The 57,222-nt window shown below is 71.8% G+C and carries 45 protein-coding genes, 2 pseudogenes and 7 riboswitches (2 of these 54 cut by a window edge); of the genes and pseudogenes, 31 read left to right on the top strand and 16 right to left on the bottom strand.

Annotation, left to right across the window (positions count from 1 at the left end; all coding sequences use genetic code 11):
* Window positions 1-549, bottom strand: partial view of a universal stress protein gene (locus ACH5A8_RS06965; RefSeq protein WP_398998805.1) — the 5' portion only. Its footprint begins 18 nt before the window's first position; 549 of the gene's 567 nt are visible here — the first part of the coding sequence; its start codon is at window positions 547-549; its stop codon lies beyond the left edge, outside the window.
* 317 nt (window positions 550-866) lie between these two features.
* Here ACH5A8_RS06965 and ACH5A8_RS06960 point away from each other — a divergent pair, with 317 nt between their 5' ends.
* From ACH5A8_RS06960 to ACH5A8_RS06945, 4 genes are all read left to right on the top strand, one after another.
* Window positions 867-1,193: an SAV_915 family protein gene (locus ACH5A8_RS06960; RefSeq protein ID WP_398998803.1), complete on the top strand. Its 327-nt coding sequence runs from the start codon at window positions 867-869 to the stop codon at window positions 1,191-1,193.
* Window positions 1,194-1,207: 14 nt separating this feature from the next.
* A complete protein-coding gene (gene lysA / locus ACH5A8_RS06955; RefSeq protein WP_398998801.1) occupies window positions 1,208-2,536 on the top strand; it encodes a diaminopimelate decarboxylase in 1,329 nt (442 codons plus the stop codon).
* A 213-nt stretch (window positions 2,537-2,749) separates the two neighbouring features.
* Window positions 2,750-2,872, top strand: a riboswitch (cobalamin riboswitch).
* Between the two features lie 58 nt (window positions 2,873-2,930).
* Window positions 2,931-3,329, top strand: a complete 399-nt coding sequence (locus ACH5A8_RS06950) for a (2Fe-2S) ferredoxin domain-containing protein (RefSeq protein ID WP_398998799.1) — start codon at window positions 2,931-2,933, stop codon at window positions 3,327-3,329.
* Window positions 3,330-3,445: 116 nt separating this feature from the next.
* A riboswitch (cobalamin riboswitch) is annotated at window positions 3,446-3,590 on the top strand.
* 161 nt (window positions 3,591-3,751) lie between these two features.
* Window positions 3,752-4,240, top strand: coding sequence for a DUF4430 domain-containing protein (locus ACH5A8_RS06945; protein ID WP_398998797.1), 489 nt, complete (start codon window positions 3,752-3,754; stop codon window positions 4,238-4,240).
* Between the two features lie 13 nt (window positions 4,241-4,253).
* Here the strand turns inward: ACH5A8_RS06945 and ACH5A8_RS06940 are convergent, their stop codons facing one another.
* The gene (locus ACH5A8_RS06940; RefSeq protein WP_398998795.1) at window positions 4,254-5,174 is read right to left on the bottom strand and encodes a cobalamin-binding protein; all 921 of its coding nucleotides are present in this window, start codon (window positions 5,172-5,174) and stop codon (window positions 4,254-4,256) included.
* Between the two features lie 40 nt (window positions 5,175-5,214).
* Window positions 5,215-6,627, bottom strand: coding sequence for a hypothetical protein (locus ACH5A8_RS06935; RefSeq protein WP_398998793.1), 1,413 nt, complete (start codon window positions 6,625-6,627; stop codon window positions 5,215-5,217).
* A gap of 124 nt (window positions 6,628-6,751) precedes the next feature.
* A riboswitch (cobalamin riboswitch) is annotated at window positions 6,752-6,827 on the bottom strand.
* Window positions 6,828-6,954: 127 nt separating this feature from the next.
* Window positions 6,955-7,027, top strand: a riboswitch (cobalamin riboswitch).
* Between the two features lie 195 nt (window positions 7,028-7,222).
* Here ACH5A8_RS06935 and ACH5A8_RS06930 point away from each other — a divergent pair.
* The 8 genes from ACH5A8_RS06930 (at window position 7,223) to ACH5A8_RS06895 (ending at window position 16,391) form a co-directional block, all read left to right on the top strand.
* Entirely contained in the window at window positions 7,223-9,928 is a 2,706-nt protein-coding gene (locus tag ACH5A8_RS06930) for a prenyltransferase/squalene oxidase repeat-containing protein (RefSeq protein ID WP_398998791.1), read from the top strand.
* Entirely contained in the window at window positions 9,925-10,827 is a 903-nt protein-coding gene (locus ACH5A8_RS06925) for a hypothetical protein (protein ID WP_398998789.1), read from the top strand. The genes ACH5A8_RS06930 and ACH5A8_RS06925 overlap by 4 nt, the downstream gene beginning before the upstream one ends.
* Before the next feature lie 20 nt (window positions 10,828-10,847).
* Window positions 10,848-11,984, top strand: coding sequence for an energy-coupling factor transporter transmembrane component T (locus ACH5A8_RS06920; protein ID WP_398999766.1), 1,137 nt, complete (start codon window positions 10,848-10,850; stop codon window positions 11,982-11,984).
* Window positions 11,981-13,627: an ABC transporter ATP-binding protein gene (locus ACH5A8_RS06915; RefSeq protein ID WP_398998787.1), complete on the top strand. Its 1,647-nt coding sequence runs from the start codon at window positions 11,981-11,983 to the stop codon at window positions 13,625-13,627. The genes ACH5A8_RS06920 and ACH5A8_RS06915 overlap by 4 nt, the downstream gene beginning before the upstream one ends.
* Window positions 13,624-14,448, top strand: a complete 825-nt coding sequence (locus ACH5A8_RS06910) for an ECF transporter S component (protein ID WP_398998785.1) — start codon at window positions 13,624-13,626, stop codon at window positions 14,446-14,448. Before ACH5A8_RS06915 ends, ACH5A8_RS06910 begins: the two co-directional genes overlap by 4 nt.
* Window positions 14,449-14,729: 281 nt before the next feature.
* Window positions 14,730-14,873, top strand: a riboswitch (cobalamin riboswitch).
* A gap of 36 nt (window positions 14,874-14,909) precedes the next feature.
* The gene (locus ACH5A8_RS06905) at window positions 14,910-15,131 is read left to right on the top strand and encodes a CbtB-domain containing protein (protein ID WP_398998783.1); all 222 of its coding nucleotides are present in this window, start codon (window positions 14,910-14,912) and stop codon (window positions 15,129-15,131) included.
* Window positions 15,132-15,152: 21 nt separating this feature from the next.
* Window positions 15,153-15,905: a CbtA family protein gene (locus tag ACH5A8_RS06900; RefSeq protein WP_398998781.1), complete on the top strand. Its 753-nt coding sequence runs from the start codon at window positions 15,153-15,155 to the stop codon at window positions 15,903-15,905.
* A gap of 147 nt (window positions 15,906-16,052) precedes the next feature.
* A complete protein-coding gene (locus ACH5A8_RS06895; RefSeq protein ID WP_398998779.1) occupies window positions 16,053-16,391 on the top strand; it encodes a hypothetical protein in 339 nt (112 codons plus the stop codon).
* Here the strand turns inward: ACH5A8_RS06895 and ACH5A8_RS06890 are convergent.
* Window positions 16,370-16,990 (bottom strand): histidine phosphatase family protein, encoded by a 621-nt coding sequence (locus ACH5A8_RS06890; protein WP_398998777.1) that lies wholly within the window; start codon window positions 16,988-16,990, stop codon window positions 16,370-16,372. The genes ACH5A8_RS06895 and ACH5A8_RS06890 overlap by 22 nt on opposite strands.
* A 120-nt stretch (window positions 16,991-17,110) precedes the next feature.
* Between ACH5A8_RS06890 and ACH5A8_RS06885 the strand changes: the two are divergent.
* Window positions 17,111-17,283: pseudogene (locus tag ACH5A8_RS06885) on the top strand (citrate/2-methylcitrate synthase); the annotation flags it as partial.
* Between the two features lie 88 nt (window positions 17,284-17,371).
* Here the strand turns inward: ACH5A8_RS06885 and metE are convergent.
* From metE to aceA, 4 genes are all read right to left on the bottom strand, one after another.
* Entirely contained in the window at window positions 17,372-19,690 is a 2,319-nt protein-coding gene (gene metE, locus ACH5A8_RS06880) for a 5-methyltetrahydropteroyltriglutamate--homocysteine S-methyltransferase (protein ID WP_398998775.1), read from the bottom strand.
* A 166-nt stretch (window positions 19,691-19,856) separates the two neighbouring features.
* Window positions 19,857-20,085, bottom strand: a riboswitch (cobalamin riboswitch).
* A 193-nt stretch (window positions 20,086-20,278) separates the two neighbouring features.
* Window positions 20,279-21,148, bottom strand: a complete 870-nt coding sequence (locus tag ACH5A8_RS06875) for a 3-hydroxybutyryl-CoA dehydrogenase (RefSeq protein WP_398998773.1) — start codon at window positions 21,146-21,148, stop codon at window positions 20,279-20,281.
* Window positions 21,145-22,737 (bottom strand): malate synthase A, encoded by a 1,593-nt coding sequence (aceB, locus tag ACH5A8_RS06870; protein WP_398998771.1) that lies wholly within the window; start codon window positions 22,735-22,737, stop codon window positions 21,145-21,147. Before aceB ends, ACH5A8_RS06875 begins: the two co-directional genes overlap by 4 nt.
* A gap of 114 nt (window positions 22,738-22,851) precedes the next feature.
* Entirely contained in the window at window positions 22,852-24,135 is a 1,284-nt protein-coding gene (aceA, locus tag ACH5A8_RS06865; RefSeq protein ID WP_398998769.1) for an isocitrate lyase, read from the bottom strand.
* 382 nt (window positions 24,136-24,517) lie between these two features.
* Between aceA and ACH5A8_RS06860 the strand changes: the two genes are divergently transcribed.
* Complete coding sequence (locus tag ACH5A8_RS06860) at window positions 24,518-25,951, top strand: short-chain fatty acyl-CoA regulator family protein (RefSeq protein ID WP_398998767.1); 1,434 nt, start codon at window positions 24,518-24,520, stop codon at window positions 25,949-25,951.
* 91 nt (window positions 25,952-26,042) lie between these two features.
* Here ACH5A8_RS06860 and ACH5A8_RS06855 read toward each other — a convergent pair.
* Window positions 26,043-26,372 (bottom strand): annotated as a pseudogene (locus tag ACH5A8_RS06855) (acyl-CoA thioesterase); the annotation flags it as partial.
* A gap of 121 nt (window positions 26,373-26,493) precedes the next feature.
* Window positions 26,494-26,721, bottom strand: a riboswitch (cobalamin riboswitch).
* A gap of 565 nt (window positions 26,722-27,286) precedes the next feature.
* Here ACH5A8_RS06855 and ACH5A8_RS06850 point away from each other — a divergent pair.
* The 5 genes from ACH5A8_RS06850 to ACH5A8_RS06830 all read left to right on the top strand — a co-directional run bounded on the left by ACH5A8_RS06850 (window position 27,287) and on the right by ACH5A8_RS06830 (window position 31,979).
* Window positions 27,287-28,384: an IS110 family transposase gene (locus ACH5A8_RS06850; RefSeq protein WP_398998765.1), complete on the top strand. Its 1,098-nt coding sequence runs from the start codon at window positions 27,287-27,289 to the stop codon at window positions 28,382-28,384.
* A 32-nt stretch (window positions 28,385-28,416) separates the two neighbouring features.
* Window positions 28,417-29,721, top strand: coding sequence for an alpha/beta fold hydrolase (locus tag ACH5A8_RS06845; protein ID WP_398998763.1), 1,305 nt, complete (start codon window positions 28,417-28,419; stop codon window positions 29,719-29,721).
* A 284-nt stretch (window positions 29,722-30,005) separates the two neighbouring features.
* On the top strand, window positions 30,006-30,638 hold the full coding sequence (locus ACH5A8_RS06840) for an MBL fold metallo-hydrolase (RefSeq protein ID WP_398998761.1): 633 nt from the start codon (window positions 30,006-30,008) through the stop codon (window positions 30,636-30,638).
* Window positions 30,639-30,696: 58 nt separating this feature from the next.
* Window positions 30,697-31,476, top strand: coding sequence for an exodeoxyribonuclease III (locus tag ACH5A8_RS06835; RefSeq protein ID WP_398998759.1), 780 nt, complete (start codon window positions 30,697-30,699; stop codon window positions 31,474-31,476).
* A gap of 59 nt (window positions 31,477-31,535) precedes the next feature.
* A complete protein-coding gene (locus ACH5A8_RS06830) occupies window positions 31,536-31,979 on the top strand; it encodes a DUF6278 family protein (RefSeq protein ID WP_398998757.1) in 444 nt (147 codons plus the stop codon).
* 180 nt (window positions 31,980-32,159) lie between these two features.
* Here ACH5A8_RS06830 and ACH5A8_RS06825 read toward each other — a convergent pair whose 3' ends face one another.
* Window positions 32,160-32,936 carry a hypothetical protein gene (locus ACH5A8_RS06825; protein ID WP_398998756.1) on the bottom strand — a complete coding sequence of 259 codons (777 nt, stop codon included), beginning with the start codon at window positions 32,934-32,936 and terminating at the stop codon, window positions 32,160-32,162.
* A gap of 163 nt (window positions 32,937-33,099) precedes the next feature.
* On the opposite strand from ACH5A8_RS06825, the gene ggt reads away from it, so the two are divergent.
* On the top strand, window positions 33,100-34,911 hold the full coding sequence (gene ggt / locus ACH5A8_RS06820; protein WP_398998754.1) for a gamma-glutamyltransferase: 1,812 nt from the start codon (window positions 33,100-33,102) through the stop codon (window positions 34,909-34,911).
* 166 nt (window positions 34,912-35,077) lie between these two features.
* Here the strand turns inward: ggt and ACH5A8_RS06815 are convergent, their stop codons facing one another.
* The gene (locus ACH5A8_RS06815; RefSeq protein WP_398998752.1) at window positions 35,078-37,645 is read right to left on the bottom strand and encodes an ATP-dependent Clp protease ATP-binding subunit; all 2,568 of its coding nucleotides are present in this window, start codon (window positions 37,643-37,645) and stop codon (window positions 35,078-35,080) included.
* Between the two features lie 232 nt (window positions 37,646-37,877).
* Window positions 37,878-38,645, bottom strand: coding sequence for a type I methionyl aminopeptidase (gene map / locus ACH5A8_RS06810; RefSeq protein ID WP_398998750.1), 768 nt, complete (start codon window positions 38,643-38,645; stop codon window positions 37,878-37,880).
* Between the two features lie 52 nt (window positions 38,646-38,697).
* On the opposite strand from map, the gene ACH5A8_RS06805 reads away from it, so the two are divergent.
* Complete coding sequence (locus tag ACH5A8_RS06805) at window positions 38,698-38,958, top strand: helix-turn-helix domain-containing protein (protein WP_398998748.1); 261 nt, start codon at window positions 38,698-38,700, stop codon at window positions 38,956-38,958.
* 72 nt (window positions 38,959-39,030) lie between these two features.
* On the opposite strand, the gene ACH5A8_RS06800 is transcribed toward ACH5A8_RS06805, so the two are convergent.
* On the bottom strand, window positions 39,031-39,813 hold the full coding sequence (locus tag ACH5A8_RS06800; protein ID WP_398998745.1) for an HAD family hydrolase: 783 nt from the start codon (window positions 39,811-39,813) through the stop codon (window positions 39,031-39,033).
* 1,006 nt (window positions 39,814-40,819) lie between these two features.
* Between ACH5A8_RS06800 and ACH5A8_RS06795 the strand changes: the two genes are divergently transcribed.
* The 7 genes from ACH5A8_RS06795 (at window position 40,820) to ACH5A8_RS06765 (ending at window position 49,084) form a co-directional block, all read left to right on the top strand.
* The gene (locus ACH5A8_RS06795) at window positions 40,820-41,023 is read left to right on the top strand and encodes a hypothetical protein (protein WP_398998743.1); all 204 of its coding nucleotides are present in this window, start codon (window positions 40,820-40,822) and stop codon (window positions 41,021-41,023) included.
* Between the two features lie 10 nt (window positions 41,024-41,033).
* Window positions 41,034-42,317 (top strand): aspartate aminotransferase family protein, encoded by a 1,284-nt coding sequence (locus ACH5A8_RS06790; RefSeq protein ID WP_398998741.1) that lies wholly within the window; start codon window positions 41,034-41,036, stop codon window positions 42,315-42,317.
* A 46-nt stretch (window positions 42,318-42,363) separates the two neighbouring features.
* Window positions 42,364-43,974 carry a PucR family transcriptional regulator gene (locus tag ACH5A8_RS06785; protein WP_398998739.1) on the top strand — a complete coding sequence of 537 codons (1,611 nt, stop codon included), beginning with the start codon at window positions 42,364-42,366 and terminating at the stop codon, window positions 43,972-43,974.
* A 158-nt stretch (window positions 43,975-44,132) separates the two neighbouring features.
* Entirely contained in the window at window positions 44,133-44,975 is an 843-nt protein-coding gene (locus ACH5A8_RS06780) for a nitrilase-related carbon-nitrogen hydrolase (RefSeq protein WP_398998737.1), read from the top strand.
* Window positions 44,976-45,092: 117 nt separating this feature from the next.
* Entirely contained in the window at window positions 45,093-46,496 is a 1,404-nt protein-coding gene (gene hydA / locus ACH5A8_RS06775) for a dihydropyrimidinase (RefSeq protein WP_398998734.1), read from the top strand.
* Window positions 46,497-46,507: 11 nt separating this feature from the next.
* Window positions 46,508-47,527 carry a TIGR03842 family LLM class F420-dependent oxidoreductase gene (locus ACH5A8_RS06770; RefSeq protein ID WP_398998731.1) on the top strand — a complete coding sequence of 340 codons (1,020 nt, stop codon included), beginning with the start codon at window positions 46,508-46,510 and terminating at the stop codon, window positions 47,525-47,527.
* Between the two features lie 30 nt (window positions 47,528-47,557).
* On the top strand, window positions 47,558-49,084 hold the full coding sequence (locus ACH5A8_RS06765; RefSeq protein WP_398998729.1) for an NCS1 family nucleobase:cation symporter-1: 1,527 nt from the start codon (window positions 47,558-47,560) through the stop codon (window positions 49,082-49,084).
* Between the two features lie 45 nt (window positions 49,085-49,129).
* Here ACH5A8_RS06765 and ACH5A8_RS06760 read toward each other — a convergent pair whose 3' ends face one another.
* Both ACH5A8_RS06760 and ACH5A8_RS06755 read right to left on the bottom strand, forming a co-directional pair.
* Complete coding sequence (locus tag ACH5A8_RS06760; RefSeq protein ID WP_398998727.1) at window positions 49,130-49,828, bottom strand: hypothetical protein; 699 nt, start codon at window positions 49,826-49,828, stop codon at window positions 49,130-49,132.
* A 300-nt stretch (window positions 49,829-50,128) separates the two neighbouring features.
* Complete coding sequence (locus ACH5A8_RS06755; protein ID WP_398998725.1) at window positions 50,129-51,193, bottom strand: biotin/lipoate A/B protein ligase family protein; 1,065 nt, start codon at window positions 51,191-51,193, stop codon at window positions 50,129-50,131.
* Between the two features lie 334 nt (window positions 51,194-51,527).
* On the opposite strand from ACH5A8_RS06755, the gene ACH5A8_RS06750 reads away from it, so the two are divergent.
* Window positions 51,528-51,932, top strand: a complete 405-nt coding sequence (locus ACH5A8_RS06750; protein ID WP_398998723.1) for a hypothetical protein — start codon at window positions 51,528-51,530, stop codon at window positions 51,930-51,932.
* Between the two features lie 30 nt (window positions 51,933-51,962).
* On the opposite strand, the gene ACH5A8_RS06745 is transcribed toward ACH5A8_RS06750, so the two are convergent.
* Window positions 51,963-54,554 carry an ATP-binding protein gene (locus tag ACH5A8_RS06745; protein WP_398998721.1) on the bottom strand — a complete coding sequence of 864 codons (2,592 nt, stop codon included), beginning with the start codon at window positions 54,552-54,554 and terminating at the stop codon, window positions 51,963-51,965.
* Between the two features lie 326 nt (window positions 54,555-54,880).
* Here ACH5A8_RS06745 and ACH5A8_RS06740 point away from each other — a divergent pair, with 326 nt between their 5' ends.
* Together ACH5A8_RS06740 and ACH5A8_RS06735 are read left to right on the top strand one after the other, a co-directional pair.
* Window positions 54,881-55,594, top strand: a complete 714-nt coding sequence (locus ACH5A8_RS06740) for a hypothetical protein (RefSeq protein WP_398998718.1) — start codon at window positions 54,881-54,883, stop codon at window positions 55,592-55,594.
* A 613-nt stretch (window positions 55,595-56,207) separates the two neighbouring features.
* On the top strand, window positions 56,208-57,222 hold the 5' portion of the coding sequence (locus ACH5A8_RS06735; RefSeq protein ID WP_398999763.1) for a gamma-glutamyltransferase family protein. 812 nt of this gene lie beyond the right edge of the window; 1,015 of the gene's 1,827 nt are visible here — the first part of the coding sequence; its start codon is at window positions 56,208-56,210; the stop codon falls past the right edge of the window.

Genomic DNA, 57,222 nt, shown 5'->3' with positions numbered 1-57,222 from the left:
GGCCTCGATCTCCCGCTGCAGGCGCCCCGTGTCCAGCGGCAGCCGCAAGGCATTCCTCCGGTGCACGGCTGCCAGCGCTGCCTGCAGCGGTGACGGCGGCACCGCGAGAACGGGGCACGCGGCGCGGGCGAGACAGTAGCGGCTGACCGAGGGCCACAGCGCACGGTGCAGTCGGCCACGACCGCCTGCGCCGACCACGAGGACGTCGCCCTCCCGGCCGGCTGTCCGCACCAGAGCCGGCCCGGGTGCGCCTCGTACGACGAGCGCCTGCCCGGGCACCCCGGTGTCCGTGCTGCCGAACACGTCGCACAGCGCCTTGAGCAACCGCTCCCGCGCCAGTCGGTCCCACTCCTCGGCCATGACGGCCGCGGCCGGGAGCCTGCGGGCGGCAGGATCCCCGCCGGGCGGCTCCCAGGCCAGCACCGGCCAGAGCTCCGCCCCTCGGCGCCGGGCCTCCTCGGCCGCCCGGCACAAGGCGGTGAGACTGCCCGGCGAGCCGCTCACTCCCACCACGAAACGAGCGGCTGAGGACGGACGGGACTCGGACATCGCTTTCACCGTTCTGCACGCGCCGGCAGCGGCCTCCGCGCCGGCGATTCTTATCGGAACCGCTTCCATCTCACCTCCGCCCGAGGCTTTCGAACAGTCCGCACGCCCGTTCTTGGCACCCTTCTGACGTCCCTTTCCACGCCCGCTCGCCAGGGCGTCAGCGTCCCGTCAAGGTCGTCCCCATCACCATCAACATCCCGTCAGGGCACGTCCGGAATCTGGGAACACCGGGCATACCGTCGAGCGCGAGCCCCGGTCCGCCTCCCCGCGTCCGGGGCACCCAGATCCCACGCTTCTTGCCTATCGGGAGGCACCCCATGGCAGAACTCCGCTACGGCGAAGACCCCGAGCCCTCCGATCCGTCCCCGGCCGGACCCCTGTACGTCCCGGTCCGGCCGGGCCCCTGCGGCTGTGTGGCCCGGCTCTTCCGCACCCCACTCGGCGACCGCACGGCCGTCGGCTTCACCTCCGCACTCCGGCTGACCGCCACGCTCGGACCCGACCAGGCGTGGATCCCTCTCGCCGAGCCTGCACTGCGTGCGCTGGCAGCCCCGCTCGGTGTCACCACCGTCACGGTGGACCCGCAGCTCACCGCCCCGGCCACCAGGCCGATGCCCGCACCGACACCGGCGTTCGCAGCCTGAAAGGGGAGGACACGATGACCACGGTTCACGAACCCATCACTGCTGCCGCTGAGTTGGCGGTATGGCCCGCTTCCACCACCGAGCCCCGCACGGGCGACCTCGCCGTGGGCGGCGTACCGCTCGCCGAGGTCGCCGACCGCTTCGGCACCCCCGTCTACGTCCTGGACGAGGCCGAGGTCCGCGACCGCTGCCGCACCTACCGGGACGCCTTCCCGGACGCCGAAATCGCGTACGCGGCCAAGGCGTTCCTGTGCCGGGCCATGGCCCACTGGATGGACGAGGAGGGCCTCGGGCTCGACGTCTGCTCCGCCGGTGAACTCGAACTGGCCGTCACCACCGGATTTCCAGCCGAGCGGATCCTGCTGCACGGCAACGCCAAGTCCCCACGCGACCTGGACACCGCGCTGCGCCTGGGCGTCGGCCGCATCGTCATCGACAGCCCCTCGGAGATCGCGAGGCTGGCGGCGGCAGTCGGCCCGGACGGGCACCAGAAGGTGATGGTGCGTGTGGTGCCCGGGATCAGCGCCGGCGGACACGAGAAGATCCGCACCGGAACGGACGACCAGAAGTTCGGCCTGTCGATCGCGGACGGCTACGCCCAGCACGCCATCACCCGCATCCTCGACCAGCCCCAGCTCGAACTCACCGGCCTGCACTGCCACCTGGGCTCCCAGATCACGAGTGTCAAGCCGTACCTCGTAGCCGTGCGCCGCCTGGTCGGCCTGATGGCCCGCCTGCACGAGCAGCACGGACTGGTCCTGCCCGAACTCGACCTCGGCGGTGGCCACGGCATCGCCTACCGCCCCGGTGAGCCGGCCCTGGACCTGACGGCGCTGGCCCGCAAGGTCCGTACGGAACTCGTTGACGCCTGCACGACGGCCGGGCTGCCCGTTCCCCGGCTGATCATCGAGCCGGGCCGGGCCATCGCGGGCCCCGCCGGGATCGCCGTGTACCGCGTCCTGTCCGTGAAGCACACCGGTGAGCACGTGTTCGTGGCCGTGGACGGCGGCATGAGCGACAACCCGCGCCCGGCCCTGTATGGCGTCCGGTACACGCCGCGCCTGGTCGGCCGGCACAGCACGGCGGACCGCGCCCGGGTCACCGTGGTCGGCCGGCACTGCGAGGCGGGGGACACCCTGGCCGCCGACGCGGAACTCTCCGCCGACGTACGTCCCGGAGACCTGCTCGCCGTCCCCGTGGCCGGCGCCTACCACCTGTCCATGGCTTCCGGCTACAACCTGGTCGGCCGCCCGCCCGTGGTCGCCGTACGCGACGGATCCGCCCGCCTTCTTGTACGCCGCGAATCCCTGGAGGACATCCGCAGCCGTGACGTGGGCCTGTAGCCCCAGATGTCTCCCGGGCGGGTCGGTCTTTTCTCCCCATGCCGACCGTCCCGCCCGGGCCGTGCAGGAAAGCGCACGCCTGCCTCCCGACAGACACTGACTGGACCGCACGATCGGCCCTGGCGAGGCCCCGATGTCTGCTCCTGTGCCCCTGACGGCACTGTCATCCAGATGTCCTGAGATGATGACCGGGACAACAGGCGACGGCGGTCCGAGGAAGCCGGTGTGAATCCGGCGCGGTCCCGCCACTGTGACCGGTGAGCGAATTCCGGCAGGCCACTCCCCAGTGCGGGGTGGGAAGGCGGGGCGAGCGGCGACCCGGGAGCCAGGAGACTCACGCGGTCGCCTCCTCGAGCAAGGCCGGGGCGGATCTCCCCGGGAGGGGAGTGGTGTGATGCCCGAGAGGCCGGCGAAAGAGGCGTCAGGCGAGACTGTGGAGGGGAAGGGTCCGGTGCCCTGCCGAGTAGTCGTATGCCGCGATTGCTGCTGTGGCAGCCCCAAGGTGACCGGAATCGATCACGCCGCACAGACCGCGCGGCTGCGGGCGGAGGTGCCGGTGCGCATCTCCGAGTGCCTCGACGTGTGCGACCAGGCCAACGTCATCGTCGTACAGCCGTCCGCCGCCGGCCGTGCCGCCGGTGCCCGGCCGGTCTGGCTGGGGCTCGTCAACGACACGGACGCGACGGAGGACATCATCGCCTGGGTACGCGCCGGCGGCCCGGGAATCACTCCGTTGCCGGACATCCTCGACCTGTATGCCTTCACCCCTCCGCGCCGCACTGGTACTTCCTGAGGCTTGCGCGCCGGTGGGCTCCCACCCCGTAGCGCCGGAGAACCAATGTCGTGAAGTCCGAATGAGGGGCGTCAAATCCCCATAGGATGAGCACAGTTCGACCGCACACAGGACCGTGATCGGTGTGCGCGCGAGCTGTCAGCACGACAACCGCATAGGCGCGTGACTGGGGGAAGCCGGTGGGAGTCCGGCGCTGACCTGCAACCGTGTGCGGCCGTGAGGCCGCGAGTCGGGATACCCGGCGCGTGCCGCGAATCGCTTCCCACTGTCATGGTCTGCAGCGCGGAGCCGAGAGCCTCGTTCGGGTCGCCCCATCCGGTGCGTCCAGCCGTCGTGCACCACGGCGATGGACCCGCCTTCTCAGCCGCGGGTCCCGCTCGTACGGCGATGGGCTGCGGGCCACCCATAGGAAGGCTCGAGCCTTGCACCGTACATCCGCACGCCGCACCGTGATCGCCGGGGCCGCTCTCGGACTCGCCCTCGCCTCCGCTCCGGCGGTCGCACACGCCCAGAGCACGCCCGGCACGAACGCTCCCGTCAAGGTGACCCTCACTGTGCAGGGTCTGGACGGGCTGCTGTTCAAGGGGAAGATCAGAACCCGTGGCCACGAGGTCACGACGACCACAGGCGGCACGCACAGATGTGACGGCACCAACGGCGGCGCCAACCCCTCCGCCGTGCCGACGCCCACGGCCGCGCTCGACGACGCGGCCCGCAAGCGGCACTTCACCTGGGACGGCACCTGGTACGCCTCGTTCGACGACTTCTCCGTCGACACCATCAAGAACGTCAGTGGGGGCGGCGCCGCCTACTGGAACATCTCCGTCAACGGCACGCCGACTCCGGTGGGCGGCTGCCAGTTCAAGCTGAACGCCGGCGACAAGGTCGCGTTCACCTGGACGGCGTTCTGACCCCTGCCCGTGATCACCTGCCGGGGAACGGACGTGCCTCGGCAGGTGTGACCGGCTCTCCGGCCCGCTCGCCGTGGAGGACGTGGGCGAGCACCTCGGCCCCGCGCACCACGCGTGGTCCGGGGCGGTTGAAGTAGGCCGGGCCGTCCAGCACCCAGACACGGCCGGATCGAACCGCAGGCAGCTCGGACCAGCCTGGCAGACTTGTCAGCAACTCTGCTTCCCTTAGCGTGCGTTCAGGAGGAAAGCCGCACGGCAGGACCAGGACCACGTCCGGCCGTGCGGCGCGCACCGCCTCCCAGGTCATCGGCTTGGTGTGCTCGCCGGGCGCGGCGAGGAGAGCTTCGCCGCCGGCGGTGGTGATCTGCTCGGGCACCCAGTGTCCGGCGGGCCACAGCGGGTCGAGCCACTCGACCGCCGCCACCCGGGGCCGGGCGCGTCCTGCGACCGCCCGGCGGGCCTGGTCCAGACGGTCCAGCAAGGCCGTCCGCTGCTGCTCGGCTCGCTCCCGGACGCCCAGCAGTTCGCCCACGGTGACCAGGCAGTCCAGGACGTCGTCGAGGGTACGCGGCTCCAGGCTGAGGACCCGGGTGTCGGCGTCGAGCAGCCGCACCGCCCGGCTGGCTTTTTCGTAGGACACGGCGCAGACGTCGCAAAGATTTTGGGTGAGGATCACGTCGGGGCGCAGGGCCGCGAGAGCTTCGGTGTCGAGCGTGTACAGCGACGAGCCCGAGTGCGCCGAGCCACCGACGGCGTCGGAGATCTCCTTGCTGGTGAGCGCGTCCTGATCCAGATCCGCCCCAGTCACGACGGGTACGGATGCCACCTCGTGCGGAGGCCAGTCGCACTCGTGGGTACGGCCGACCAGCCGGTGCGACAGTCCGAGCTCGGCGACGATGTCGGTCGCGGCGGGCAGCAGGGAGACGATGCGCATACTCCGACTCTAGGTCTCCGCCGTGACCGACAGGGCTGCGTCAGGCGCCCCAGCGCACGGCGATCGTGTCGCCGACGCCGACGACGGTGCTGCGCGTGGCGGAGGTGAAAGCCGAGCCGTCGATGCTGACCTTCCATGTGTTGGATCCGCTGTTGGCCTTGCCGTTGACTGCGGTGACGGTTCCGGTGCCGGAGGACGGGGTGACGCTCGTGACGCAGCCGGACGGCGTGGCGGCGCTGGTGGCCGCGTCGAGGACGGCGCCCAGCGTGGTCGTCGAGCCGGTCGGCGTGAGCGCGACGGAGCACACCTTCAGGTTGCCCGCGCCGTCGTCCACGGTGAGCCCCAGCTTCGTGGCTGTTCCGGAGGTGAGGGAGGACTGGCTCACCCACTGGGGCGCGCCCGGCGTCGTAGGAGCCGGCGGGGTGGCCGTGAAGCCGCCGCCTGCCACGGCCCGCAGTCCGTCGATGGACGCGTACGCCGTCGGTGAGGTGTCGGTGGGCAGGTACTTGAACCCGCCGCCCGGGTTGAACTGCTGCGCGATCAGGAAGTCCACTGGTGTCTTGCCCATGGAGGTGAGGAAATCACCGGTCTGCGAGTTGATGCCGCAGGCGTTCAGACCGGACACAGCCCAGCCGTTGGAATCGGTGTTGACCCCGAACATGGCGTTGAAGGCGCCGCTGTTCGGCACGAGCTTGCTCTTCAGGAACGCCTTGGCCTGCACGATGTCCGTGTCGGTGTTCGGCACGCCCGACACGCACAGGGCCGCCATCGCCGCTCCGGTCATGTCGATGTCGCTCGCGGCGGAGAGCTGGCTGGGATTGCCCTCCGCCTTGCTGTAGTTCCAGCCGCCGTCGTTGTGCTGGTTGGCCCGCAGGCGCGTGACGACCGCGTCGCGCAGTGCCTGCGGTATGCGGGCCTGCCCGGACTGTGTCTTGGCGCCGTTCAGGGCGAGCGCGGCGAAGACGGTTCCGTTGAAGTTGGCGGACGTGCCGATGTAGCCGGGTTCGGCGGTTTGCCAGTAGCCGTAGATGTCGGCGATCAGGTTACGGGAGGCGGAGACGCGGGAGGGGTCGATGCCCGCGGCGTAGGCGTTCAGCGTGGCGCGCTCGTAGTCGGTGACGACGGGGGAGGCGGAGGGCCAGCCGGCGGTGGAGAGCAAATTGCGGTAGACGGTTCTGGCGTTCTTGCTCGTGTCGCCGCCGGGTGTCACGTCCACGGCGGCGGTCCCGGCCGAGGCGAGCGCGCTGAACGCCCACTCGTTGGACAACCCGGAGCCGGCGTACGAACCGTCCGCAGCTTGAAGCGACTTGAGGTAGGCGACGCCGTTGGACTTCGACGTGGCGATCTGCGCCGGCGTGGAGGTGGCCGTGGCGGGCAGCGTGGTGAGCGCGAAGGCGCCGAGTGCGGCAGCCGCGGTGAGGGCGGTACGACGGTAGGACAGCGAACGGGGCATGGCCTGCTCCTTGGATGGAGGACGCCGGCCGGACCCGGGGCCGGGCCGGCGGTGGCCTGCGGAGCAGCGGGCGTGGCCGCCGTCCGGAACGCGTGGACCGGCTTCCAAAGGTGCTTCGCCGCTTGGGCATTCGGGCTCGGGTCGGCCCCCTGCCGTCCCACACCGCTGCGCGTCAGCCCCGGATTCCCACCGGGTTCCCCCACTCGGCAGTCCGGGACGGTACCGGACGCGCATGCCGGCCGCCACCACTCGCCCGGGCCCGCCTGGGGGCGGCCTTGACCGTTCCCGCGAAGCGTGCTCAAATCCCGCTGATACGCAATGAGTTCCAGGGAAAGCCGGTCGAAGTCCGGCGCTGACCCGCAACCGTAGGCCCGGTACCGCCGGGCGAGCCGGAATGCCTGGAGCGTGTTCATCAGCAACAGACGCCGTCGTGGACTACGGCGTGGTGCGACCTGCTTCCGGCTGCGGGGAACTCCTCGTCCGACGGAAGCCCTCTGCCACGTCTGCGCCCGCGTCGGGCAGGCGCGAGGGGGCCGGGGTGCGGACGGGGAAGCGAAGAAACGGGAGAGTCGCGGGCGCGCGAGGCACGGCACTCGTGTCCGCCCTGTTCATCCTGCTGGCGGCCTGCGTGACGTTCCTCACGACGACGTCTGCCGCGGCCGACGGTGTGGGTGACTGCACCGCGTCCAAGGGCGCTGTCGTCGCCGTCGACTTCGGGTCGTTCGGCGGCCCGGTGGAGCGAGGCTGCGACACCACGCCCACCACCGGCTACGACCTGCTGCACGACGCCGGATTCACCACCACCGGCACCCAGCACGACGGCCCCGCCTTCATCTGCCGCATCGGCTACAGCGACTTCAACTCCGGCACGCAGTACCCGACCCCGGACAAGGAGTCCTGCGGCCTGACCCCGCAGGCGACGGCGTACTGGTCGTACTGGACCGCGTCACCCGGCCAGGACGAATGGACCTACAGCCAGTACGGCGCCATGGACCGCAAACTCAAGGACGGTGACGTCGACGCCTGGGTCTACGGCGGCACGGACGTCGGCGGCACGACGGGCAAGCCCGCCTTCACCCCCGACGACGTGCGCGCCGGCGGCACCCACACCCCCGACCCGGGCGGCACACCCACCGGCGCCCCGGGCAAGGTCGACCTGACCGCCGCCGCTACCTGGCTCAAGGGCCGCCTGACCGACGGTGAACGCATCGTCGACGACGGCGCCACCGCACCGAACTACTCCCTGACCGCCGACACTGCCTACGCACTCGCCGCGGTGGACGGCCAAAGCGCCACGCTCGACAAGGTCACCGACTTCCTCGCAGCCCACGTCGGCGACTTCGGCTACCCGAGCGGCGCCGATCAGGCATCGGACGCCACCGCCGTCGCCCGCCTCGCCCTCCTAGCCGAGGTCACCGAACACGATCCGCGTGCCTTCGGCGGGCGTGACCTCATCGACGTCCTCACGAAGAACGTGTGCGCGGCGGGCCCCGAAGCCGGCGACGCGACCCCGGGCTGCACCGCCAAGGGAGACTTCCGGTCCGCGTCGTACACCGAGGGCCAGGCCCTGTCCGTTCTGGCCCTGCTCCGCGCCGGAGCGACGCCCCCGGCCACGACCACCGACCGTCTCACGCAGCTCCAGTGCAAGGACGGCGGAATCACCAGCATCCTCATCCGCTCCGGCGAGTACTGCGACGGCGACCCCGCCACCACCGGCCTCGTCGCCCTGGTGCTGCACAAGGCGGGCGGCCACGACGACGCCGTGACCAACGCCCGCAGCTACCTGACCAAGGCCCAGCGGGTGGACGGTTCCTTCCCCGGCTACACCGGCTCCACCACCGGCAGCGTCACGGCGACCGCGTACGCCGCCCAGGCCCTGCGCGCCCTCGGTGACACCAAGCGCGCGGACGCGGCCGTCGGATGGCTGTCCCGGCACCAGCTCAAGAACGGCGGCTTCGGCTTCGAGGAGTCCGACACCGACCCCGCCCTCTACGCGACTCCGCCGGCCGTCCTCGCCGGTGCGGGCACGAGCCTGGTCACCCTCACGACGAAGAAGCCGGCACCTCCGTCCACGCCGCCGACCGTGCCCACCGGCTCACCGAGCGCGCCCACTGCGGGCACGGGCCCGGATCTGAAGAAGGGCGTCGCCTACCTCACCAAGGTGTCCCACCTCAAGCAGGGCCAGTACTACACCGCCGGTACCGGCTCGCTCCGGGCCGACTTCGGCCTCACCATCGACGGCGCCTACGCCCTTGCCGCCACCGGCCTGAACAACGCCAAGCTGCGCGGCATCGTCGACTTCCTCGACCATCGCGGCAAGGACGGCGAGGGCCGCACCGTCGACGACTGGACCGGCATCGGCACGCCGTACGTGGCGGGTGGCTCCCTCGGTAAGACCGCTTTGCTCGCCGAGGCCGTCGGCCGCGACCCGCGCCACTTCGCCGGGCACGACCTCATTTCCGCGCTCGCGAAGGCCGTCTGCACCAAGCCGAGTTCCGCCCCCGATCGCTCCTGCGCCGCCAAGGGTGCCTACCGATACGCACCTTCCGTCTTCGCCCAGTCCCTGGCCGTGATGGCGCAGCTGCGTGTGGGGGAGCAGGCGGCAGCCGAACAGCCGATCGCGTACCTCGAGAGCCTCCAGCAGCCCAGCGGCGCCTGGCCGAGCCTGATCCCGTCCACGAACGACTCCGACGTGGACTCCACCGCCATCGCCGCCATGACGCTCGACCTGGCGGGCGGCACCAAGGCCGACAAGGCCGTGGACAAGGCGCTGGCCTGGATCGCGTCCAGGCAGCTGACCGACGGCGGTTTCCCGGGCGCCGCGGGCGACTCGGTGAACTCCGCCGCTCTCGCCGTGCAGGCGCTGTCCCTGGACGCCGGCGCATACACGTCGAAGATCGCCAAGGCGCGCAAGTTCCTCGCCTCCCAGCAGAACACCGACGGCGGCTTCAACGTCGCCAAGGGCGGTCAGCGCGGCTCCGACCTGCGCGCCTCCACCCAGGCCGTCGGCGGCGCCACCGGCATCTCCTTCGGCACGCTGGAACGCAGCCTGACCGGCACGTCACCGCAGCCCACTCCGAGCCCCAGCAGCAGCGCCCCGGAGATCATCACCACCGGTGGCGACTCCGCCGGCAGCGACGGCGGGACCTCCGCGAGCGGCGGTGACGGTGGCGGCGGCGTGCTCGCTTCCACCGGTGTCCAGGTCGGTGCCCTCGCCGCAATCGCCGCCCTGCTGGTGCTCGCAGGCTGGCGCACGGTCATCATCGCCCGCCGTCGCACGGACCCGGGGAGCGGACGATGAAGGCACGTCTCCTGCGCGTGCTCGCGGCGCTCGGCCTGACGACCGCGGCGGTCGTGGCGACCGGCACCCCGGCCGCCGCCGACCCGCAGCCCATGGGCCGCTGCACCACCACCTCCGGCGTCGTCCTCGCCGTCGACTTCAGCCACTGGGGCGGCCCGGTCCTGCGCTCCTGCGGCACGACCCCGACGATGGGCTACGAACTGCTCAATCAGGGCGGCTGGAGAACCACCGGCACCGGTCACGACGGCCCGGCGTTCATCTGCCGGATCGGATACAGCGGCTTCAAGGGCGGCAAGCAGTACCCGACGCCCGCCGAGGACGACTGTGTGCTCACCCCACCGGCCTCCGCCTACTGGTCGTACTGGCACGCCGACCCGGGAGCGAAGACGTGGAGCTACAGCCAGTTGGGCGCGATGCTCTACAAGCCCAAGCCCGGCAGCGTCGACCTGTGGATCTTCGGCGGTACGAACATCCAGGGCACCGAGGGCCGCCCGACCATCACCCCGGACCAGCTCCGCGCCCACAACACCAGGCCGCAGGGGGACGCGGGCAAGCCCGCGTCTACGCACAAGGCACCCTCCCTGCCGCCCGACGTGGACACCGGCCCGGCGCCCGGGCAGCCGACGACGGCGCACTCCGAGCCGCCGTCGCACAAGTCGAGCAAGCCGAAGCCCAGCACGTCCCCGAGCCCGACGCCGTCCCCCAGCGCCACCACGGCCAGCCCGTCACCCACCGCGTCCAGCACCAGCGCGGGCCCACGGGTGGTCGACGCCGAGCCGGCCGCTGATGCCCAGCACGACTCGGGTTCGCTCGTCCCCGTCGCCACCGGCGCCGGGCTCGTCGTCCTGATCGGCGGCGCCGCCGGATATGTGGCATACCGGCGCCGGCGTACCGAGTGAGCGCTGTGGCTCGTACGACCATGGAGGCGTCACCGGCCGCCGCGGTGTCCGACAGCGGCGGCCGGCGCCTCCCGCGCACGCTGCATCCGGTGGCCTGGTGGGTGTGGGCCCTCGCCCTGGCCACCGCCGTCAGCCGCACCGACAACCCGCTGCTGCTGTTCCTCGTGCTCGCCGTCCTCGGCTACGTCGTCACGGCCCGGCGCACCGAAGCCCCGTGGGCGCGGGGCTTCAAGTACTACCTCTACCTCGCCCTGACGGTCGTGGCGATCCGCGTCCTCTTCCGCGCGGTCTTCGCCACCGGCATCACCCCGCGCGACCACTTCCTCTTCTCCCTGCCGCACATTTCCACCCCCGGCTGGTACGCCGGCATCAGGATCGGCGGTCCGGTGTCGCTGGAGGCACTGTTGTCCTCGGCCACCGACGGGCTGCGGCTGGCCTGCATGATGTGCTGCATCGGCGCCGCCAACACCCTCGCCAACCCCAAACGCGCGCTGCGCGTCCTGCCCGGGGCGCTGTACGAACTCGGCGTGGCGGTCACCGTCGCGATCAGCGTGGCGCCGCAGCTGGTGCAGAGCGTGCAACGCGTCGCCCGTGCCAAGAAGCTGCGGGCGGCACGCACGCGAGGAATGAGGGCGCTGCGCGGCATCGTGGTGCCCGTCCTGGAGGAGGCCCTCGAACGCTCCCTGCGGCTGGCCGCCGCCATGGACTCGCGCGGATACGGCCGGGCGGGCACTGCCACCCGGCGCTCCCGCCGCGTCACCGGCGCGCTGATGCTGCTGGGCATGTGCGGTCTGTGCGCGGGGGCGTACGGGCTCCTCGATGCCACCGCGCCGGCACTCCTGGGACTGCCGGCCATGGCCGTCGGAGCCGTCCTGTGCGTCGCGGGTCTGCGACTGGGCGGGCGGCGGGTCACCCGCACCGTCTACCGGCCCGACCCCTGGAGCCTTCCCGAGTGGGCCGTCGCCGGCAGCGGAGTGCTGTCCGCCGTCCTGCTCTTCAGCAATCTCGGCTACGACCCCGCTCAGCTCAACCCCACCTACTACCCGCTGACCTGGCCGGACCTCCCTCTCGTCCCGACCGCCGCGATCCTCCTCGCTGGAACGGCCGGTTTCCTCGCCCCTCCGCCCAGCCCCGCCCAGAGAGCCGGAACACCGTGATCACCTTCGACCAGGTCACCGTCCAGTACGAGGACGCGGCCGGGCCCGCCCTGCGCGACGTCGACCTCACGGTGGAGGAGGGCGAACTCTGCCTTGTCGTCGGGCACACGGGCGTCGGCAAGTCCACCCTCCTCGGAGCCGTCAACGGACTGGTGCCGCACTTCACCGGCGGCACCCTGTACGGACGCGTCACCGTCGACGGCCGCGACACCGCAGAGCACCCCCCGCGTGAACTCGCCGACGTCGTCGGCGTGGTCGGCCAGGACCCGATCGACGGATTCGTCACCGATACGGTCGAAGAGGAACTGGCCTATGCCATGGAGCAGTTGGCCATCCCTGCCGCGGCCATGCGCAAGCGTGTGGAGGAGACCCTCGACCTGCTCGGCCTCGCCGACCTGCGCCACCGCGCCCTGCACGAACTGTCCGGCGGCCAGCAGCAGCGCGTCGCCATCGGCTCGGTCCTGACCGCCCACCCGCGCGTCCTGGTCCTGGACGAACCCACCTCCGCCCTGGACCCGACCGCGGCCGAGGAGGTCCTCGCCGCCGTCACCCGGCTCGTCCACGACCTCGGCGTCACCGTCATCATGGCCGAGCACCGCCTCGAACGCGTCGTCCAGTACGCGGACCGGGTCATTCACCTGCCCGGCGACGGGCATGCCCGCATCGGCTCACCCGCCGAGATCCTCCGCACGTCCACCATCGCACCACCGATAGTGGAGCTCGGCCGGGCTGCCGAATGGTCGCCGCTGCCCCTGTCCATCCGCGACGCCCGCCGCGCCGCCGCACCACTGCGAGCCACGCTCGCCGACCGCCTACCCGTGCCCGTCCGGCCGCCGCTGCCGCACGACAAACGGACGCGGCTGCTGACCGCGCGCGGCATCACGGTCGCCTACCGGGGCGTCGCCGCCGTACGCGAAGTCGACCTCGACCTGCACGCGGGCGAAGTCACCGCGTTGATGGGCCGCAACGGCTCCGGCAAGTCCTCGCTCCTGTGGGCCCTGCAGGGCTCCGGACCGCGCCGGGCGGGAAGCGTGCGGGTGAGCGGCGGTACCGGCGGGACGGACCCTCACTCCGTGCCGCCGGCTCAAGCCCGGCAGCTCGTCGGGCTGGTCCCGCAGACCCCGACCGACCTGCTCTACCTGGAGAGCGTCAAGCAGGAACTCGCCCAAGCCGACGCGGACTCGGGCACCGAGATCAAGGCGCGTGCCCTGCTCGACCGGCTGGCTCCCGGCATCGACGACTCCGCCCATCCCCGAGATCTCTCCGAGGGGCAGAAACTCACTCTGGTCCTCGCCATCCAGCTCTCCGCCGCGCCCCGGGTCGTCCTGTTGGACGAACCGACCCGGGGACTGGACTACCGGGCCAAGACGGCACTGATCGGCATCGTGGACGCTCTCGCGGAGGAGGGCCGGACGATCGTCATCTCCACGCACGACGTCGAATTCGTCGCCCGGGCCGCCGACCGCGTCGTGGTCATGGCCGAAGGCGATGTCGTCGCCGACGGCCCGACCACGGAGGTCATCGTGTCCTCGCCGACGTTCGCCCCGCAGACGGCGAAGATCCTCTCCCCGCTGCCGTTCCTGACGGTCCACCAAGTGGCACAGGCGCTCGGCACCGAACGAGACGAGGCAGCACGCCCATGAGTACGCGCATCGGCAATGCCATCCGGTTGACCCCGCGCGTCGGCGTCATCATGGCACTGGCCGCCTTCCTCGGACTCGTCGCCTTCTTCTGGCCCTTCGTGGTCGCGCCGGGCACGTTCGGCTCCAACTACGCGCCCCCGCTGATCTTCGGCGTCCTGCTGGTGCTGGTCCTGTGCGTGGTCCTCTCGGAGATCGCCGAGGGCGGCATCGACTCCAAGTCGCTCGCCATGCTGGGCGTGCTCTCCGCCGTCAACGCCGCCCTGCGCCCGCTCGGCGCCGGAACTGCGGGCATCGAGACCGTCTTTTTCGTCCTGGTCCTGGCAGGAAGGGTGTACGGCCCAGGTTTCGGCTTCGTGCTTGGCTGCACCTCGCTGTTCGCTTCGGCACTGATCACCGGGGGAGTGGGCCCGTGGATGCCGTATCAGATGTTCGGCTGCGCCTTCGTGGGGATGCTCGCCGGATTCCTCCCCCGAGCGAGCGGCCGGCGTGAGGTGCTGATGCTGGCCGTCTACGGCTCGCTCTCCGGCTACCTCTTCGGCTTCCTCCTCAACCTCTCCTTCTGGCCCTTCTCCCTGGATCCCAACAGTTCGATCGCGTACCTGCCGGGTCTGCCCTTCACGGAGCAGTGGCATCGCTATGTCGCCTTCGACCTGGCCACCTCGCTGGGCTGGGACACCGGGCGGGCCATCACCAACTTCGTGTGCGTGCTGCTGGCGGGGCCAGCCGTACTGACCACCTTCCGGCGGGCCGCGCGCAAGGCCCGCTTCAGTGCGCCCGTGCGCTTCGCGGGCCCGAGGACGGTTGCATCCAAGCCTCGCTGACTCGGAGATGCCCCTGGCGAATCGGGACGAGACCGAGGCTGCGATCGCCGTCGCCACCGCGGCGCAGCCCGAGTGGTGTGCCTGGAACCCGCGGCGTCCGCTTCGGACAACGGTCCCCTTACGCGTTGTTGGCGACCGTCGGCCGGAAGAAGGGCATGGGCGCCTTCGTCGACGAACGACCACCGGTGTTCGGTCACCGCTGAGTCCCGAAGCCCGAACCCGCACCGTCCCGGGCGGTGGGAGAGGAAGATCACTTGGGAGGAAGGCGGTCTTGGCCGGTGCCCGCACCACGCGGTACGGTCTGTCCGATATCGACGACGGCGAGACGGAAGCCGGTGGGAATCCGGCACGGTCGCGCCACTGTATGCGGGACACCTCTCGGGTGTCGCGTGAGTCAGACCCGTGGCCGTCGTCCTGTGCACCACCGAGATGGGACGCGAACTCCCAGAGGAGGTTCTGCCATGGCGCAGACCGTCGCCCAGCCGACAGCCACCACTCCCACCATCCCCGCCAAGCTGCCGCTGAAGGCGATAGCGCCGTGGGCGGTCTTCTTCGGCATCCTGATGCTGGTCCTGCTGTACTTCGTCGGCGCCGAGCAGGGCGCCACCTCCGTGTTCAACGGCACGGACGTCCACGAGTGGGTGCACGACGCACGCCACCTGCTCGGCTTCCCCTGCCACTGACGCGAGGGACGCCCGACTCCCATGAACTCCGCAACGGTAAGAAATCTCCTCGTGCGGGGCATGCTCGCCGGCCTTGCCGCCGGCGTGCTCGCCCTCGTCGTCGCCTACCTCCTCGGTGAGCCGAGCGTCGACAAGGCGATCGCCTTCGAGGACGCCCACTCCCACGAGCACGAGATGGAAGTCGTCTCCCGCTCCCTGCAGTCCACCGCGGGCCTCGCCACCGGCGTCCTCGTCTACGGGGTCGCCTTCGGCGGCATCGCCGCCCTCGCGTACTGCTTCGCCCTGGGCCGCGTGGGCCGCTTCAGCCCGCGGGCGACCGCGCTGCTGCTGTCCGGCTGCGCTCTGCTCGCCGTCTATGTCGTGCCTTTCCTGAAGTACCCGGCGAACCCGCCGTCGGTCGGCGATCCCGACACCATCAGCAAGCGGACCACGCTGTACTTCCTGATGATGCTGCTCAGCGTCCTCCTCGCGGTCGCTGCCACCCTCCTGGGCAAGCGCCTGGCGCCCAGTCTCGGCACCTGGTGGGCGACAGTGGTCGCGGTGACCGCGTTCGCCGTCATGATCGGTCTGGCTTACGAGTTCCTGCCCGTCATCAACGAGGTGCCGAAGGACTTTCCGGCCGCCCTGCTGTGGCGGTTCCGGCTGTCCGCACTGGCCATCCAGACCGCGATGTGGGCCGGCTTCGGCCTGCTCTTCGGCGAACTGGCGGAACGCCTGCTGCACCCGAAGCCGGCGGCAGCCGCGAGCGGCCGCGCGGTTCCGGCCGCGCACTGATTCCTTCCGGACAACAGAGGGCCCTACGGAACCATCCGGGGGCCTTCTGGCGTTCTCCGGACACCGATTCCGACGGAAGAGTGAGTACGGCTCGGTAGTGCAGCCCGACCCTACGCGGACCACCCGGCCGATGAGCGGAGGAACCGAGTGGCCAAAACCCCCCAGCCGCGCCACATCACCCTCGGTGGCCGCGAGGCGGTCGCCCTCACCCGGGAGGAATACGACCAACTGATCGCCAGCCGACGGCAGATCGGCGGCCAGAGCGCCCGGGTGCGGGTCCTCGCCCAGCAAGCCAAACGCACCGAACAACTACTCCGCGACCTGGAGGCACTGATTGCCGCACAGGGGGAGGGCTGCAGCGGGCAGGTCCGCACATCGTCGACGACCTGCCCCGAAAGCCCGGCCACCCGGACGAATGCTGCTGGTGCCTGCCTGCGGTGCGAGTTGGCGTCGCTGCTGCGCCGTCACCGGGCCCTAGAGCCCTGAGCGCCGGTAGTTGAGTCCCAGTCGACGTCCGGCACGCCCAGGGGGCGTCCGAGCCGCAGATTCCAGCGCCCGGCTCGGCCGCTGAGTTCGGTCACCGTGAGCGGTGGCACATCGAGGCGCCAGAAAACAGTGGCGGGTAGGTCCAACGCCTGTGTGATCGCCGCCCGCACCACCTCCGGCTCGACCACAGCGAGCACACGACCCTCGAAAGCCCCCGCTCCCTCCAGCCACCGTGAGACCCTCTCGCACAGGACCTGTACGGACTCACCCCCGTGCGGTGCGCTGCACGGGTCCGTGAGCCAGTGGGCCACGGCTTCCGGCTCGGCAGCCGCCACCGCCTCCAGCGTGCGGCCTCGCCAGCGGCCCACGTCCAGCCCGGCCAGCTCCGGCGTCTCTCCGCCGTCGAGGCCGAGCGCGCTCGCCGTCTGCCGACAGCGCGCACTCGGGGACACGAGCACGTGCGCGGGCACGGACAGTGACCCGGCGCCCGCACGGGCGCGAGCCGTGCCGGTGTCATCGATCGAGTCGCCGTCGTAGAACCGGGCCCTTCGCAGTGATGGGCTCGTGGCCGGTGAGACGAAGGTGACGCGACTGGTCACGGGGCTGCTCCTGCTGTCGGTGTCATGGGGGCGTGGGTGCCCACCGCTTTGCGGGACGGCCGGGTCACGGTCGTCTTGTGCACCGCCTGCTGGACGGCCTGATAAACCCTCTCGGTACCACACCGCGTCTACAACCACGGTGACTCCCGCGTGCCCATCATGCGGGATGCCCTGATCTTCGTGATGAGCCGCGTGACCGGCTGGACTGCCCACATCACCGAACAAACTCGCCCGCGACGCTCTGATCCGCCCGCGCGGGACCGGGCCAGCGGGCGGTGCCGACGGCCGAGTAGGGATACATGGCTGCCGGCGCGCTGTCCGGCGGAGAGCGCAGGGCCGGGGCGCTCGTGGCGCCCCGGCCTCGTTCCGTGTCCGGTCAGGTTACGAGGCAGATAGTTCGGCGCGGACGGTGCGGGCGGCGGCGACCAGGTTCTCCAGGGAGGCGCGGGTCTCGGGCCAGGCGCGGGTCTTCAGACCGCAGTCGGGGTTGACCCAGAGCCGTTCGGCGGGGATGGCCTGAAGACCGGTGCGCAGCAGGTCCGCCACCTCCTCGGGGCTCGGCACGCGAGGCGAGTGGATGTCGTACACACCGGGGCCGGCCTCGCGGGGGTAGTTGTGGGCGGCGAGTTCGCGGGCGACCTGCATGTGGGAGCGGGCGGCCTCCAGGCTGATGACGTCGGCGTCGAGGTCGTCGATCGCTTGGACGATGTCGCCGAACTCGGCGTAGCACATGTGGGTGTGGATCTGGGTGTCCGGGCGGACCCCACTGGTGGTGAGGCGGAAGGCTTCGGTCGCCCAGTCCAGGTACTCGGCCCGGTCGGCGGCGCGCAGGGGGAGGGTCTCACGTAGTGCGGGTTCATCCACCTGGATCACCGATGTCCCATCCGCCTCCAGGTCATTGACTTCGTCGCGCAGGGCGAGGGCGACCTGGCGGGCGGTGTCGGCGAGGGGCTGGTCGTCGCGGACGAAGGACCAGGCGAGCATGGTGACCGGGCCGGTGAGCATGCCCTTGACCGGCCGGTCGGTGAGGGACTGGGCGTACGTCGTCCAGCGGACGGTCATCGGCTCGGGGCGGGAGATGTCACCGGCCAGGATCGGCGGGCGGACGTAGCGGGTGCCGTAGGACTGGACCCAGCCGTGCTGGGTGGCGAGGTAGCCGGTGAGCTGCTCGGCGAAGTACTGGACCATGTCGTTGCGCTCGGCCTCGCCGTGCACCAGGACGTCCAGGCCGGTCTTCTCCTGGAAGGTGATCACCTCCTCGATCTCCGCCTTGATCCGTTCCTCGTAGCCGACCGTGTCGATGCGGCCGGCGCGCAGGTCGGCGCGTGCCGCGCGCAGTTCGCCGGTCTGCGGGAAGGACCCGATGGTCGTGGTCGGCAGGAGGGGCAGGCGGAGGTGGGCGCGCTGGGCCGCGCAGCGTTCGGCGTAGGGCTGGGAGCGGCGGGCGTCGGCGTCGGTGACCGCGGCGGCGCGGGAGCGCACGGCCGGGTCGTGGGTGATGCGCGAGCCTGCCCGGGAGGCGAGGTCGGCACGGTTGGCGGCCAGTTCGGCGGTGATCGTGTCGGTGCCCTGGGCGAGGCCCTTGGCGAGGGTGACGACCTCGCGCGTCTTCTGCCGGGCGAAGGCGAGCCAGCGCAGGATCTGCGGCTCGATGTCCCGTTCCGCGGTGGCGTCGAGCGGGACGTGCAGCAGGGAGCAGGAGGCGGCCACGTCGACGCGGTCCGCCAGTCCGAGCAGGGTGCCCAGGGTGGAGAGGGACCTGGCCAGGTCGTTGGCCCAGATGTTGCGGCCGTTGACGACTCCGGCGACCAGGCGTTTGCCGGGCAGGCCGCCGACGGCGGCGAGGTCGTCCAGGTTGGCGGAGGCGGCCTCGGTGAAGTCCAGGGCCAGGCCCTCGACCGGGGCTTTGGCGAGTACCGGGAGGGCCTCGCCGAGCCGGTCGAAGTAGGACGCTACGAGGAGCTTGGGCCGGTCGGTGAGGGCGCCGAGGTCGCGGTAGGCGCGGGTGACTGCGTTGAGTTCGGCCGGTGTGCGGTCCTGGACGAGGGCGGGCTCGTCCAGCTGGACCCACTCCGCGCCCGCGGCCCGCAGGTCGGCGAGGACTTCGGCGTACACCGGCAGCAGGCGGTCCAGCAGGGTGAGCGGCTCGAAGTCGCTCGGGGCACCGGGTGCGGGCTTGGCCAGCAGGAGGTAGGTGACCGGGCCCACCAGCACGGGTCGGGCGGTGAGGCCCAGGGTCAGGGCCTCCTTCAGCTCGGCGACCTGCTTGGCCGCGTCGGCGGCGAAGACCGTGTCCGGACCCAGTTCTGGTACCAGGTAGTGGTAGTTGGTGTCGAACCACTTGGTCATCTCCAGCGGCGCGACGTCCTGGGTGCCGCGGGCCATCGCGAAGTACCCGCCGAGCGGATCGGCGTCCACGGCCTCCCGGTGGCGGGCGGGGATGGCGCCGACCATGACGGTGGTGTCCAGGACATGGTCGTAGTACGAGAAGTCGCCCGTGGGCACCTCGTCGATGCCGGCCTCGGCGAGCTGCTGCCAGTTCGTACGGCGCAGGTCGGCGGCGGTGGCGTGGAGGGCGTCGGCGGTGATGCGGCCCTTCCAGTAGCCCTCGATCGCCTTCTTCAGTTCCCGGCTCTGTCCCTGGCGGGGGTAGCCGTACACGGTGGCGCGTGCTGCCGCGGCTGCGGGCTTGGTGGTCACGGAGATCTCCTTCGCGAGATGAATCCCTGAGATCCCGGGGACGGGACGAGAGCGCGAAGGGGTGACGGAACCGGACGGGTACGAGCCCGCGCGGCACAGCGCGGTCCTCCGCCTGGTACGGTCGCCGACCCGCCCTCGAGGTCACCGGGATGTCCGCGCACGAGTGGTTCGCACACGGGCAGTTGGCAGGTCTTCGGACTCGCGGGCGCGTCTCGTCGTACGAAGTCGTACGAGACACCTACTGGCCGTCGCTTCCCAAGCCCTGCCGGGCCCAGTGCGTATGACGGCGGTCGTTCCCGCTCACCGCTGCGGGGCAGTCCCGGATTCCCACCGGGTTCCCTCTTACGACGCATCCCGCCTGGCGGACGGGGCGAACCAGCTGCACCGGCCAGCCTACGGGGTCACCGTCAGAGAAGAGAGCAGCACGTCCGTCATCTGGACGGTGAGGCGGCCCACATCGCGCCGTACGGTCCACAGGGCGGGAAGCCTGCTGCACACGCGCTTCCCGCCCTTCCCCTGTCACTCCGCGCGGGGACCCTCACACCTGTGGCGGCACGAGCTCCTCAGCCCCCGCGTCGTAGGAGGCCCTCAGACCCGGTTGTAGCAGTGGAACCCCCGGCCGGTCTTCCTGCCGAGCAGTCCCGCCTCCACCATCCGTTGGAGCAGCGGCGGAGGCGCGTAGAGCGGCTCCCGGAACTCGGCGTACAGCGACTCGGCGATCAAGGCGACGGTGTCCAGGCCGATCAGGTCCGCCAGCCTCAGCGGGCCCATCGGGTGAGCGCAGCCCAGCTCCATGCCGGTGTCGATGTCGGCGGCAGTGGCGAAGCCGGACTCCGCCATGCGGATCGCCGACAAGAGATAGGGGATGAGCAGCGCGTTGACGACGAACCCGGCCCGGTCCCGGGAACGGATGACGGACTTGCCGAGCACGCGGGCCGCGAAGTCCTCGACGATGGCGGTCGTGTCGGCCGATGTATGCAGCGATGTCACCACCTCCACCAGTGGCAGCACGGGGACAGGGTTGAAGAAGTGCAGTCCCACGACCCGGTCCGCGCGGCTCGTGGCCATGCCGAGCCGCATGATCGGGAGGGAGGACGTGTTGGTGGCGAGAACGGCGGCAGGGTCCTCGATGATCTTGTCGAGAGCGGCGAACACCTCCGTCTTGGCGTCCGCGTTCTCCACGACGGCTTCGACGACGAGCTGCCGGTCGGCCAGGTCCTCCAGATCGCCGGTGAAGACGAGCCGGGTGAGGGCGTCCTGCGCGGCAGCCTGCTCCAGCTTGCCCCGCCCTACGGCGCGGTCCAGCGAGGCCGCCACCCGGTCCCGTGCGGCTCGGGCCGCGACCGCGTCCACCTCGCACACCACGGTGTCGAGCCCGGCCCGTGCGCACACCTCGGCGATACCGGCGCCCATCTGACCGCCACCCACGACGCCGGCGCGCCGGATGTCCCCGCTCATGCTCCAGCCCCCGTCCGGCGCACGAGGTGCCGGGTGTAGGCGTCAGGGGTGAAGAAGAGAGGCAGTTCGCCCGCCAGAGCAGTCCGTTCGAAGAGCGCGCGGACGTCCTGGACATCAGCCCAGGGATACTCGGCGCCGAGCGAGGCGATCTCGTCGTCGAGCAGTGCGAGGACCGTCTCCCGGTCGATCACGCGGTGTCGCAGCCACTGCCAGATCTGCACGCGGGCGATCTCGGCGGTGGCCGCGTCCTCCATGAGCCCGTACAGGGCGACGGCGCCCTGGCCGCGCAGCCAGGCGGCGAAGTAGCGCAGCGCGACGGCGATGTTCGTGCGGACGCCCTCGGTGGTCGGGGGGTTGCTGATGCGGCGCACGGAGAGCAGGTCGGCCGCCGTCACGTCCACGTCGTCCCGCGTCCGGTCGATCTGGTGGGGGCGTTCGCCGAGGACGTCGTCGAAGACCTCGCGGCAGACGGGGACGAGGCCGGGGTGGGCGGCCCAGGAGCCGTCGAAGCCGTCTTCTGCCTCACGTTCCTTGTCGAGCCGGACCTTGGCGAGTGCGGCCTCGTGGGCGGCCGGGTCCTTGTCCGGCACCTGTGCGGCCATGCCGCCGATGGCGTGGGCGCCGCGCTGGTGGCAGGTGCGCACGAGGAGTTCGGTATAGGCGCGCATGAAGGGGGCGGTCATCGTGACCTTGGCGCGGTCGGGCAGGAGGAAGTCGGTGCGGTGGCCGAAGGTCTTGATGAGGCTGAACAGGTAGTCCCAGCGGCCGGCGTTGAGGCCGGCGCTGTGCTCGCGCAGCTCGTAGAGGATCTCCTCCATCTCGAACGCGGCGGTGATCGTCTCGATGAGGACGGTGGCGCGGATCGCGCCGCGGGGGATGCCGAGCAGGTCCTGGGCGGTGACGAAGATGTCGTTCCAGAGCCGGGCCTCGTAGCGGTTCTCCAGCTTGGGCAGGTAGAAGTAGGGGCCGTGCCCGGCGTCGATCTGCCGCTGGGCGCAGTGGAAGAAGTACAGGCCGAAGTCGACGAGCGCGGCGGGCACGGGGCGGCCTTCGTACTCCAGGTGCTCCTCGTTCAGGTGCCAGCCGCGCGGCCGGACCACGATGGTGGCGAGCTGTTCGCCGAGCCGGTACTCCTTGCCCTCCGGTGTGGTGAAGTCGATGCGGCGCTCGATGGCGTCGAGCAGGTTGAGCTGGCCGCCGACGACGTTGTTCCAGGTGGGTGCGGTGGCGTCCTCGAAGTCGGCCATCCAGACCTTGGCCCCGGAATTGAGGGCGTTGACGGTCATCCGGCGGTCCGGTGGGCCGGTGATCTCGACGCGACGGTCGGTCAGCCCGGGGGCGGGTGGTGCGACCCGCCAGGTCGCGTCGGCGCGGATGGCGGAGGTGACCATCGGGAAGTCGAGCGGCGAGCCCGACGTCAGGCGCAGGACCTGCCGGCGGCGTTCCCTCATCAGGTCCGACCGGCGTGGGCCGAAGGCCGCGGCCAGGCGGCCCACGAAGTCCAGGGCGGCGGGCGTGAGGATCTCGTCGTGCCGGTCGCCAGGGGGCGCGAGGACACGGACACGGTGGGTCAGGGCACTGGTGGACATCGCTTCTCCTGCGGGCAGGGCGGGCGGGCGGGTGCGGGATGCGGGGGTCGGACGGGGACGGTCGTACGACCCCCGGACACCCGGGGCAGACCGGACAGGTCCTGAAGGGCCGGCCTAGTGGAACTGCTCCTCCTCCGTGGAACCGGCCAACGCGGTTGTCGAGGAAGCGGGGTTGACGGCGGTGGAGACCAGGTCGAAGTAGCCGGTGCCGACCTCCCGCTGGTGCTTGACGGCCGTGAAGCCCTGCGCCTGCGCGGCGAACTCCCGCTCCTGCAAGTCGACATAGGCGGTCATGCCGTGCTCGGCGTAGCCACGGGCGAGGTCGAACATGCCGTGGTTGAGGGAGTGGAAGCCGGCCAGGGTGATGAACTGGAAGCGATAGCCCATCGCGCCCAGCTCCCGCTGGAACTTTGCGATCTGGTCATCGTCCAGCGCAGCCTTCCAGTTGAAGGAGGGCGAGCAGTTGTAGGCGAGCATCTGGTCCGGGTACTGCGCGTGGATGGCCTCGGCGAACTCGCGGGCCTGGTCCAGGTCAGGGGTGCCGGTCTCGACCCAGATCAGGTCGGCGTACGGGGCGTAGGCCAGGCCGCGCGCGATCACGGGCGCCATGCCGTTGCGGACGCGGTAGAAGCCCTCGGCGGTGCGCTCGCCGGTGACGAACTCGGCGTCGCGCTCGTCGACGTCGGTGGTGAGCAGGTTGGCGGCGAGCGCGTCGGTGCGGGCGATGACGACCGTGGGCACGTCGGCGATGTCGGCGGCGAGCCGGGCCGCGTTCAGGGTGCGGATGTGCTGGGAGGTCGGCACCAGGACCTTGCCGCCGAGGTGGCCGCACTTCTTCTCCGAGGCGAGCTGGTCCTCGTAGTGGATGCCGGCCGCACCCGCCGCGATCATCGCCTTGGTCAGCTCGAAGGCGTTCAGCGGACCGCCGAAGCCGGCCTCCGCGTCGGCGACGATCGGTGCCAGCCAGTCCGTGGTGTCGCCGCCGTCCTCGGCGGTGGCGATCTGGTCGGCGCGCAGGAGCGCATTGTTGATCCGACGCACCACCTGCGGCACGGAGTTGGCGGGGTAGAGGCTCTGGTCGGGGTAGGTGTGGCCGGCCTGGTTGGCGTCGGCCGCGACCTGCCAGCCGGACAGGTAGATGGCCTGCAGACCGGCCTTCACCTGCTGGACGGCCTGGCCGCCGGTGAGCGCGCCGAGAGCGTGGATGTAGTCCTGCTCGTGCAACTGGCGCCACAGTCGCTCGGCGCCGCGCCGGGCCAGGGTGTGCTCCTCGCGGACGCTGCCGGAGAGCCGGACGACGTCCTCGGCGCTGTAGGTGCGCTCGATGCCCTGCCACCGGGGGTCGGTGGCCCAGCGTCGGGCCAGTTCCTCGGCTGTCTGCGTCCTCGCTTCTGCCATGACGGTCACCGTCTCTCGGTCTGTGCAGATTGCCAATTCCGCCTGTCCTGAACGACGGGTGTGGCACTGCGTGTCGAATCGCTGTGATGCGGCCCGCCGTCATCCCGGGAGACGAAGGTGAGCAATGCTGCCGGGCGCAGACGTCGCGGATCCCAGGGCTCCGACGTCAGGGCAGTGAATCGTGCCCCGGTCCCGAGAGGCGTCTGCCGGGTCCGGCGGGCCGCACTATGACTCTGACACTGGCACTCAGTGCCATCAAGCTTGGACAGTAGCCAACTTCTGCGAATCTTCGGGCAGCGTTCTGCCAAGTCTGCGAATGCTCCTACCACTGGTTGATCCCGTACCATCACCAAACCAAATCCCCGGCAGGGAGGAACGGGCGGTGAGCAAGACCTACGCGGGGGCGCGGTTGCGGAGACTGCGTGAGGAACGCGGAATGAGTCAAGCGGAGTTCGCCCGTTCTCTGGGCCTTTCCCCCAGCTATCTGAACCAGATGGAGCACGACTCCCGTCCGCTCACCGTGCCGGTCCTGCTCAGGCTGACCGAGACCTACGGCGTCGACCCCGGGTTCTTCTCGGCCCGCGACACGACCCGCCTCGTGGCCGACCTGCGCGAGGCGCTGACGGGAGAGATCACCGCCGCCAGGGTCACCCAGTCCGATCTGGCCGACCTGGCGTCCCGGATGCCCGCGGTCGCCCAGGTTCTGGTCGAACTGGGCCGCCGCAACCAGCTCCTGTCCGAGCGGCTGGCCGGAGTGACGGACGGCCGGGACGGAGACCGGGGCACCGCGCCGTCGCCGCACGAGGAGATCCGGGACTTCTTCTACCGTCGCCAGAACTATCTCCACGACACCGACCTCGCCGCCGAGCACCTGGCCGACGAGATCGGAGTACGGCCCGGCGAGGTGATCGGGGCCCTCACGGCCAGGCTCGCCCGATCTCATGGCGTTCACCTGGCCGCGGAGCCGGGCGAACGGCTGCACCGCTACGACCGGCGGACTCGCACCCTCCACCTGTCCCCGCGCCTGCGGCCCGGCCAGCGTGCCTTCCGCATGGCGACGCAGCTCGCCCTGCTGGAGTACGACGAGGGCCTGGGCAGGCTGGCTGAGGAGGACTTCGAACCCGGTTCACCCGCCCACGCGCTGGCCCGCATCGGCATCGCCAACTACTTCGCCGCCGCGCTGATTCTTCCGTACACCGCCTTCCACACGGCGGCCGAGGAGTTCCGCTACGACATCGAGCGCCTCACCGACCGCTACGGCCTCGGCTACGAGACCGTCTGCCACCGCCTGAGCACCCTTCAGCGCCCCCGCCTGCGCGGCGTGCCCTTCTCCTTCGTCCGGGTCGACCGGGCCGGCAACATGTCCAAACGCCAGTCTGCGACCGCGTTCCACTTCTCACGGGCCGGCGGCACCTGCCCACTGTGGAACGTCTACGAGTCGTTCGCCGCCCCCGGCCGCATCCACGTTCAAATCGCCGAGATGCCCGACGGCCAGCGGTACCTCTGGACGGCCCGAGCTATCACCCGGCACCGCGGCGGGTGGGGCGAGCCCGGCAAGACGTACGCCATCGGCCTGGGCTGCGAGATCCGCCACGCCCATCGCCTCGTGTACTCCGACGGCCTCGACCTCGACAACGCCTCGGCCGCCACGTCCATCGGCATGGGCTGCCGGGTCTGCGAGCGCCTCGGATGCCCCCAACGCGCCGCACCGCCGCTCGGACGTGCCCTGCGGATCGACCCCGACAGCAGCACCTTCGTCCCCTACCCGGTGACCGGCCCCGACGCCCCATCGGACCGCGAGGCGGGCCGGGCGTAGGGCCGGCGTCGGAGAACGACTCCCCGCAACCGCTGTGCGCGGAAACGGCGGGTGTGGGCCCTCACCCGGCTCCAGCCTCCGCCAGGGCCGACACGCGACGGGGCTTGCCGTCGGCATCGATGGCGACGAACGTGAGCCGCCCGGTGGCGACCTCGGTGCCGGGACCGGCGGCGTTCCACCGCTCGGCGGTCACCCTGACCCCGACCGTCATGGATGTCCTCCCCGCACGTTCCAGCTCGGCGTGCACCGTGAGCAGGTCGCCGGCGCGCACCGGGGCCAAGAAGGTCATCCGGTCGACGGACACGGTCACCGCCGGCCCGTCGGCGTGCCGCCCGGCGGCAGCCGCCGCCGCGTCGTCGATCAGCTTCATCACCACGCCACCGTGAATGGTGCCGTACAGGTTGGTGTCGTGCTCGCTCATGATGTGCGCGAGCGTCACCCGGGAGTCGGCCGGGGGCTTCGTGGGGGTGGGCAGGGTGGCGTTCCGGTCGGCCACGTCAACTCTCCTTCGCGAGTCGCGGCAGGGGTGTAACCGCGCACACATAGGGGCGCGGGCAGTTGGCAGGTCTTCGGACTCGCGGGCGCGTCCTCGTCGTTCACCGAGGAGGACTCCTACTGACCGTCGCTTCCCAGGCCCTCCTCGGGCCCAGTGCGTATGACGGCGGTCGTTCCCGCTCACCGCTGCGGGGCAGTCCCGGATTCCCGCCGGGTTCCCTCTTGCGACGCATCCCGCCTGGCGGACGGGGCGAACCAGCTGCACGGCCAGCTTACGGGCCGCGCTCGTGGTGCCGATCCCGGGCGCCTCCAGTTTCCTGCCCGCCAGACACCTCGGCGCGATTCCGCCGCACATCGAACAGGGGAGTTTCCACCGGTGCTCGCACGTCAAGGGCGAGGACCGTGTAGGGCATCCACCTGATGAAAGGTCGGTTCGTGCCATGGTGGAGGCAGGACCTCCGGTACGACGGGTCACAGGCCGTCCGCCGATGCCGGTCAGGAGCTGACGAAGAGTTGACTTCTCGTCGGCTCTTCCAGGGCAGGTTGAGTACCTGTTCCGACGAGGTCATCCGGCTGTGGTCGGGTCAGGCCGTTGTCCCGGAATCGATGGGACGGTTGCACAGTGCTGTCTCGGACGGGGGTCTGACTCATGAGATCTATGACCGAAGTGTCCAGTCACAGGCGTGTCGACTGTCGTTGCGGGATGGCACCTGCAGGTACCGAGCCCCAGGACGTGTCCCAATAGGGGCCTTGCCGAGTTCCGGCGCCATCACGGTTCAGACCGCTCCTAGCGGGCCGGTGTCATCCACCCACCACGTCACCACCGGAAGGCGAACCACCATGACGACCAGACAGCGCAGCACCTCCTCCAGTACGGATCCTCTCGTGCGGAGAGAAGTCGTGCTGGGCGTGGACACGCACGGCGAGGTTCACGTCGCCGCCGTGATCTCCCCGCTCGGGAAGATCTTGGGAACCGAGTCCTTTCCGGCAACGACAGTCGGCTATCGGCAGCTTCTTGTCTGGGCCCGCAAGCGGGGGACGGTGCGCCGGGCCGGCGTCGAGGGCACCGGCACCTTCGGCGCGGGCCTGTCCCGCTACCTGCTAGCGCAGCAGGTCGAGGTATATGAGGTGAACCGGCCCGACCGCTCGGCCCGCCGGCAGTTGGGAAAGTCAGACCCGCTCGATGCGCAGGCCGCCGCGCGGGCCGTGCTCAGCGGTCGCGCCCGGGCCCGGGCCAAGTCCGGTGACGGTCCGGTGCACAGCGCCCGGATGTACAAGCTCGCCAAGGACTCCGCGGTCAAGGCCCGCACCCAGGCGATCAACCAGCTCAAGGCCGTCCTGGTCATCGCCGACCCCGCCCTGCGGGAACGGTTGTCGAGCTTGGGCAACGCCGAGCTGTTCCGCACCTGCGCGACCCTCAGCCCACCCGATGACGGGGGAGACGAGGACGCGGTGGCCCAGGCCACCCACCTGACGCTGCGCATGCTCGCCGAGCGCATCGAACAGCTCACCGGACAGATCAATGAGCTGAACCAGCGCCTGACCCGGCTCGTCGAACGCCACGCCCCACAGCTGCTCGAACCGGTGGGCATCGGTCCGGACAGCGCCGTCACTCTCCTGATCACCATGGGGGACAATCCCGAGCGGCTGAACACTGAGGCATCCTTTGCTGCCCTTTGCGGAGTCAGCCCAATCGAGTACTCCTCTGGCCGCCGGAGCACGCGCCGGCTCAACCATGGTGGCGACCGCCAGGCCAATGCCGCCCTGCACCGCATCGTCTTCACCCGGCTGCGCCACGACCCGCGCACCCAGGCGTACTACGAACGCCGCACGCAGGAAGGCAAGACTCGACGCGAGATCATCCGATGCCTCAAGCGATACGCAGCCCGCGAGGTCTTCAACCTGGTCAGACCGGTTTCCCGCACCCCTGCGTTATAGGGGCGTCCGTGAGACGTGAGAGGGTCTGGGGCGTGAGTGAGACACCCCCGAACACCCTGCAATACCGCTTTGACGGGCCAGAAGACGCTCCGGTCCTGATCCTGGGTCCCTCACTGGGTACCACATGGCACATGTGGGACCGGCAGGTCCCCGAGCTGACACAGCAGTGGCGGGTCTTCCGGTTCGACCTGCCGGGCCACGGCGGCGCGCCCGCGCATCCGGCCGGCTCGGTGACCGACCTGACCGCCCGGCTGCTGGCCACCCTCGACGGGCTGGGCGTGCAGCGGTTCGGGTACGCCGGCTGCGCGCTCGGCGGCGCGATCGGCTTGGAACTGGCCCTGCGCCACCCCGAGCGAGTGGCCTCCCTGGCCCTGATCGCCGCCTCGCCCCGGTTCGGAACGCCCGACGAGTTCCGTCAGCGCGGGGTGGTCGTCCGTACCAACGGCCTCGACCCCATCGCCCGTACGTCCCCGGACCGCTGGTTCACCAGCGGGTTCGCCGCCGCTCAGCCCGCGATCACCGACTGGGCCGTGCAGATGGTGCGCACCACCGACCCCGGCTGCTACATCGCCGCCTGCGAGGTGCTGGCCTCCTTCGACGTCCGGGCCGAACTGGGCCGGATCGGCGTGCCGACGCTCGTCCTGGTCGGCTCCGAGGACCAGGTCACCGGTCCGGCGGAGGCGCGCACCCTGGTGGCCGGCATCCCGGACGCGCGGCTCGCCGTGGTGCCCGGCGCCTCGCACCTGGTTCCGGTGGAGCAGCCCGCCGCCGTCACCGACCTGCTGGTCCGGCACTTCTCCACCGCCTGGCAGCCGGCCTTCGAGTCGAGCACGGGGCAGCTCGCCGTCGTGGCCGCTCCCCTCCGGCCGGTCCTGGCCCCGGCGCCGCAGGCTCCGCAGGGCGCGCCGATCGCGGAGATCGCCCCGGCGGCGGCGCCGCCCCAGGCGACGGGCGCCCCGGACCCTTACGACACCGGGCTCAAGATCCGCCGTGAGGTGCTGGGCGACGCGCACGTCGACCGGGAGCTGGCCGGGGCCGACGACTTCTCCGGCGAGTTCCAGGAGTTGCTCACGCGCTGCACCTGGGGCGGGATCTGGGACCGGCCCGGCCTGGACCGGCGCACCCGCAGCTGCGTCGCCCTCGCCGCCCTGGTCGCGGGCGGTCACGCCGAGGAGCTGGCCGCCCACACCAGGGCCGCCCTGCGCACCGGTCTCACCCCGGACGAGATCAAGGAGGTGCTGCTCCAGACGGCGGTGTACTGCGGGATGCCCGCCGCGGGCCGGGCCTTCCGGGTGGCCCAGCAGGTCATCCAGGAGGAGACGACCCCGACGGCGTGACACGGCCCGGCCCCACGGAGTCCTCCGCAGGCGGCTCCCCGCCCCCGGGGGAGCCGACGGGGCCACGGACCCGACCGGGAGGGAGAGGGGGAGAGCCGGGTGTCCGCCCTCGCCCACCCGCCGCCCTCGTCCGGCCACCCGCCGCCCTCGTCCGGCCACCCGCCGCCCTCGTCCGGCCGCCCCCGCCCTCGTCCGGCCGCCCCCGCCGCGACCACTCAGCTGGGTACCAGGAGCACCACCCCGCAGCGCGCGTCGAGGCGGCCTCGCGCGAGAGGATGGGGGGCATGAAGTTCACGAAGAAGTCGCACTCCTGCATCGTCCTCGAGAAGGACGGGCGCCGTCTCGTCGTCGACCCCGGCATGTTCAGCGAGGAGGACGCCGCGGCCGGCGCGGACGCGATCCTGGTCACGCACGAGCACCCGGACCACTTCGACGAGGCCCGGCTGCGCGCCGCCCTGGAGGCCCGTCCGGACGCCGAGGTGTGGACCCTGAAGTCCGTCGCGGACCAGCTCGCCGCGGCCTTCCCCGGCCGGGTGCACACCGTCGGCCACGGCGACACGTTCACCGCCGCCGGCTTCGACGTCCAGGTCCACGGCGAACTGCACGCGGTGATCCACCCGGACATCCCGCGCATCACCAACGTGGGCTACCTCATCGGCGGTGGCGTCTTCCACCCCGGTGACGCCCTCACCGTGCCGGACCAGCCGGTCGACACGCTGATGCTCCCGGTGATGGCCCCCTGGAGCAAGATCTCCGAAGTGATCGACTACGTCCGCGAGGTCAAGCCGCGGCGCGCCTACGACGTTCACGACGCCCTCCTCACCGACCTCGCCCGCCCCATCTACGACCGTCAGATCGGCGCCCTGGGCGGCGCCGAGCACCTGCGGCTGTCCCCGGGGGCGTCGGCCGACCTGTGAGGGCGGCCGGTGGACGGAGCGGGACCCGTTGTCGGTGCCGCCCGGTAGGTTGTGGAGCATGCGCATCGCGACCTGGAACGTGAACTCGATCACCGCCCGACTCCCGAGGCTGCTGGCCTGGCTGGAGAGCAGCGGCACCGACGTGCTGTGCCTCCAGGAGGCCAAGGTCGCCGAGGACCAGTTCCCGGTGGACCAGCTGCGCGAGCTGGGCTACGAAGCGGCGATCCACGCCACCGGCCGGTGGAACGGCGTGGCGGTGCTCTCCCGGGTGGGCCTGGCGGACGTGGTCAAGGGCCTGCCCGGCGATCCCGGCTACGAGGGCGCCGAGGAGCCCCGCGCGGTCTCCGCGACCTGCGGCCCGGTCCGCGTCTGGTCCGTCTACGTGCCCAACGGCCGCGAGGTGGACCACCCGCACTACGCCTACAAGCTGCAGTGGTTCGAGGCGCTGAAGGCGGCCGTGGCGGGCGACGCGGCCGGCAGCCGCCCCTTCGCCGTCCTCGGCGACTACAACGTCGCGCCGACCGACGAGGACGTCTACGACCGGGCGGCCTTCGAGGGCCTCACCCACGTCACCCCCGCCGAGCGCGCCGCGCTCGCCTCCCTGCGCGAGGCGGGCCTCGCGGACGTCGTCCCGCGGCCCCTGAAGTACGACCACCCGTACACCTACTGGGACTACCGCCAGCTCTGCTTCCCCAAGAACCGCGGCATGCGCATCGACCTGGTGTACGGGAACGAGCCCTTCGCCAAGGCGGTCAGCGACGCCTACGTCGACCGCGAGGAGCGCAAGGGCAAGGGCGCCTCGGACCACGCGCCCGTGGTGGTGGACCTCGACGTCTGAGGACGACACCGCCGTCCGGCCTGTGGTGCGCGAGGCGGTGCCGGTGCGACGCTGGGTCCATGAACATCCCGTTCGTGGGCAACTTCTGGAAGAAGCACGCGCCGTCCCTCGGCGTCGCCGTGGTCTCCGTCGGCGGCACCCCGGAACCCGGGGACCTCGCCGACCTGCTCTCCACCTGTGAGCTGCTGCGCGCCCAGGCCGCCGAGGCCGACGTCCGGCTCGACGAGTCGGCGGCCTCCCTGGCGGCGCTCGACCAGATGCTGCCGGGCTGGCGGGACGACGCCGAGAAGGTCTCCCGGCTGGGCAACGACGCGGGTCTCTACCTCGGAACGGTCATCGTGCGCACGGTCGCCGGCGCGGTCTGGGAGCTGTGGCCCAACGGCCATCCGGTCGTACGGCTGCTCTCCGGACGGGAGTTCGACGTGGTCGAGGCCGGTCTGGCCTGGGCGGACAGCGGCGTTCCCGAACTCTCGCAGCTCTACGCCGAGGTGGCCGAGAGCTGATCGCGGGGCCCGAACCGCACACCGGCGGGTCCCGCTCATCCAACCTCGACTACGATGTGCCGTTCACGGCCGTCGCAGGGGGCAGCGGCCCACAGAGCCATACCCGGCCGGCGGCAGCCGGAGATCACTGCTCGAACGGTGGGACGCACGGTCAACGGTCGTCCGCGTTCGAGGAGAAGGTCAGCTGCGCGCCGGACGGGATGCGCTCGCCGTCGCGTCGGCCGACGGATCCGGTTCCGGCAGGGGAGCCCGGGCCGCCCGGGTCACGTCCGCCACCAGTTCGACCACGTCCGGGCCGTACGCCTGGGAGTTGACCACCTTCAGCAGCAGCACGAAGGGATCGCCGCCGTACTTGCGGGCCAGCCGCTCGTGATGGCGGGCCAAGTAGCGGGTGCCGGCCTGGTTGTCGATGGCGCGCTGGCCGCAGAAGAGGAACACGGGCCTGGCCCCGGCGCTCTCGCCCATGGTGAGGCGGGCCAGCAGGACGTACTCCGTGACGCCGGGGTCCATCCGGTAGAGCTCCACGCCGATCCGGAAGGCCCCCCGGTCCGGGCCCGGCTCGGGATCGACGGTGACGCGCACCCCGGGCAGCATGGCCGCCATGTGGGCCAGCATGCGCCGGTTGGAGCCCGGCCCGCCCACACAGAACTCGGTGCGCTCACCGAAGCCCTGATGGGCCGTGTCCTGGGTGGCGACCTGGATGTGCGCGCCGCAGTCCTTGATCAGCGCGGACAGCTCCAGCAACGCGAACACGTCGAAGCGGTGGACCGCCGGCTCGGAGGTGGCCGGATCGCGGTTGACCACCAGCAGCGACTCGGAGTTGTCGGGCAGCCCGAAGAAGGCCTGCTTGCGGCGGAGCCTGCGCTTCCAAAGGTAGGTGCGGGCCAGCCAGCCGAGCGAGGCGCTGACGCCGGCGGCGATCACACCCAGGACGATGTTGCGCACGTCGTCGTTCATGGCCGCGCATGCTAGCGGCTCGGCGACGACCCGTGACGTACCGGTGTTCGACGCGGGGTAACCCGATCGGGCGCGTTCGCGATGCGCCTGACGGGACCATGGCAATGAATTAAGCTGCGCGGACGGTCAGGCAACCGAGCCACAAACCAGCGTGGAGGTGCGGATGCGTCGCCCTGTCGCACGGAAACTGGCGGTCCTCGCGGTCTCGGCCGCCGTGGTGTCGGTGGGAGCGGCGGCGCCGCCCGCCGCGCACCCGGGCACCGTGCCGAGAGCGGTCACCAAGGTCCCCGTGGCCGTCGGCTACGGCGGCGCCGTGGCCAGCGTCGACGCGGACGCCTCCGCGGCCGGCATCGAGGTGCTGAGGAAGGGCGGCAACGCCGTCGACGCGGCCGTCGCCACCGCCGCGGCCCTCGGCGTCACCGAGCCCTACTCCTCCGGCATCGGGGGCGGCGGCTACTTCGTCTACTACGACGCCCGTACCCGCACCGTCCACACGATCGACGGCCGCGAGAGGGCGCCGCTGACCGCCGACTCCGGCCTGTTCCTGGAGAACGGCAAGCCGCTCCCGTTCGACACCGCCGTCACCAGCGGCCTGAGCGTCGGCACGCCGGGCACCGCCGCCACCTGGCAGACCGCCCTGGACGAGTGGGGCACCAGGCGGCTCGGCACGGTGCTGCGGCCCGCCGAACGCCTCGCCCGCGACGGGTTCACCGTCGACGACACCTTCCGCTCGCAGACCGCCGCCAACGAGACCCGCTTCCGCTACTTCCCCGACACCGCCAAGCTCTTCCTGCCCGGCGGCCGGCTGCCCGTCGTCGGCTCGACGTTCAAGAACCCGGACCTCGCGCGGACTTACCAGGAACTGGCGAGGAAGGGCGTCGGGGCGATCTACCACGGCGACCTAGGCGACGACATCGTCGACACCGTCGACCACCCGCCGGTCGCCGTGAACGCGGGCTGGAACGCGCGCCCCGGCAAGCTGACCGAGAAGGACCTCGCCGCCTACCGCGCCGAACTCCAGGCCCCGACCCGGGTCTCCTACCGCGGCCTGAACGTGTACTCCATCGCGCCCTCCTCCTCCGGCGGCACCACCGTCGGCGAGGCGCTCAACATCCTGGAGCGGACCGACCTCTCGAAGGCGAGCGAGGTCCAGTACCTGCACCACTACATCGAGGCGAGCCGCATCGCCTTCGCCGACCGCGGCCGCTGGGTCGGCGACCCCGCCTTCGAGAACGTCCCCACCAAGCAGCTGCTGTCGCAGAAGTACGCCGACTCGCGGGCCTGCCTCATCAAGGACGACGCCGTCCTCACCAGCCCCCTCGCCCCCGGCGACCCGCGCCACCCCGCCGCCTGCGGCACCGGCGGCAAGGCGGCCCCGACGACCTACGAGGGCGACAACACCACCCACCTCACGGTCGCCGACCGGTGGGGCAACGTGGTCTCCTACACCCTCACCATCGAGCAGACCGGCGGCAGCGGCATCACCGTGCCCGGCCGCGGCTTCCTGCTCAACAACGAGCTGACCGACTTCTCCTTCAGCCCGGCCGACCCGGCCGTGCACGACCCGAACCTGCCCGGCCCGGGCAAGCGGCCCCGGTCCTCCATCTCGCCGACGATCGTCCTGGACGCGCACAACCGGCCGGTGGTCGCGCTGGGTTCGCCCGGTGGCGCGACCATCATCACCACGGTGCTGCAGACCCTCACCGGCTTCCTCGACCGGCGCCTGCCGCTGGTCGACGCCATCGCCGCACCCCGCGCCAGCCAGCGCAACGCCGCCAGAACCGAGCTCGAACCCGGCCTCTACGACAGCCCGTTGCGCGGAAAGCTGGAGGCGATCGGCCACTCCTTCACCCTCAACCCCGAGATCGGCGCGGCCACCGGCGTCCAGCGTCTGCCCGACGGCCGCTGGCTCGCCGCGGCCGAGAAGGTCCGCAGGGGCGGCGGCTCGGCGATGGTGGTGCGTCCGGCGCCGTAGGGCCCGGACGGAGCCCGCCGCCCGGCCCGGACGGCGCGTACCACCGGGCCCTACGGGCCGCGGAGCGCCCGGGGCCCGAACGGCCGTCGAACGCCCGGAACATGAACGGGCCCGCCTTCCCCTGCGGGGGAGGCGGGCCCGTCGCCCGTGCGGTCCTCACTCGTCACTAGCCGGGCGGCGCCGCGGGCGGGGGAGATGGGGCGGACGCCGGCTCCTCGTCCCGGGCGAGGAAGACGAGCTGGTCGTCCTCGGCGTCCACCGTGACCCGGCTGCCCTCGCCGATCCGCCCGTCCAGCAGCAGCCGGGACATCCGGTTGTCCACCTCGCGCTGGATGGTCCGGCGCAGCGGCCGCGCGCCGTACTCCGGCTGGAAGCCGCGCCGCGCCAGCCAGTCCACGGCCGGGTCGGTGAACTCGACGGTGACGCCCTGGGCGTGCAGCAGCCGCCGCGTCTTCTCCAGCAGCAGGTTCGTGATCTGCCGCAGCTGCTCGGCGGTGAGCTGACGGAAGACGACGATCTCGTCGATGCGGTTGAGGAACTCCGGCCGGAAGTGCTCGCGCAGCGGCCGCAGGATCTGCTCGCGCCGCGCCTCCTCGTCCGCGTCGGCCCCGCCCGCACCGAAACCGATGCCGGCGCCGCGCCGGGTGATGGCCTCGGAACCGAGGTTGCTGGTCATCACGATCACCGTGTTGGCGAAGTCCACCGTGCGGCCCTGCGAGTCGGTGAGCCGGCCGTCGTCGAGCACCTGGAGCAGGATGTTGAAGACGTCCGGGTGGGCCTTCTCCACCTCGTCGAGCAGCAGCAGCGAGTACGGGTGCCGGCGCACCACCTCGGTGAGCTGACCGGCCTCCTCGTGGCCGACGTACCCGGGCGGGGCGCCCACCAGCCGGCTGACGGTGTGTCGCTCCTGGTACTCGCTCATGTCGAGGCGGACCATGCGCTCCTCGCTGCCGAACAGCGCCTCCGCCAGCGCCCGGGCCAGCTCGGTCTTGCCGACGCCGGTCGGGCCGAGGAACAGGAAACTGCCGATCGGCCGGTCGGGGCTGGACAGCCCGGCGCGCGAGCGCAGCACCGCCTCGGCGACCACGCTCACCGCCTCCTCCTGGCCGACCACCCGTTCGTGCAGGTGCTCCTCCAGGCCGAGCAGCCGCTCCTTCTCCTCCTGGGTGAGGCTGCTGACCGGGATGCCGGTCTGCCGGGACACCACCTCGGCGATGGCCTCCGCCGTCACCTCCAGGTGCTGCCCCTCGTCCGCCTCGCCGTCCCCGCCGGCCTCGGCGATGCGCTGCTTCAGCTCGACGATCCGGTCGCGCAGCTGCGTGGCCTGCTCGTACTGCTCGTCCGCGACCGCCTGGTCCTTGTCGAGCGCGAGCTGCTCGACCTCGCGCTCCATGGCCCGTACGTCCGTGCCCTTGGTCCGCGCCCGCAGCCGTACCCGCGCGCCGGCCTGGTCGATCAGGTCGATCGCCTTGTCCGGCAGCCGCCGGTCGGGGAGGTAGCGGTCGGACAGCTCCACCGCGGCCACCAGCGCCTCGTCGGTGTAGCGGACCTGGTGGTGGGCCTCGTAGCGGTCGCGCAGCCCGCGCAGGATCTCCAAGGCGTCCGCGACGGTCGGCTCGGGCACCAGGATCGGCTGGAACCGGCGGGCCAGCGCCGCGTCCTTCTCGATCCGCCGGTACTCCTCCAGCGTCGTCGCGCCCACGATGTGCAGCTCGCCGCGGGCCAGGGCCGGCTTGAGGATGTTCCCGGCGTCCATCGAGCCGCCCTCGCCGCCGCCACCGGCGCCGACCACCGTGTGCAGCTCGTCGATGAAGACGATCAGGCGTTCGGAGTTGGTGCGGATCTCGGTGACGATGTTGTTCAGCCGCTCCTCGAAGTCACCCCGGTAGCGGGTGCCCGCGACCACACCGGTCAGGTCGAGGGCCACCACCCGGCGGCCGAGCAGTATGTCCGGCACGTCGCCGTCGGCGATGCGCTGCGCGAGTCCTTCGACGATGGCGGTCTTGCCCACACCCGCGTCGCCGATCAGCACCGGGTTGTTCTTCCCGCGCCGGGAGAGCACCTCGATGGTCTGTTCGATCTCCTGGTCCCGACCGATCACCGGGTCGATACGGCCCTGCCGGGCCAGGTCGGTGAGATCGCGGCCGTACTTGTCCAGGGTGGGCGTGGCACTGCTCCGCTGGCGCTCGGCGCCCGGCGGCGCGGCGGCCTCGGTCGTCTCCGGGGGCAGGCCGGAGGCGGCGAAGCGGGCCGCGTTCAGGATGTGCCCGGCCGCCGAGTCGGGGTTCGCGGCGAGCGCGCTGAGCACGTGCTCGGGGCCGATGTATCCGGCGCCGCTCGCCCGCGCCATGTCGTGCGCGTCCAGCAGGGCGCGCTTGACGGCCGGGGTGAGGGACAGCGTCGAGGGCGGTGGCGGATCGCCCGGCTGCTGCTGGGTGGGTCCGGACCGCTCGTCGATCTGGCTGGCCATCGAGTCCGGGTCCGCCCCGGCCCGGCTGAGCAGGCTGCGGGTGGGCTCGGTGGAGAGCGCCGCCCGGAGCAGGTGCTCGGTGTCCAGGTCCCGGCTGCCGTGATCGGCGGCGTACTGCGCCGCGCCCTTGACGAGTTCCCGGGCGGGCTGGCTGAGCAGCCTGCCGATGTCGACGTGCCGGGGACCGGGGCGGGGTCCGCCGAAGAACCGGGCGAAGAATTCGCCGAAGGGGTCACCCTCCGGGCCGACGTAGCCGCTGGTCATCGCTTTCCGTTCCTTCGCTGACGTGTGGCTCCCGCCGGGTAACCGGGTAGGCGGGGCGTCATGCAACGCTGACACGTTCGGTTCGGGTCGGCATGTCGGGCGGCTATGGAGGCGGGGGCGACGTCGGTGCGCCGGGTGGGGGACGGCCGGGGGCGCTCACGTCCCGCGCGGCGGGGCCGCGTGTCGACGCGGCCCCGCGTCCCCTCGGGGGCGCCCCGAAGGGCCGGTGCGGTCAGCGGGCGGTGAGGATCCTGGGGCCCGAGTCCGTGATCGCCACCGTGTGTTCCACGTGGGCCGCCCGGGAGCCGTCGTCGGTGCGGAGGGTCCAGCCGTCGGGGGCCGCGTGGTAGCCGTCGGCGCCGCCGGCGATGAGCATGGGCTCGATGGCCAGCACCATGCCGTGGCGCAGGGGCAGGCCGCGGCCCGGGCGTCCCTCGTTGGGCACCCCGGGGTCCTCGTGCATGTGGCGGCCCACGCCGTGGCCGCCGAAGCCCTCCGGGATGCCGTAGCCCGCCGTACGGCACACCGAGCCGATGGCGTGGGCGATGTCGCCGATGCGGTTGCCGACGACGGCGGCCCCGATGCCGGCGGCCAGCGCCCGCTCGGCGGTCTCGATCAGCCTCAGGTCCGCGGGCCGGGGCCGGCCCACGACGAAGCTGATCGCCGAGTCGCCGACCCAGCCGCCCAGCTCGGCGCCGAAGTCCAGGGAGACCAGATCGCCGTCGCGCAGCCGGTACGCGGTGGGCACGCCGTGCACGATGGCGTCGTTGACCGAGGCGCACAGCACGGCGGGGAAGGGGACCGGCGCGAAGGAGGGCCGGTAGCCGAGGAACGGCGAGGTCGCGCCCGCCTCGCGCAGCACGTCGTGCGCGACCTCGTCCAGCTCCAGCAGGGAGACGCCCACGCCGGCGGCGTCCCGGGCGGCGGTGAGGGCCCGCGCCACGACCTGGCCGGCCTCGTGCATGGCATCGATCGATGTGTCCGTCTTCAGTTCCACCATGCCAATTACTATACCGGTATTTGAATCCCGGTCGACGCAGTAGGATGACGGCATGGTGCGCACCCCCCTGACCCCGGAAGAGCGCGAGCGCGGCGAGCGGCTCGGCCGGCTGCTGCGCGAGGCCCGCGGCGACCGCAGCATGACGGAGATCGCGGCGCGCGCCGGCATCTCGGCGGAGACGCTGCGCAAGATCGAGACCGGCCGCGCCCCGACGCCGGCCTTCTTCACGGTCGCCGCCGTGGCCGGCGCCCTCGGGCTCTCGATGGACGAGCTGGCGGGGCGGTGCGCGCCGGCCGTCCCGGCCGCGATCTGACGAGGCGGACGCGGCCGGGCGCGGGCGGGGCGGCGTCGCCCTCGTGAGGGGCGCACGCCGGCCCGGCGGGCGTCAGGGCGCGGACGCGGGGTCCTGCCTCGTGGGCCCGCCCGGCCTGGGAACCTGCGGATCGGCCGGCGCGGCCGCCGAGCGGTCCGCCTCCGGCCGCCGGGCCGCGGGCCGGCTCCTCGCCCAGGCCGTCAGCCGGGGGTCGTCCAGGGAGGCCACCCACAGGTCCGCGAGGGCCGCGGTCTCCGGGTCGGGCGGCGGACCCACCCCGACGACCCGGAGCCCCGCGGCCACCGCGGCCTTCAGCCCGTTGGCCGAGTCCTCCACGGCCAGGGCGCTCCCGCCGGGCACGCCGAGCCGCCGTACGGCCTCCGCGTAGGTGTCCGGGTGGGGTTTGGGCCGGATCCGGTCGTCGGGCACGACGATGTGCCGGAAGTGCCGGTGTAAGTCGACCGCCTCCAGGGAGAACCGGACCACGTCCGCGGGGCAGTTGCTGGCGACGGCCAGCGGCGCGACCCGGTCCATGGCCCGCACCAGCTCCCTGGCTCCGCGCGTGATCGCGGGATCGCGGGCGGCCAGGGCGCGGAAGGTGCCCAGCAGTTGCCCGGTCATCTCCTCGGCGTGGCCCGGTTCGCCGACGAGTTCGGCCATGAGGGCTCCGCAGTCCCGGTAGTGCAGGCCCTTCGCGCGCTCCGCGAACTCGGCGTCGGGGGCGTGGCCGAAGGCGCGCAGCACCACGGCGCGGGCCCGCTGCCAGTGCTGCTCGGAGTCCACCAGTGTGCCGTCGCAGTCGAAGACGACGGCTTCGGGGGTCCAGTCGGGGTCAAGCGCGGGAGTTCTGGTCATGTGCTCCTGCCGTTCTGGCACGGGGCGGAACCGCCGGGAGAGTCGACTGGATCCGCCGGTCAATGGGCGACGGTGCGCCTGCAGTGCATCCTTCACTTCGGGGAAGTTGGAAACCGCAGGCAAAGAAGTCAGGTCGACGAAAGCGGCGGTCACACGCGGTCGACCGCGGTGTTCCTGCACGCCTTCGGAACCCTAAACACCATGAACGGTACGCTCCGCTTAGTGCTCGATGGACGTTTGCCGACGCAATACGCACGTGTGGGTGACGAGGCGTCGGGGTCCGGCCCGGCTGCCTGCCTGCCTGCCTGCCTGCCTGCCTGCCTGCCTGCCTGCGAGCGGGGCGGCGCCGCGGCCCGGTCGGCCCGTGGCCACCGCCCGGCCGGCCACGTCCCTCGGCGAGGGGCGGAGAGCGGGGCGACGGGCGCGGCGGCAGGCGGGCGGCGGACGCGGTACCGCGCGGAGCGACAGGCACGGCGGGCGGTGCCGCCGACGCCCCGGCCCGCGCCACGGGCCCCGCCGCGTCGTCCCCCTCGAAGCCCGGCGGTTCCGGGCGGCGCGCGGGGGCGGACCGGCCGTGGGTTCCCGTACCCGAAGCAGCTCCGAGCGTGCGACCCGCGCGCGGGACGGGCCGGTCGCGCGGAAGTGTGCCGGTCGCACGGAGCCGAGCCGGTCGCACGGAGCCGGGCCGGTCGCGCGCCCGCGTGCCGGGCCGGTCCGGGCCCTCGTGCGCGGTGGTGATCCGCCCGCGGTGCGCCGCGGTGCCCTGCCGTGCCCGCCGCACCCCGGCGGGCCCCGGCGCGCCCGGGGCGGCCGGGGCGGCTCCTTGCGTGGCCACACGCCCCGGCGGACCGGCGCGCCCGCCACTCACCCACCGGAGTGCGAAACACGATCGACTCAGCGGGTTCACGGCGATGGTCTTGGCAAGGCCGCCCGGGAGGCTTACGTTCGAGCCTCTAGGCCTGTTCTACGGGCGTAGAGGCTCTGACGTACGTCGAAGGAGCTGCTCATGGCCGCTGCCGTCCGTGCGGCCCCGGTCCAGGCCACCTGGGCCCGGGGCGCCGCGCCCATGACCGCCGGGCGCGAGGAGCCCGCCCGCCGGGCCGTCGCGGTGGCCGTCGCCGTGCCGTCGCCCGCCGCCCGCGCGGGCCTCCGCCTTCGAGCAGTGACCGCCGCCCGTCGCCCCGGCCCCCCGGAGACCAGGGCAACCTAGGAGGGACCCCGTGAACGACCTCTACGACCGCCACCGGGCCGTCCTGCCCGACTGGCTCGCGCTCTACTACGAGGACCCGATCGAGATCACCCACGGCGAGGGCCGCCACGTCTGGGACAGTCAGGGCAGGCGCTACCTCGACTTCTTCGGCGGGATCCTCACCACGATGACCGCGCACGCGCTGCCCGAGGTCACCAAGGCGGTCAGCGAGCAGGCCGGGCGGATCCTCCACTCCTCCACCCTCTACCTCAACCGGCCGATGGTGGAACTCGCCGAGCGCATCGCCAAGTTGAGCGGCATCCCGGACGCCCGGGTCTTCTTCACCACCTCCGGCACCGAGGCCAACGACACCGCGCTGCTGCTGGCGACGACCCACCGCCGCAGCAACACCCTCCTGGCCATGCGCAACAGCTACCACGGACGTTCCTTCAGCACGGTCGGCATCACCGGCAACCGCTCCTGGTCCCCGAGTTCGCTCTCCCCGCTGCAGACCCTCTACGTCCACGGCGGCGTCCGCTCCCGCGGCCCCTTCGCCCACCTCGACGACGCCGCCTTCATCGCGGCCTGCGTCGACGACCTGAAGGACCTCCTCGGCCACACCCGCCCGCCCGCCGCGCTGATCGCCGAGCCCATCCAGGGCGTCGGCGGCTTCACCTCCCCGCCCGACGGCCTGTACGCGGCCTTCCGCGACGTCCTGCGCGAGCACGGCATCCTGTGGATCTCCGACGAGGTGCAGACCGGCTGGGGACGCACCGGCGAGCACTTCTGGGGCTGGCAGGCGCACGGGCGCAGCGGACCGCCCGACATCCTCACCTTCGCCAAGGGCATCGGCAACGGCATGTCCATCGGCGGGGTCGTCGCCCGCGCCGAGATCATGAACTGCCTCGACGCCAACAGCATCTCCACCTTCGGCGGCACCCAGATCACCATGGCGGCCGGCCTCGCCAACCTCAACTACCTGCTGGAGCACGACCTCCAGGGCAACGCCCGCCGGGTCGGCGGCCTGCTCATCGAGCGGCTGCGGGCCGTCGCCGCCCAGCTGCCCGGCGTCCGTGAGGTGCGCGGACGCGGACTGATGATCGGCGTCGAACTCGCCCGGCCGGATACCGGAGAGGCCGACCCGCGGGCCGCCGCCGCGGTGCTGGAGGCGGCCCGTGAGGGCGGCCTGCTCATCGGCAAGGGCGGCGGCCACGACACCAGCGCCCTGCGCATCGCCCCGCCGCTCTCCCTCACCGTCGCGGAGGCCGAGGAGGGCGCCGCCGTCCTGGAGAACGCGCTGCGCGCCGCGTACTGAGGAGCCACGCACCGAGCAACGAGCCACGAAAAAGGGGAACGTCGCCATGACCATCTCCTCGGACCGACCCCTGACAGCGCACCGGCCCGGCGGGCCCGATGCCGGGCGCCTGCCCGAACCCGCCCTGTCCGTACGCGAGGTGCTCGCCCTGGAACGGGTCCTCGCCGGCCGCCCGGAGGTGGTGGCAGGCGCCGGCCGGCTCGACCAGCCGGTGCGCTGGGTGCACGTCGCCGAGGCGGCCGATGTCGGCGTGATGCTCAGCGGCGGCGAGATGGTGCTCACCACCGGTGTGCTGCTCGCCGGCGACGAGGGCAAACAGGCCGAGTACATCCGCTCCCTGCACCGGGCGGAGGCGGCGGCCGTCGTCCTCGGCCTCGGCCGGGCCTTCCCGACGCCGCCGGACGTGATGCGCCGGGCCGCCGAGCGGTGCGGGCTGCCGCTGGTGGTCCTGCACCGCCCGTTCCCCTTCGCCGAGTTGACCGAGGAGGTCCAGTCCCGGCTGGTGCGGCGCAAGTACGCCGCCGTCAGCCTGTCCGAGGCCGTACGCTCCGCGCTCACCGCGCTCATCACCGCGGGCGCCCCCCTGCAGGCACTGCTCGACGAGATCGCCCGGCACAGCGCCTGCCCCGTCGTCGTCACCAACCTCGCCCACCGAGTCCTCGCCACGGCCGGGGAGCGGCCGGCCGTGGACGATGTGCTGCGCGACTGGGAACGCATCGCGCGGCAGGCCGGCGCCGGTGAGGGCGACGGCTGGATCCGCGCCGAACTCGGCGGGCGCGGGGAGCGGTGGGGCAGGATCGTGCTGTGCGGCCACCGCGGGGACACCGCCACCGGACGGCTGCTCGCCGACCGGGCCGCCGAGGCCCTCGTCCTGCACCGCATGCTCGGCGGCGACGCGGGCCGCACCTGGGAGGAGCAATCCGCGCGGAGCCTGCTGACCGACCTGGCCGGCGGCGCCGTACCGGTCCGGCAGCTGCTGCCCCGGGCGCGGGCGGCGGGACTGCCGGTCAACCGGCGGGTGTTCGTGCCGCTGGTCGTCCAGGGCGGCGAACCGGCCGAACTCGACCGGCTGCTCAGGCTGCTGGGCCTGACCGGACTCGTCGCCGAGCTGGCCGACGGCGTCACCGCCGTCCTGCTCAGCCTCGCCCGCGACCAGGACGCCCGCGCCCTCACCGAGCACTTCGCCGCCCGGCTGCGCGGGACGGCGGGGGCCGCCCGCACGGTCGTCGCCGCCGCGGACCCCCGCACCGCCTGGGACGAGGTGCCCGCCGGACTGCGCGAGGCCCGGCACGTCGCCGACGCCGTCGCCGGCTTCGGCCCCGCCCTCGGCCTGCCGGCCGTCGTCCGGCTCGGGGACGTCCATCTGCGCGGCCTGGTCCGGCTGCTGCGCGAGAACCCGCACGTGCAGTCCTTCGCCGAGCGGGAGCTGGACGGGCTGCTGTGCGACGCCGGCCAGGAACTGCTGGACGTCCTGCGCACGTACCTGGCCACCGGCCGCAACAAGTCCCGCACCGCGCAGCTCCACCATGTCTCCCGGCCCGCCCTCTACCGCCGCCTGGAGGCCATACAGGGGCGCCTCGGAGTGGACCTGGACGACTTCGAACAGGCCGCCTCCGTGCACATAGCCCTTCTCGCGCACGACGCGCAACGGCAGTGACACCCACGACCACCTGGGGAAACACCGGTGAGACGGGGGACGGGGCCGCAGTGACACGGTGACACGCCGCACCCCGGCGGACGTGACACCGTGCACCTCCGACCGGGTTCCCGCGCTCCCTACGCTCACCGCACACCGACCGAGCAGCGGAGGTCCCGATGAGCCGAGTGATCCGAGCCGCCGTCTTCCAGACCGCCTGGACCGGCGACAAGGAGTCCATGATCCGCGTCCACGAGCAGGCGGCCCGCGACGCCGCCGCTCAGGGCGCCCAAGTCCTGTGCTTCCAGGAGCTGTTCTACGGACCGTACTTCTGTCAGGTCCAGGACCCCGCCTTCTACGAGTACGCCGAGCGGATCCCCGAGGGACCCGTCGTGCGGCGCTTCCAGACGCTCGCCCGCGAACTGGGCATCGTCCTCGTCCTGCCGATGTACGAGGAGGAACAACCCGGCGTCCTCTACAACACCGCCGCCGTCATCGACGCGGACGGCAGCTACCTCGGCAAGTACCGCAAGACCCACATCCCCCAAGTACGGGGCTTCTGGGAGAAGTTCTACTTCCGCCCGGGCAACAGCGGCTGGCCGGTCTTCGACACCGCCGTCGGCAGGGTCGGCGTCTACATCTGCTACGACCGGCACTTCCCGGAGGGCTGGCGGGCGCTCGGCCTGTCCGGCGCCGAACTCGTCTTCAATCCCTCGGCCACCAGCCGAGGCCTGTCCGGCTACCTGTGGCAGCTGGAGCAGCCGGCGGCGGCCGTCGCCAACGAGTACTTCGTCGGCGCGATCAACCGGGTCGGCATGGAGGAACTGGGCGACAACGACTTCTACGGCACGTCGTACTTCGTCGACCCCGAGGCGCAGTTCGTCGGCGAGGTGGCGAGCGACAAGGAGAGCGAACTCGTCGTACGCGACCTGGACCTCGCCAAGCTGCGCGAGGTGCGCGACCGCTGGCAGTTCTACCGCGACCGCGCGCCGGGCACGTACGACCCGCTGACGGCGCCGTAAGGAGCACCGGCCACCGAAGGCGCCCCCCGGGGCGCGAGGCCGTGCTCGACAGGCGGCCACCGCCGCGCGGACGCGGCCACAGGACAACCCGCAGCCAACGACGAACGAGAGGCCCCCATGAGCCGCCGTACCGCCGTCCGCGGCGGTCTCGTCATCACCGCCGCAGACGAGATCCACGCCGACATCCTCATCGAGGACGGCCGCATCGCCGCCCTCGCCGCCACCGGCACCCCCGCCGCCGAGGCCCTCACCGCCGAACACACCATCGACGCCACGGGGAAGTACGTGATCCCGGGCGGCGTGGACGGACACACCCACATGGAGATGCCGTTCGGCGGCACCTACGCCTCCGACACCTTCGAGACCGGCACCCGCGCCGCTGCCTGGGGCGGCACGACCACCATCGTGGACTTCGCCGTCCAGTCCAAGGGCGGAGCCCTCCGCGAGGGCCTGGACGCCTGGCACGCCAAGGCCGAGGGCAACTGCGCCATCGACTACGGCTTCCACATGATCGTCTCCGACGTGACCGAGGAGACGCTGAAGGAGATGGACCTCCTCGTCGAGGAGGGCGTGACCTCGTTCAAGCAGTTCATGGCCTATCCGGGGGTCTTCTACAGCGACGACGGCCAGATCCTGCGCGCCATGCAGCGCGCCGCCGGCAACGGCGGGCTGATCATGATGCACGCCGAGAACGGCATCGCCATCGACGTCCTGGTCGAACAGGCCCTCGCCCGCGGCGAGACCGACCCGCGCCATCACGGTGAGGTCCGCAAGGCGCTGCTGGAGGCCGAGGCCACCCACCGGGCGATCCGGCTCGCGCAGGTGGCGGGCGCGCCGCTGTACGTCGTGCACGTCTCGGCGCGCGAGGCGGTCGCCGAACTGGTCCGGGCCCGCGACGAGGGACTGCCCGTCTTCGGCGAGACCTGCCCGCAGTACCTCTTCCTGTCCACCGACAACCTCGCCGAGCCCGGCTTCGAGGGCGCGAAATACGTGTGCAGCACACCCCTGCGCCCCAGGGAGCACCAGGCGGCCCTGTGGCGGGGCCTGAGGAGCGACGACCTCCAGGTGGTCTCCACCGACCACTGCCCCTTCTGCTTCAGCGGGCAGAAGGAACTGGGCCGCGGCGACTTCTCCAGGATCCCCAACGGGATGCCGGGGGTGGAGAACCGCATGGACCTGCTCCACCAGGCCGTCGTCGACGGGCACATCTCCCGCCGCCGCTGGATCGAGATCGCCTGCGCCGCCCCGGCCCGGATGTTCGGCCTCTACCCGAAGAAGGGCACCATCGCCCCCGGCGCCGACGCCGACGTGGTGATCTACGACCCGCACGCCGAGCAGGTCATCTCCGCCGAGACCCACCACATGAACGTCGACTACTCGGCGTACGAGGGCCGGCGGATCACCGGCCGGGTGGAGACCGTGTTCTCGCGCGGCGAGGCCGTCATCACCGGCCGGGAGTACACCGGACGCGCCGGACACGGCGTTTACACCCCTCGCGCCACCTGCCAGCACCTCGACTAGGAGCGACGCCCATGGACTTCGGACTCGTCCTGCAGACCGACCCGCCGGCCTCGCGCGTCGTCGAGCTGATGCAGCGCGCCGAACGCAACGGCTTCGGCTACGGCTGGACCTTCGACTCCGCCGTGCTGTGGCAGGAACCGTTCGTCATCCACAGCCAGATCCTCGCCCACACCGAGAGACTGACGGTCGGGCCGATGGTCACCAACCCGGGCACCCGCACCTGGGAGGTCACCGCCTCCACCTTCGCCACCCTCAACGACATGTTCGGCAACCGCACCGTCTGCGGCATCGGCCGCGGCGACTCCGCCATGCGCGTCGCCGGCCGCCGGCCCGACACCCTGGCCCGGATCAGCGAGGCCATGAAGGTGATCCGGTCCCTGGGCAGGGGAGAGGAGGCCGACCTCGGCGGCACGGTGGTGAGGTTCCCCTGGGTGCGGCCGGGCGCCGAACTCCCCGTCTGGATGGCCGCGTACGGGCCCAAGGCGCTGCGGATGACCGGCGAGGAGGCCGACGGGTTCATCCTCCAGCTCGCCGACCTCTACCTGACCCAGTACATGGTCAAGGCGGTGAAGGACGCGGCCGCGCAGGCCGGGCGGGACCCCTCGGAGGTGACGGTCTGCGTCGCCGCCCCCGCCTACGTCACCGCCGACGACTCGCCCGAGGCGCTCGCCCACGCCCGCGAGCAGTGCCGCTGGTTCGGCGGCATGGTCGGCAACCACGTCGCCGACCTCGTCGCCCGCTACGGCGAGCACTCCGCCGCCGTGCCCGAGGAACTCACCGACTACGTCAAGGCACGCCAGGGCTACGACTACGCCCACCACGGGCGCAGCGGCAATCCGGACACCCGGTTCGTGCCCGACGAGATCGTCGACCGGTTCTGCCTGATCGGACCGGTCGAGGCGCACATCGAGAAGCTGACCGCGCTGCGCGAGCTGGGTGTGGACCAGTTCGCCGTGTACGCCATGCACGACGCGCGGGAAGCCGTGATCGACGCGTACGGCCAAGAGGTCATCCCCGTCGTCAACTCCTGAACCACCGGTCCCGATCCGAATGGGCTGCCCATGACCGACACCGCATCCCCGGGCATACCACCGTCCGCCCAGGTCACCCTCGCCGACGGGCGGGTGGAGATCGCCCCCGGCACCGAGCCGCCCAGCGGCCCCTACGCCAACGCGGACCTGCTGCCGGTCCCCGTCGCGCGGCGCACCTGGACGACGTACAACTTCTCCGCGCTGTGGGTCGGCATGGCTCACAACACGGCCTCCTGGACCCTCGCCTCCGGTCTGATCGCCGTCGGCATGGACTGGAAACAGGCGGTGTTCACCATCGCCGTGGCCAATGTGATCGTGCTCGTCCCGATGCTGCTCACCGGGCACGCCGGGCCGAAGTACGGCATCCCCTTCCCCGTGTTCGCCCGCGCCTCCTTCGGGGTGCGCGGGGCCAACCTGCCCGCCGTCGTACGGGCGCTGGTGGCGTGCGGCTGGTTCGGCATCCAGACCTGGATCGGCGGCGAGGCGATCTACTTCCTGGCCGGGAAGCTGATCGGCGACGGCTGGGCGAACGCCGCCGAGGTGGGCGGGTACGCCTGGACGATGTGGCTGTCGTTCGCGATCTTCTGGGTGGTCCAGGTGGCCGTCATCCACCGGGGCATGGAGACGATCCGGCGGTTCGAGAACTGGGCGGCGCCGTTCGTGCTCGTCGGCGCGTTCGTGATGCTGGCCTGGATGAGCGTGAAGGCGGGGGGCCTCGGCCCCCTGTTCGACCAGCCGTCCGAGCTCGGCTGGGGGGCCCACTTCTGGAAGCTGTTCGCGCCCTCCCTCATGGGCATGATCGGCTTCTGGTCCACGCTGTCGCTGAACATCCCCGACTTCACCCGCTACGGGAAGAGCCAGCGGGCGCAGACCCGGGGCCAGGCGCTCGGCCTGCCCACGACGATGACCCTGTTCGCGTTCCTGTCCGTGCTGGTCACCTCCGGCTCCCAGGCCGTCTACGGCGAAGCGGTCTGGGACCCGGTGCAGCTGGCGGCGAAGACGGACAACACCGTCGGGCTGCTGTACGCGCTGGTGACCGTGCTGATCGCGACCCTGTCGGTGAACATCGCCGCCAACCTGGTCTCCCCGGCGTTCGACTTCTCCAACATCGCTCCGCGCAAGGTGAGTTTCCGCACCGGCGCGCTGATCACCGCCGTCCTCGCCGTGGTCATCTGCCCGTGGAAGCTCTACTCCGATCCACAGGGCTACATCTTCACCTGGCTGGGCCTGGTCGGCGGCCTCCTCGGCACGGTCGCCGGCATCCTCGTCGCCGACTACTGGATCCTCCGGCGCACCCGGCTCGACCTGGCGGACCTGTACCGCGCCGGCGGGCGGTACTGGTACACGGGCGGCTGGAACCGGCGGGCCGTCGTGGCCTTCGTGGCGGGCGGTGTGCTCGCCGTCGGCGGCGCGGACTTCCACCCGCTGATCGACGGCCGCCCGATCCCGGCCCTCGAGCCGCTGGCCGACTACGGCTGGGCGGTGGGCCTGGGCACGTCGTCGCTGCTGTACCTGGCCCTGACGCTCGCCGCGGCCGGGAACCGGCGCCCGACCTGACCGCGGGCCGCGCGCCCCGCCCCGGGCGCGCGGGCCCCGGCCGGTTCAGCCCTGGGCGGCGCCCAGCGCGGCGACGGCCTCCTTGGCGGCCTTGATGGCGCCCTTGTTGATCTCGTCGGTGCCGGGAGCCTTCTTCGTCTCGAAGTCGCTGCCGTTGTAGGTGACGACCACCAGCGCGTTGCCGACCCGGGCCAGCACCACGCCCTCACGCGTCTGCTGCTTGTCCTCGGTCGTCAGGTTCACCACGGAGTACGCTTCGTCGCCGAGCCCGGGCACCGCCCCGCCGCCGCTCTTCTCGGCGGTGCGCTGCTGGTAGGACGTGCGCGCCGCGTCGGCGGACCGCATGATCTCGAAGGACACGTCGAGCCAGCGGTAGTCGTAACCCTTGAGCGCGTTCCACGAGCAGGTACGGCGCACCTGCTCGTCCGTCGACGGGATCTCCTTGCCCGCCGTCTTCGCGCCAGGCACGAGGGAGCTGAGGGTCTTGGCGGCCACGGCGGCGCACGGCTTCGGCGCGGACGTGTACGTCTGCGCCGCCGCGGCCGGCGACGTGGAGGCGGACGGCCCGGCGGAGGAGGACAAGGACTCGGCGCCGGCCGTGCGGGTCTCCTGCCCGGCGGCCCGGTGTTCGCCGGCGGGGGACGCCGCGAACGGCCCGGACGTCAGCGCCCAGCCCGTGCAGGCGAGGACGAGGACCGGGCTGAGCCGCGCGGTGAGCGCGAGCGGCAGGGGGAATTCACGCACGGCGCACTTCTCGTGTGGGGGGGGGTGGATGATGCGGAGGGCGTCCACACTGCGGACGGGACGCCAGTGTCACACGAGTGTCTGTGGGGCGGAAGTGCCAACTCGCTCCGTACCCGGACGATTACCGGAGCGCGTCGCGGGTGCGCCGTTCGCCCTCTTGTGTCCGGGGTGCCGTGTTCGAGGTGCTGTGCCCGGGGCGCCCTCTCCCGGGCCGCTGAGGGGCCGGGCCGTGGAGCCCGCCGCCCGTCCGTGACCGGCGCCCCGCACCGCCCGTTCTCCGCCCCGTACGGTCCGTCGCCGCTACGGCACCCGCGCCGTCCACTCCGGCGAGCCGAACTTCGTCCGCGCCAGCTCCCGCGCCCGGGCCAGCTCCTCGTCCGTGACCTTCCCCTGGGACAGGCCGTAGCGGCCGCGGAAGGAGTCGACCATCCGCTCGATGACGGCCTCGCGCGGAAGGCCCGTCTGCCGGCGCAGCGGGTCCACCCGCTTCTTCGCGCTCTTCGTGCCCTTGTCGGACAGCTTCTCCCGCCCGATCCGCAGCACCTCGACCATCTTGTCCGCGTCGATGTCGTAGGACATGGTCACGTGGTGCAGCACCGCGCCGGGCCGGCCCGCCGGGCCGACGATCCGCTTCTGCGCGGCCCCCGCGATCTTGCCCTGGTCGGTGGCGATGTCGTTGAGCGGCTGGTACCAGGCCCGGATCCCCATGTCGCCGAGGGCGCCGAGCACCCAGTCGTCGAGGTAGGCGTAGCTGTCCTGGAAGGACAGGCCCTGCACCAGCGCCTCGGGCACCGACAGGGAGTACGTGATCGTGTTGCCGGGCTCGACGAACATCGCGCCGCCGCCGGAGATCCGGCGCACCACCTCGACGCCGTGCCGGGCGGCGCCCCCGGCGTCCACCTCGTTGCGCAGCGACTGGAAGCTGCCGATGATCACGGCGGGGGCGCCCCACTCCCACACCCTGAGGGTGGGCGGGCGCAGACCGGCGGCGACCTGGGACGTCAGCACCTCGTCCAGCGCCATGTGCAGGGCGGGGGACTGCGGGCCCTCGTGGATCAGCTGCCAGTCGTAGTCCGTCCAGTCGGCCGCGTGCGCCAGCGCGCGGCGCACCGCGACGGCCACGCCCTCGCTGGTCAGCCCGTACATCACCGTGCCCTCGGGCAGCGCGGCGTCGACGCGGGCGGCGAGCCCGGCCGCGTCGGTGTCCGCCGGGGCGCCCTCCAGCGCGGCGTTCACCGCCTCCAGCGCCTCGTCCGGCTCCAGGAAGAAGTCCCCCGCCACCCGCACGTGCCGCAGCACGCCGTCCTCGACGTCCACGTCCACGACGACGAGCTTGCCGCCGGGCACCTTGTACTCACCGTGCACTGCCAGGGCCTCCGTTCCTGCCGCACCGGTCAACGCCCGGAACGGCCGGGGTGTTCCCGTGCCTCCCCGGGAACAGTCGGGGCAAAGGCCTGGTCACGGGCGCCGCCGTGAGGGGACGGCGGCGGCGCTGCGCCGGCCGGCCGGGTCCCCGGGGCCGGCCACACGGCCGGGGGCGAGCCGCGTCACGCCTTGAGGCTGTTCGGGGGAAAAGGCGCGGGGCCCCGGTGTGTTCGGCGCCCGCCCGACGTCCGCCGCTGCCATTCTGGCCGCGACAATTCGGCACCATTACGGGCGAAAGGCTGGTCGAGTGAAGCTCACCAAGCGATGTGTTGCGATGACCGCCGGCGCGATCACGGCGATTCTGTTCAGCGCCGGGGCCGCCCAGGCTCAGAGCGAGGGGGGTCTCCTGCCGCTTCTGGGCACGAAGTCGCTGCTGCAGGCCCCCTATCGGATGGCTCAGGACACCCAGGACGCCGGCAACAACAATAACAACAACAATAACAACAACGCCGGTGGTGTGAACAACAACAACAATAACAACAACAACGGCCGGGGGCCGAACACCAACACCAACACCAATAACAACAACGTCCTCGGCGGCTCCCGGGACCGCAATTCCGGTCTGCTCTCCGTTCTGGGGATCGGGCCGTTCATCCAGGTCTGTCAGCCGACGGGACAGGCCGCTCGCGGGAACAACACCTTCACCGGCAGCCAGAACATCAACTGCCAGTTCAGCTGAGGCGCGTTTCGGGTTCGCCGCCGCGGAGCCTCAGCCCCGCTCGGGAAGGTGAAGCTTACGGGCGGCTTCGTGTCGGCTGTGCACGCCGAGTTTCGCCAGTACCGCTCCCACGTGATGCCCCGCGGTCTTGGGGCTGATGTACAGGCGGGCGGCGATCTCGGCGTCCGACAGACCCTCGTTGAGCAGTTTCAGGACGTCCATCTCCCGGTTGGTGAGACGGTACGGATTGGCCTGGGTGGCCGCCCGCGGGCCGCGCCGGACCGGGCGCACACCACGGGCGCGCATCAGGGCGCGGGTGTGCGCCACGGCCGGCCGTGCGCCCAGGGCCTCGAAGGCGGCCAGGGCCTGGCGCAGCGCGGGCCCGTCGCCCGACAGGCGGGCCAGCGCGGCCTCGTACGGGCAGCCGAGCCGGTCCCATCGTGCCGCGGCGCCGGCCCAGTCGCCGGCCAGCTCCAGCGCGTACGGGCCGGCCGCCGTCACCTGGGGGACCTCCCCTCCGGAGCGGCGGATCCAGCAGGCCAGCGGCCCGGACAGCCACGGATGGGTGCGGTCCTCCAACGCGGCCAGGGCACGGTGGGCCTCGGCCCGCGACAACTGGTGGTCACCGGCGAGCCACGCGGCCTCGACCCGGGCCTCCCAGCCCAGACCCGTGTTCACCAGGCAGTCCGCGTCGACCAGGCTCGACGCCTCTTCCAGCAGCGGCCATGCCGGTGACCTGCCCTGGCGTGCCCGCACCAGCGCCAGGACGGTCAGGGCCATGGCCCGGACGACCGGCGGTGCGCCGGGGTGGACCCGGAGGTGCTGTGCGGCATCGGCGGCCTGGGGCCACGCTCCGCGGTTCAGCAGTCCCCAACCGCCCCAGGCTCTCGTCCACAGAAGGTAGGACAGCAGATCGCGATCGAGGCAGTAGGCCTCGGCCCGGCTCACGGCCTCGGTCGTACGGGCGGCATCCCGCCGCAGGGCGGCCAGCCAGCACATGACGAGCGCCAGGAAGCCCGCGTCCAGGGGTAGATCCTCCGCCATCGCGGTGGACACCGCCCGCTCGCACTCCTCCCAGCCGCGCCCTTCGCTCAGCATGCGGGCCGCCGCGGCGTGGAAGCGCGCCTGGACGAGCACCCCGTCGTCGCCGAAACGCTCGCCCAGCGCGATGGCCTTCTCGGCATGGGAGGCGGCCACGGCGGCGCCCTCGTGCCGGTAGCAGGCCAGTTGGCAGAGGTTCACATAGGCGCGGGCCAGTTCCCGGCTCGGCGCCGGCCCTTCGAGCACCCGCACCGCTTCCAGGCCTTCGTAACCGGCCTCGGTGGTCCGCCCGGCCGGCCACAGCCAGTTCGACAGCCATCGCAGATCCTCGCCCTCGCCCAGCCGGTCGCCCAGCGAACGACGCAGCCCCACCGCCGTACGGAGCGAGGCGATCCCCTCGTCCAGCCGGCCCGACAGCAGACACGCCCGCGCATGGCCCTCCAACAGAGCGGCCCGCCGGTCGGGCAGCAGGCGGTCGGCGTACCGCAGGGCCCGGGCGTACTGGGCGGCGGCTGTCCGGTGTGCCCCCGAGAAGACAGCGTGTGCGGCCGCCGCCGGCGCGTAGTCCAGGACGGCGCCCGCGTCCCCGGCGCCCTCGGCGTGATCGGCCAGCAGCGCCAGGCCGTCCGCGGCGACCGGGCCGGACCGCGTCGCCGCCAGCACCTGCCGGTGGACGCGCAGCCGGTGGGCGGCGGGGACGCCCTCCAGCACCGCCAGTCGCGTCAGTTCGTGCCGGAACTCGGTCACTCGCCCGTCGGTGCGCACTATTCCGCAGGCCACGGCCTCCTGGAGGGGTTCGTCCGGGGCCGGCAGGACCTCGGCCGGCAGCCGCAGCGACGCCCGGTGCCCCAGGACGGCCAGCGTGTCGACGACGCCGCGCGCCGCGGGCGAGAGGCCTGCCAGACGGCCGGCCACCGCCTCGCGCACGGTGGCGGGAATGGGCTCGGCGGGGGCGGCCAGGATCTCCGTGACGAGGAACGGATTGCCGGCGGAGACGTGATAGAGCTGCTCGGGATCGACGGCATGTCCGCCGGCCAGCCGGGCGACGGCGCGGCGACTCAACGGGGCCAGGTCCCGGCGGTACACCGATGGGTGTCCGGCCAGGGTGCCGAGGAGCGCCGCCAGGCCGTGGGAGCGGCCGATCTCGTCGTCGCGGTAGGTGGCCAGCACCAGCGCCGGAACGTTCGGCAGGCGCCGGGCCAGGTAGCGCAGCAGGTCCATCGTGGCCTCGTCGGCCCAGTGGATGTCCTCCACGACCAACAGGCTGGGACAGGCGCCGAGGTCGGCGAGCAGGCAGTCGAAGACCTCGTCGGCCCGGCAGGTTCCGGTCAGCGTGCCCGTCAGGGTGCTGCGCACCGCCTGGCCCAGGCGTGGGGCCAGGTCCGTCAGCGGGCCCAGGGGACGGGGTGTGGCCAGCGGGTCGCAGGCGCCGATCAGGATCCGGATCCGGGGATCGGCCCACTGGGCGAGGCGGTGGATGACGGTCGTCTTGCCGATACCGGCCTCACCGCGTACGAGGACCAGACGCCCAGGGCCACTGACGGCAGCCTGTAGGTGACCGGCGAGGTCCTGGAGCACGGCCTCTCGCTCTAGTAGCTCCATCGCCAGCCAGTCTCCCTCCCCGGCCGGAGCCTCGCAAAAGATCCACCTCCGGCCGGGAAGGGTGCGCCGGCGGGGGCGGGGCCCTGACCGCCTTCGACGGCTCGTGGGGTATGCCGGGCGGGACGTGGGGCGTACGCCGACGGAACCTGGGGCGTTCGCCCGATGTGCCCTGTGCCACCGCAGCGCATGCTGGCCGAAGAGTTCCGCGCCCCGGAATGCCGCGTCGGCGGCATCAATCGGCGGCGGATCCCAGACGAAACTCCGGGACTCGATCCGAACGGGCTCTGAAACGACCGGGTCCGAACCCAAGGGACAGGGAAAAGATCATGTCGAAGTCTTACGCGAAGCGCGCGGCGCTGCTGGCCGCCTCGGCTGCCCTGGCCGCAGGAGGCGCCCTGGCCCCCTCGGCCGCCTCCGCCGCCCCGGCGACCCCCACGGGCACCCACGCCACGGCACCGAACGACAACGGCGGAAACAACAACAACAATAACAACAACAACGGCGGACGGGGCGGAAACAACAACAACAATAACAACAACAACGGCGGACGGGGCGGAAACAACAACAACAATAACAACAACAACGGCGGACGGGGCGGGAACAACAACAACAATAACAACAACAACGGCGGACGGGGCGGGAACAACAACAACAATAACAACAACAACGGCGGACGAGGCGGAAACAACAACAACAATAACAACAACAACGGCGGACGAGGCGGAAACAACAACAACAACAACAACAACAACGGCGGACGGGGCGGGAACAACAACAACAATAACAACAACAACGGCGGACGAGGCGGGAACAACAACAACAACAATAACAACAACGGCGGGGGCGGGAACAACAACAACAATAACAACAACAACGGCGGACAAGGCGGGAACAACAACAACAATAACAACAACGGCGGGGGCGGGAACAACAACAACAACAATAACAACAACAACAACGGCGGAGGTGGGAACAACAACAACAACAATAACAACAACGGCGGAGGCGGGAACAACAACAATAACAACAACAACGGCTGAACTTCGGGTCCGGCGGGCCGGGTGTGTATTCCCTGGCCGCCGGACTCCGGCGTGCCTGCTCCGAGGTGTGCCGGCAGGCGGACCCAGTTCATTCGGCATGTGTGCGGTGAGACGATTGAGGAAAAGAGTCGCGTGGAAGCATGGCATCAGGTACGCGGTTGCCTGCTGTATGGCGGCCGGCGCCTGGGGTGCCTCGGAGGGCAATGCGGGCGCCGCGTCGCAGGAATCGCAGACCCTCGCCGTCAAGTCGGAAACCCGGTGCTACGCAACGACTGATCACCCGGATGTCGTGGTGTGCTACCGCATTTCGTACAAGGCAGAATTCCGGCACCGCGAACTGGTCTATGTCCCTCGTCTGATTCAGGTGCCCACCCCTCCGCACCCTCCATCAGTGGCTCTCGTCAAGAGCCTGAGCGACATTCGCCCGGCATGAACGGGCCCGAGGGCGACGGTCCTCGTGGCAGTGGCGGAACATGAGACGGGTCACGCGATCGCCGCTGTCGGTGTGCGGCGCCCGGAACCTGGGGATGATGCGGCCCAAGACGATCGGCAGCATGCCGGAGGATTCGGACAGAGGGGGACCTTGGCGCGCACCTCCCGGGCGAGCGGACCCGTGTTCACCACCCGCCCCACCCTCCAGGGCACCTTCGGGATGGTGTCCTCCACCCATTGGCTGGCCTCGCAGTCGGCGATGGCCGTACTGGAGGACGGCGGCAACGCCTACGACGCCGCCGTGGCCGGCGCCTTCGTCCTGCACGTCGTCGAGCCGCATCTCAACGGGCCGGCCGGCGAGGCGCCCATCCTGCTCGCCCCCGCGGACGGCGCGGTGCGGACGCTGTGCGGGCAGGGAGTCGCGCCGGCCGGGGCGACGGTCGCCCACTACCGGGGACTGGGCCTGGACCTGGTGCCCGGCACCGGACCCCTGGCCGCCGCGGTGCCCGGCGCCTTCGACGCCTGGTTGCTCCTGCTGCGCGACCACGGCACGAAGACCCTCGACGACGTCCTGAAGTACGCCGTCGGATACGCCGAGCACGGCCACCCGCCCGTCGAACTCCTCGGCGCGACCGTCGAGACCGTACGGGAACTGTTCGAGACCGAGTGGACGTCCTCCGCCGAGGTCTACCTGCCCGGCGGCCACGCGCCTCGCCCCGGACGCCCGCACCGCAACCCCGCGCTCGCCGCCACCTGGAAACGGCTGCTCGCCGAGACCGCGGGCGCCGGCGACCGCGAGGCGCGCATCGACGCCGCGCGCGAGGTGTGGCGCACCGGCTTCATCGCCGAGGCCCTCGTCCGGCAGGCCGGCCGCCCCACCATGGACACCAGCGGCGAGCGCCACACCGGCACCCTCACCGCCGCCGACCTCGCGGACTGGTCCGCGTGTCACGAGGCCCCGGCGACGTACGACTGGAACGGCTGGACCGTGTGCAAGGCGGGCCCCTGGAGCCAGGGCCCGGTCTTCCTCCAGCAACTCGCCCTGCTCCCGCCGGAACTGCCCGCCCACGGGTCCGCCGACTACGTGCACCTGCTGATCGAGGGCTGCAAACTCGCCATGGCCGACCGGGAGGCCTGGTACGGCGACGCCGCCGAAGTCCCGCTGGCGGAACTGCTGTCGGCCGAGTACAACGCCG

The organism is Streptomyces sp. NPDC018610, from assembly GCF_044391765.1.
Taxonomy (GTDB): domain Bacteria; phylum Actinomycetota; class Actinomycetes; order Streptomycetales; family Streptomycetaceae; genus Streptomyces.
Note: the sequence above shows the minus strand (reverse complement) of the source record. Positions and strands in the feature narration are given on the sequence as shown.

What these genes read in the sequence shown, in the direction of transcription:
- ACH5A8_RS06960 (WP_398998803.1), top strand. Translation starts at nt 867, where the DNA reads ATGGCAGAACTCCGCTACGGCGAAGACCCCGAGCCCTCCGATCCGTCC.
- lysA (WP_398998801.1), top strand. Translation starts at nt 1,208, where the DNA reads ATGACCACGGTTCACGAACCCATCACTGCTGCCGCTGAGTTGGCGGTA.
- ACH5A8_RS06950 (WP_398998799.1), top strand. Translation starts at nt 2,931, where the DNA reads ATGCCCGAGAGGCCGGCGAAAGAGGCGTCAGGCGAGACTGTGGAGGGG.
- ACH5A8_RS06940 (WP_398998795.1), bottom strand. Translation starts at nt 5,174, where the DNA reads ATGCGCATCGTCTCCCTGCTGCCCGCCGCGACCGACATCGTCGCCGAG.
- ACH5A8_RS06935 (WP_398998793.1), bottom strand. Translation starts at nt 6,627, where the DNA reads ATGCCCCGTTCGCTGTCCTACCGTCGTACCGCCCTCACCGCGGCTGCC.
- ACH5A8_RS06925 (WP_398998789.1), top strand. Translation starts at nt 9,925, where the DNA reads ATGAAGGCACGTCTCCTGCGCGTGCTCGCGGCGCTCGGCCTGACGACC.
- ACH5A8_RS06920 (WP_398999766.1), top strand. Translation starts at nt 10,848, where the DNA reads ATGGAGGCGTCACCGGCCGCCGCGGTGTCCGACAGCGGCGGCCGGCGC.
- ACH5A8_RS06910 (WP_398998785.1), top strand. Translation starts at nt 13,624, where the DNA reads ATGAGTACGCGCATCGGCAATGCCATCCGGTTGACCCCGCGCGTCGGC.
- ACH5A8_RS06905 (WP_398998783.1), top strand. Translation starts at nt 14,910, where the DNA reads ATGGCGCAGACCGTCGCCCAGCCGACAGCCACCACTCCCACCATCCCC.
- ACH5A8_RS06900 (WP_398998781.1), top strand. Translation starts at nt 15,153, where the DNA reads ATGAACTCCGCAACGGTAAGAAATCTCCTCGTGCGGGGCATGCTCGCC.
- ACH5A8_RS06875 (WP_398998773.1), bottom strand. Translation starts at nt 21,148, where the DNA reads ATGAGCGGGGACATCCGGCGCGCCGGCGTCGTGGGTGGCGGTCAGATG.
- aceB (WP_398998771.1), bottom strand. Translation starts at nt 22,737, where the DNA reads ATGTCCACCAGTGCCCTGACCCACCGTGTCCGTGTCCTCGCGCCCCCT.
- aceA (WP_398998769.1), bottom strand. Translation starts at nt 24,135, where the DNA reads ATGGCAGAAGCGAGGACGCAGACAGCCGAGGAACTGGCCCGACGCTGG.
- ACH5A8_RS06850 (WP_398998765.1), top strand. Translation starts at nt 27,287, where the DNA reads ATGACGACCAGACAGCGCAGCACCTCCTCCAGTACGGATCCTCTCGTG.
- ACH5A8_RS06840 (WP_398998761.1), top strand. Translation starts at nt 30,006, where the DNA reads ATGAAGTTCACGAAGAAGTCGCACTCCTGCATCGTCCTCGAGAAGGAC.
- ACH5A8_RS06835 (WP_398998759.1), top strand. Translation starts at nt 30,697, where the DNA reads ATGCGCATCGCGACCTGGAACGTGAACTCGATCACCGCCCGACTCCCG.
- ACH5A8_RS06830 (WP_398998757.1), top strand. Translation starts at nt 31,536, where the DNA reads ATGAACATCCCGTTCGTGGGCAACTTCTGGAAGAAGCACGCGCCGTCC.
- ACH5A8_RS06825 (WP_398998756.1), bottom strand. Translation starts at nt 32,936, where the DNA reads ATGAACGACGACGTGCGCAACATCGTCCTGGGTGTGATCGCCGCCGGC.
- ggt (WP_398998754.1), top strand. Translation starts at nt 33,100, where the DNA reads ATGCGTCGCCCTGTCGCACGGAAACTGGCGGTCCTCGCGGTCTCGGCC.
- ACH5A8_RS06815 (WP_398998752.1), bottom strand. Translation starts at nt 37,645, where the DNA reads ATGACCAGCGGCTACGTCGGCCCGGAGGGTGACCCCTTCGGCGAATTC.
- map (WP_398998750.1), bottom strand. Translation starts at nt 38,645, where the DNA reads ATGGTGGAACTGAAGACGGACACATCGATCGATGCCATGCACGAGGCC.
- ACH5A8_RS06805 (WP_398998748.1), top strand. Translation starts at nt 38,698, where the DNA reads ATGGTGCGCACCCCCCTGACCCCGGAAGAGCGCGAGCGCGGCGAGCGG.
- ACH5A8_RS06800 (WP_398998745.1), bottom strand. Translation starts at nt 39,813, where the DNA reads ATGACCAGAACTCCCGCGCTTGACCCCGACTGGACCCCCGAAGCCGTC.
- ACH5A8_RS06795 (WP_398998743.1), top strand. Translation starts at nt 40,820, where the DNA reads ATGGCCGCTGCCGTCCGTGCGGCCCCGGTCCAGGCCACCTGGGCCCGG.
- ACH5A8_RS06785 (WP_398998739.1), top strand. Translation starts at nt 42,364, where the DNA reads ATGACCATCTCCTCGGACCGACCCCTGACAGCGCACCGGCCCGGCGGG.
- ACH5A8_RS06780 (WP_398998737.1), top strand. Translation starts at nt 44,133, where the DNA reads ATGAGCCGAGTGATCCGAGCCGCCGTCTTCCAGACCGCCTGGACCGGC.
- hydA (WP_398998734.1), top strand. Translation starts at nt 45,093, where the DNA reads ATGAGCCGCCGTACCGCCGTCCGCGGCGGTCTCGTCATCACCGCCGCA.
- ACH5A8_RS06770 (WP_398998731.1), top strand. Translation starts at nt 46,508, where the DNA reads ATGGACTTCGGACTCGTCCTGCAGACCGACCCGCCGGCCTCGCGCGTC.
- ACH5A8_RS06765 (WP_398998729.1), top strand. Translation starts at nt 47,558, where the DNA reads ATGACCGACACCGCATCCCCGGGCATACCACCGTCCGCCCAGGTCACC.
- ACH5A8_RS06750 (WP_398998723.1), top strand. Translation starts at nt 51,528, where the DNA reads ATGACCGCCGGCGCGATCACGGCGATTCTGTTCAGCGCCGGGGCCGCC.
- ACH5A8_RS06745 (WP_398998721.1), bottom strand. Translation starts at nt 54,554, where the DNA reads ATGGAGCTACTAGAGCGAGAGGCCGTGCTCCAGGACCTCGCCGGTCAC.
- ACH5A8_RS06740 (WP_398998718.1), top strand. Translation starts at nt 54,881, where the DNA reads ATGTCGAAGTCTTACGCGAAGCGCGCGGCGCTGCTGGCCGCCTCGGCT.